The sequence below is a fragment of the Leifsonia sp. C5G2 genome (genome assembly GCF_013359685.1).
Classification (GTDB): Bacteria; Actinomycetota; Actinomycetes; order Actinomycetales; family Microbacteriaceae; genus Leifsonia.
Map to the genome: position 1 here is coordinate 1 of NZ_JABFMV010000020.1, position 44,068 is coordinate 44,068.

General features: G+C 66.5%; 56 protein-coding genes and 1 pseudogene. 20 read left to right on the forward strand and 37 right to left on the reverse strand.

From position 1 onward, the window contains the following. The 4 genes and pseudogenes from HNO83_RS18645 to HNO83_RS18660 form a co-directional block, all read right to left on the reverse strand. A pseudogene (locus tag HNO83_RS18645) lies at window positions 1-285 on the reverse strand (ATPase); the annotation flags it as partial. A gap of 19 nt (window positions 286-304) precedes the next feature. Next, complete coding sequence (locus HNO83_RS18650) at window positions 305-1,363, reverse strand: M23 family metallopeptidase (protein WP_175339037.1); 1,059 nt, start codon at window positions 1,361-1,363, stop codon at window positions 305-307. A gap of 2 nt (window positions 1,364-1,365) precedes the next feature. Then, window positions 1,366-1,920, reverse strand: coding sequence for a hypothetical protein (locus HNO83_RS18655; RefSeq protein ID WP_175339038.1), 555 nt, complete (start codon window positions 1,918-1,920; stop codon window positions 1,366-1,368). Continuing rightward, complete coding sequence (locus HNO83_RS18660; RefSeq protein WP_349627304.1) at window positions 1,920-2,177, reverse strand: helix-turn-helix domain-containing protein; 258 nt, start codon at window positions 2,175-2,177, stop codon at window positions 1,920-1,922. Before HNO83_RS18660 ends, HNO83_RS18655 begins: the two co-directional genes overlap by 1 nt. Window positions 2,178-2,258: 81 nt before the next feature. On the opposite strand from HNO83_RS18660, the gene HNO83_RS20835 reads away from it, so the two are divergent. The 8 genes from HNO83_RS20835 to HNO83_RS20165 are packed head-to-tail and all read left to right on the forward strand — an operon-like array spanning window position 2,259 to window position 11,193. Then, complete coding sequence (locus HNO83_RS20835; protein WP_349627306.1) at window positions 2,259-2,969, forward strand: DUF6668 family protein; 711 nt, start codon at window positions 2,259-2,261, stop codon at window positions 2,967-2,969. Further along, window positions 2,966-3,274 carry a hypothetical protein gene (locus HNO83_RS18670; protein ID WP_249776854.1) on the forward strand — a complete coding sequence of 103 codons (309 nt, stop codon included), beginning with the start codon at window positions 2,966-2,968 and terminating at the stop codon, window positions 3,272-3,274. The genes HNO83_RS20835 and HNO83_RS18670 overlap by 4 nt, the downstream gene beginning before the upstream one ends. A gap of 7 nt (window positions 3,275-3,281) precedes the next feature. Then, complete coding sequence (locus HNO83_RS18675) at window positions 3,282-4,031, forward strand: DUF8175 domain-containg protein (protein WP_175339041.1); 750 nt, start codon at window positions 3,282-3,284, stop codon at window positions 4,029-4,031. A 57-nt stretch (window positions 4,032-4,088) separates the two neighbouring features. Continuing rightward, window positions 4,089-5,633 (forward strand): TrbL/VirB6 family protein, encoded by a 1,545-nt coding sequence (locus tag HNO83_RS18680; protein ID WP_349627307.1) that lies wholly within the window; start codon window positions 4,089-4,091, stop codon window positions 5,631-5,633. Then, window positions 5,620-7,131, forward strand: coding sequence for an SCO6880 family protein (locus tag HNO83_RS18685; RefSeq protein WP_175339043.1), 1,512 nt, complete (start codon window positions 5,620-5,622; stop codon window positions 7,129-7,131). Before HNO83_RS18680 ends, HNO83_RS18685 begins: the two co-directional genes overlap by 14 nt. Further along, window positions 7,131-8,705 (forward strand): putative type IV secretion/conjugal transfer ATPase, encoded by a 1,575-nt coding sequence (locus HNO83_RS18690; protein WP_502708441.1) that lies wholly within the window; start codon window positions 7,131-7,133, stop codon window positions 8,703-8,705. The genes HNO83_RS18685 and HNO83_RS18690 overlap by 1 nt, the downstream gene beginning before the upstream one ends. Beyond that, window positions 8,702-10,498 (forward strand): type IV secretory system conjugative DNA transfer family protein, encoded by a 1,797-nt coding sequence (locus HNO83_RS18695; protein ID WP_349627308.1) that lies wholly within the window; start codon window positions 8,702-8,704, stop codon window positions 10,496-10,498. The genes HNO83_RS18690 and HNO83_RS18695 overlap by 4 nt, the downstream gene beginning before the upstream one ends. Next, entirely contained in the window at window positions 10,495-11,193 is a 699-nt protein-coding gene (locus tag HNO83_RS20165) for a DUF4913 domain-containing protein (RefSeq protein WP_175339044.1), read from the forward strand. The genes HNO83_RS18695 and HNO83_RS20165 overlap by 4 nt, the downstream gene beginning before the upstream one ends. Here the strand turns inward: HNO83_RS20165 and HNO83_RS18705 are convergent. The 5 genes from HNO83_RS18705 to mobC form a co-directional block, all read right to left on the reverse strand. After that, window positions 11,186-12,289 (reverse strand): hypothetical protein, encoded by a 1,104-nt coding sequence (locus tag HNO83_RS18705; RefSeq protein WP_175339045.1) that lies wholly within the window; start codon window positions 12,287-12,289, stop codon window positions 11,186-11,188. The two genes, HNO83_RS20165 and HNO83_RS18705, sit on opposite strands and share 8 nt — an antisense overlap. Next, window positions 12,289-13,212, reverse strand: a complete 924-nt coding sequence (locus HNO83_RS18710; RefSeq protein WP_175339046.1) for a DNA-methyltransferase — start codon at window positions 13,210-13,212, stop codon at window positions 12,289-12,291. The genes HNO83_RS18705 and HNO83_RS18710 overlap by 1 nt, the downstream gene beginning before the upstream one ends. Before the next feature lie 201 nt (window positions 13,213-13,413). After that, window positions 13,414-14,262, reverse strand: coding sequence for a hypothetical protein (locus HNO83_RS18715; protein WP_175339047.1), 849 nt, complete (start codon window positions 14,260-14,262; stop codon window positions 13,414-13,416). Between the two features lie 16 nt (window positions 14,263-14,278). Next, complete coding sequence (locus tag HNO83_RS18720; protein ID WP_175339048.1) at window positions 14,279-15,979, reverse strand: relaxase/mobilization nuclease domain-containing protein; 1,701 nt, start codon at window positions 15,977-15,979, stop codon at window positions 14,279-14,281. After that, the gene (gene mobC, locus HNO83_RS20495; RefSeq protein ID WP_249776857.1) at window positions 15,976-16,242 is read right to left on the reverse strand and encodes a plasmid mobilization relaxosome protein MobC; all 267 of its coding nucleotides are present in this window, start codon (window positions 16,240-16,242) and stop codon (window positions 15,976-15,978) included. The genes HNO83_RS18720 and mobC overlap by 4 nt, the downstream gene beginning before the upstream one ends. A 406-nt stretch (window positions 16,243-16,648) precedes the next feature. Between mobC and HNO83_RS18730 the strand changes: the two genes are divergently transcribed. Together HNO83_RS18730 and HNO83_RS18735 are read left to right on the forward strand one after the other, a co-directional pair. After that, window positions 16,649-17,020, forward strand: coding sequence for a hypothetical protein (locus tag HNO83_RS18730; RefSeq protein ID WP_175339049.1), 372 nt, complete (start codon window positions 16,649-16,651; stop codon window positions 17,018-17,020). A gap of 344 nt (window positions 17,021-17,364) precedes the next feature. Beyond that, window positions 17,365-17,565, forward strand: a complete 201-nt coding sequence (locus HNO83_RS18735) for a helix-turn-helix transcriptional regulator (RefSeq protein ID WP_175339050.1) — start codon at window positions 17,365-17,367, stop codon at window positions 17,563-17,565. Here the strand turns inward: HNO83_RS18735 and HNO83_RS18740 are convergent. Genes HNO83_RS18740 through HNO83_RS18760 form a run of 5 tightly spaced genes read right to left on the reverse strand, consistent with a single transcriptional unit; the run spans window position 17,562 to window position 19,966 of the window. Beyond that, window positions 17,562-18,134, reverse strand: coding sequence for a hypothetical protein (locus HNO83_RS18740; RefSeq protein ID WP_175339051.1), 573 nt, complete (start codon window positions 18,132-18,134; stop codon window positions 17,562-17,564). The two genes, HNO83_RS18735 and HNO83_RS18740, sit on opposite strands and share 4 nt — an antisense overlap. Further along, the gene (locus HNO83_RS20840) at window positions 18,131-18,727 is read right to left on the reverse strand and encodes a recombinase family protein (protein WP_175339052.1); all 597 of its coding nucleotides are present in this window, start codon (window positions 18,725-18,727) and stop codon (window positions 18,131-18,133) included. The genes HNO83_RS18740 and HNO83_RS20840 overlap by 4 nt, the downstream gene beginning before the upstream one ends. Beyond that, window positions 18,724-18,939, reverse strand: coding sequence for an antitoxin VbhA family protein (locus tag HNO83_RS18750; RefSeq protein ID WP_175339053.1), 216 nt, complete (start codon window positions 18,937-18,939; stop codon window positions 18,724-18,726). Before HNO83_RS18750 ends, HNO83_RS20840 begins: the two co-directional genes overlap by 4 nt. Beyond that, window positions 18,936-19,712: a Fic/DOC family protein gene (locus tag HNO83_RS18755; RefSeq protein ID WP_298799524.1), complete on the reverse strand. Its 777-nt coding sequence runs from the start codon at window positions 19,710-19,712 to the stop codon at window positions 18,936-18,938. Before HNO83_RS18755 ends, HNO83_RS18750 begins: the two co-directional genes overlap by 4 nt. Window positions 19,713-19,768: 56 nt before the next feature. Next, entirely contained in the window at window positions 19,769-19,966 is a 198-nt protein-coding gene (locus HNO83_RS18760; RefSeq protein ID WP_175339055.1) for a hypothetical protein, read from the reverse strand. Window positions 19,967-20,292: 326 nt separating this feature from the next. Here HNO83_RS18760 and HNO83_RS18765 point away from each other — a divergent pair, with 326 nt between their 5' ends. From HNO83_RS18765 to HNO83_RS20895, 5 genes are all read left to right on the forward strand, one after another. Then, window positions 20,293-20,649: a peptidase inhibitor family I36 protein gene (locus tag HNO83_RS18765; protein WP_175339056.1), complete on the forward strand. Its 357-nt coding sequence runs from the start codon at window positions 20,293-20,295 to the stop codon at window positions 20,647-20,649. Window positions 20,650-20,750: 101 nt separating this feature from the next. Beyond that, window positions 20,751-21,485 carry a hypothetical protein gene (locus HNO83_RS18770; RefSeq protein WP_175339057.1) on the forward strand — a complete coding sequence of 245 codons (735 nt, stop codon included), beginning with the start codon at window positions 20,751-20,753 and terminating at the stop codon, window positions 21,483-21,485. A gap of 232 nt (window positions 21,486-21,717) precedes the next feature. Beyond that, window positions 21,718-22,572 (forward strand): efflux RND transporter periplasmic adaptor subunit, encoded by an 855-nt coding sequence (locus HNO83_RS18775; protein ID WP_175339058.1) that lies wholly within the window; start codon window positions 21,718-21,720, stop codon window positions 22,570-22,572. Beyond that, entirely contained in the window at window positions 22,569-24,503 is a 1,935-nt protein-coding gene (locus HNO83_RS18780) for an ATP-binding cassette domain-containing protein (RefSeq protein ID WP_175339059.1), read from the forward strand. The genes HNO83_RS18775 and HNO83_RS18780 overlap by 4 nt, the downstream gene beginning before the upstream one ends. A gap of 373 nt (window positions 24,504-24,876) precedes the next feature. Then, window positions 24,877-24,984 carry an SHOCT domain-containing protein gene (locus tag HNO83_RS20895; protein ID WP_175339087.1) on the forward strand — a complete coding sequence of 36 codons (108 nt, stop codon included), beginning with the start codon at window positions 24,877-24,879 and terminating at the stop codon, window positions 24,982-24,984. Window positions 24,985-25,188: 204 nt separating this feature from the next. On the opposite strand, the gene HNO83_RS18790 is transcribed toward HNO83_RS20895, so the two are convergent. From HNO83_RS18790 to HNO83_RS18810, 5 genes are all read right to left on the reverse strand, one after another. Beyond that, entirely contained in the window at window positions 25,189-25,794 is a 606-nt protein-coding gene (locus HNO83_RS18790; RefSeq protein ID WP_175339060.1) for a TlpA family protein disulfide reductase, read from the reverse strand. 31 nt (window positions 25,795-25,825) lie between these two features. After that, window positions 25,826-26,341 (reverse strand): MauE/DoxX family redox-associated membrane protein, encoded by a 516-nt coding sequence (locus HNO83_RS18795; RefSeq protein ID WP_175339061.1) that lies wholly within the window; start codon window positions 26,339-26,341, stop codon window positions 25,826-25,828. Between the two features lie 38 nt (window positions 26,342-26,379). Continuing rightward, the gene (locus HNO83_RS18800) at window positions 26,380-27,213 is read right to left on the reverse strand and encodes an SDH family Clp fold serine proteinase (RefSeq protein ID WP_175339062.1); all 834 of its coding nucleotides are present in this window, start codon (window positions 27,211-27,213) and stop codon (window positions 26,380-26,382) included. Window positions 27,214-27,346: 133 nt separating this feature from the next. Beyond that, the gene (locus HNO83_RS18805; protein ID WP_175339063.1) at window positions 27,347-28,375 is read right to left on the reverse strand and encodes an MvdC/MvdD family ATP grasp protein; all 1,029 of its coding nucleotides are present in this window, start codon (window positions 28,373-28,375) and stop codon (window positions 27,347-27,349) included. Window positions 28,376-28,485: 110 nt separating this feature from the next. Beyond that, complete coding sequence (locus HNO83_RS18810; RefSeq protein ID WP_175339064.1) at window positions 28,486-28,734, reverse strand: hypothetical protein; 249 nt, start codon at window positions 28,732-28,734, stop codon at window positions 28,486-28,488. A gap of 650 nt (window positions 28,735-29,384) precedes the next feature. Between HNO83_RS18810 and HNO83_RS18815 the strand changes: the two genes are divergently transcribed. Continuing rightward, window positions 29,385-29,852, forward strand: a complete 468-nt coding sequence (locus HNO83_RS18815) for a hypothetical protein (protein ID WP_175339065.1) — start codon at window positions 29,385-29,387, stop codon at window positions 29,850-29,852. 122 nt (window positions 29,853-29,974) lie between these two features. On the opposite strand, the gene HNO83_RS18820 is transcribed toward HNO83_RS18815, so the two are convergent. Then, entirely contained in the window at window positions 29,975-30,388 is a 414-nt protein-coding gene (locus tag HNO83_RS18820; RefSeq protein WP_175339066.1) for a hypothetical protein, read from the reverse strand. Between the two features lie 863 nt (window positions 30,389-31,251). On the opposite strand from HNO83_RS18820, the gene HNO83_RS18825 reads away from it, so the two are divergent. Next, complete coding sequence (locus tag HNO83_RS18825; protein ID WP_175339067.1) at window positions 31,252-31,740, forward strand: hypothetical protein; 489 nt, start codon at window positions 31,252-31,254, stop codon at window positions 31,738-31,740. 55 nt (window positions 31,741-31,795) lie between these two features. Next, entirely contained in the window at window positions 31,796-32,068 is a 273-nt protein-coding gene (locus HNO83_RS18830; protein WP_175339068.1) for a hypothetical protein, read from the forward strand. A gap of 5 nt (window positions 32,069-32,073) precedes the next feature. Here the strand turns inward: HNO83_RS18830 and HNO83_RS18835 are convergent, their stop codons facing one another. After that, window positions 32,074-32,418: a hypothetical protein gene (locus HNO83_RS18835; protein ID WP_175339069.1), complete on the reverse strand. Its 345-nt coding sequence runs from the start codon at window positions 32,416-32,418 to the stop codon at window positions 32,074-32,076. Between the two features lie 44 nt (window positions 32,419-32,462). On the opposite strand from HNO83_RS18835, the gene HNO83_RS18840 reads away from it, so the two are divergent. Continuing rightward, entirely contained in the window at window positions 32,463-32,789 is a 327-nt protein-coding gene (locus HNO83_RS18840) for a hypothetical protein (RefSeq protein WP_175339070.1), read from the forward strand. Here the strand turns inward: HNO83_RS18840 and HNO83_RS18845 are convergent. From HNO83_RS18845 to HNO83_RS18915, 15 genes are all read right to left on the reverse strand, one after another. Next, window positions 32,786-33,313 (reverse strand): hypothetical protein, encoded by a 528-nt coding sequence (locus HNO83_RS18845; protein ID WP_175339071.1) that lies wholly within the window; start codon window positions 33,311-33,313, stop codon window positions 32,786-32,788. The two genes, HNO83_RS18840 and HNO83_RS18845, sit on opposite strands and share 4 nt — an antisense overlap. After that, complete coding sequence (locus tag HNO83_RS18850; protein ID WP_175339072.1) at window positions 33,310-33,651, reverse strand: MarR family transcriptional regulator; 342 nt, start codon at window positions 33,649-33,651, stop codon at window positions 33,310-33,312. Before HNO83_RS18850 ends, HNO83_RS18845 begins: the two co-directional genes overlap by 4 nt. Further along, the gene (locus tag HNO83_RS18855; RefSeq protein ID WP_175339073.1) at window positions 33,651-34,400 is read right to left on the reverse strand and encodes a hypothetical protein; all 750 of its coding nucleotides are present in this window, start codon (window positions 34,398-34,400) and stop codon (window positions 33,651-33,653) included. Before HNO83_RS18855 ends, HNO83_RS18850 begins: the two co-directional genes overlap by 1 nt. Window positions 34,401-34,438: 38 nt before the next feature. Further along, window positions 34,439-34,861 carry a ParB family protein gene (locus tag HNO83_RS18860; protein ID WP_175339074.1) on the reverse strand — a complete coding sequence of 141 codons (423 nt, stop codon included), beginning with the start codon at window positions 34,859-34,861 and terminating at the stop codon, window positions 34,439-34,441. Next, window positions 34,858-35,655 carry a ParA family protein gene (locus tag HNO83_RS18865; RefSeq protein WP_349627311.1) on the reverse strand — a complete coding sequence of 266 codons (798 nt, stop codon included), beginning with the start codon at window positions 35,653-35,655 and terminating at the stop codon, window positions 34,858-34,860. Before HNO83_RS18865 ends, HNO83_RS18860 begins: the two co-directional genes overlap by 4 nt. A 118-nt stretch (window positions 35,656-35,773) precedes the next feature. Then, the gene (locus HNO83_RS18870; protein WP_175339075.1) at window positions 35,774-36,160 is read right to left on the reverse strand and encodes a single-stranded DNA-binding protein; all 387 of its coding nucleotides are present in this window, start codon (window positions 36,158-36,160) and stop codon (window positions 35,774-35,776) included. Between the two features lie 65 nt (window positions 36,161-36,225). Then, window positions 36,226-36,462, reverse strand: a complete 237-nt coding sequence (locus HNO83_RS18875; RefSeq protein WP_175339076.1) for a hypothetical protein — start codon at window positions 36,460-36,462, stop codon at window positions 36,226-36,228. Between the two features lie 156 nt (window positions 36,463-36,618). Beyond that, entirely contained in the window at window positions 36,619-36,900 is a 282-nt protein-coding gene (locus tag HNO83_RS18880; RefSeq protein ID WP_175339036.1) for a hypothetical protein, read from the reverse strand. Window positions 36,901-37,214: 314 nt separating this feature from the next. Next, on the reverse strand, window positions 37,215-37,424 hold the full coding sequence (locus HNO83_RS18885) for a hypothetical protein (protein WP_175339077.1): 210 nt from the start codon (window positions 37,422-37,424) through the stop codon (window positions 37,215-37,217). Between the two features lie 26 nt (window positions 37,425-37,450). Further along, window positions 37,451-38,068, reverse strand: a complete 618-nt coding sequence (locus HNO83_RS18890; RefSeq protein WP_175339078.1) for a DUF6349 family protein — start codon at window positions 38,066-38,068, stop codon at window positions 37,451-37,453. A 29-nt stretch (window positions 38,069-38,097) separates the two neighbouring features. After that, the gene (locus tag HNO83_RS18895; protein WP_349627313.1) at window positions 38,098-39,069 is read right to left on the reverse strand and encodes an ArdC-like ssDNA-binding domain-containing protein; all 972 of its coding nucleotides are present in this window, start codon (window positions 39,067-39,069) and stop codon (window positions 38,098-38,100) included. 236 nt (window positions 39,070-39,305) lie between these two features. Next, window positions 39,306-39,605, reverse strand: coding sequence for a hypothetical protein (locus tag HNO83_RS18900; protein WP_175339079.1), 300 nt, complete (start codon window positions 39,603-39,605; stop codon window positions 39,306-39,308). A gap of 21 nt (window positions 39,606-39,626) precedes the next feature. Continuing rightward, window positions 39,627-41,516, reverse strand: coding sequence for a hypothetical protein (locus HNO83_RS18905; RefSeq protein WP_175339080.1), 1,890 nt, complete (start codon window positions 41,514-41,516; stop codon window positions 39,627-39,629). Between the two features lie 249 nt (window positions 41,517-41,765). Continuing rightward, a complete protein-coding gene (locus HNO83_RS18910) occupies window positions 41,766-42,002 on the reverse strand; it encodes a hypothetical protein (protein ID WP_175339081.1) in 237 nt (78 codons plus the stop codon). A gap of 57 nt (window positions 42,003-42,059) precedes the next feature. After that, on the reverse strand, window positions 42,060-42,347 hold the full coding sequence (locus HNO83_RS18915; protein WP_175339082.1) for an FHA domain-containing protein: 288 nt from the start codon (window positions 42,345-42,347) through the stop codon (window positions 42,060-42,062). 68 nt (window positions 42,348-42,415) lie between these two features. On the opposite strand from HNO83_RS18915, the gene HNO83_RS18920 reads away from it, so the two are divergent. Beyond that, on the forward strand, window positions 42,416-42,931 hold the full coding sequence (locus HNO83_RS18920) for a hypothetical protein (protein ID WP_175339083.1): 516 nt from the start codon (window positions 42,416-42,418) through the stop codon (window positions 42,929-42,931). A 23-nt stretch (window positions 42,932-42,954) separates the two neighbouring features. On the opposite strand, the gene HNO83_RS18925 is transcribed toward HNO83_RS18920, so the two are convergent. Then, window positions 42,955-44,068 (reverse strand): MinD/ParA family ATP-binding protein (locus HNO83_RS18925; protein ID WP_175339084.1); only part of this gene is annotated, 1,114 nt, incomplete at its 5' end.

Sequence of the window (44,068 nt, forward strand, 5' to 3'; positions counted from 1 at the left end):
GGGGGCCTGCGGCCGCGCTTCGCGACTGTCGTCCTCGGTCACGGTCTGGTCCGCGTGGATGATCAGCGGCCATTCCCCGGCGGGGTCGCGGGTGAGGACGTGCAGTGGTCGACCGAGCTGTTCGGCGCGGGCTGCGACGATCGCGACGACCTGGGCGCGCGCCTCGTCGACGTCGCCGGCCGCAACCTCCGTGACGGTGCCGCCGATGGATACCTGGGCGGTGCCGTCCTCGTTGAGGGTCGCGGTGGCGCGGGGCCAGGCGGCGGCTTCGGTTGTCGTGCTCATGTGGGTGTTCTCCTTCCGCTCATCCGCCGATAGTGATTCCCACGGTCTTCATAAAGGCCACGGGATCGGTGGGGGAGCCGTTGATCATGACTTGGAAGTGGAGGTGACAGCCTGTGGATTGCCCGGAGGAGCCGATACGGGCGATCTGCTGGCCTGCGGTGACCTTCTGGCCGTCTTGGACGAGGATTCCGGAGGCGTACATGTGCAGGTAGACCGTCTGCACGCCGCCGCCGTGGTCGATGACGATCGTGCCGTTGGAGCCGTAGCCGACGCCGAAGCCGCTGGCGACGACGGTGCCGGTCTGGGCGGCGTAGATGGGGGAGTCACAGCCGCCGGCGATATCGACGCCGGCGTGGAGCTGGTAGACGCCGGTCACTGGGTCCACGCGCATCCCGAAGGGATCGCTGATCGGTCCTGCCGCCGGAAGTGCCCAGCCTTGGGCGCTGACGGTGCCGGTGCCGGTGGCGACCCCGGAGCAGACCTGGTTGCCGGTGCCGGTGCTCAGGCCGAGCTTGGCTCCGGTAAGCCCTTCGACGACGGCCACGGCGGCGTCCCAGTACTGGGCGTAGTAGTACGGGTCCGCGTTCACCTGGACCTTGTGCGCGGCGATCGTCGGCGCGAGGGAGTCGCGGTCGGTGATCGTGGCCAGCTTCTTGAAGAAGTTCGTTGCGCTGATGTACGGGTCCATGCGGTCACTGAGCGACCCCCATGCCCCGTTCGCGCGCTGCTGGAACAGGCCGCGGCTGTCCGGGCCTACAGCGTCGCCGTAGTTGAGCACGCGCAGACCGGATTCGCCCATCGCCGTCATGACGCCGATGGTCTGATCGCGGGAGCTGAGGTTGAGATCCTTTCCGGCCTGGATCACATACGCGGCGTTCACGAGCTGGTCGTGCCCGTATCCCCTGATCGTGGTGTCGGGCACCGTCTTGGGGTCAATGGTGACCCCGGCGGCGCTGCTGCCGGTGGGGTTGCAGCTCGCGGACGCCGACGACGTGAGCAGCAGCATGCCCAACACCGTGGCGAGGATCAGCACGGGCACGGTGATGATCGCTAGGAGCCCCCCGGACTTGCGATCCATCGTCAGTGTGTCCCCGCGGGAGGCGTGAATCGGCTGGCAAGCCACGGCGACGCGCCGTCGCGCCGCGTGAGGATGATCGTGTAGGTGCCGGCGTCGGTGGGAACCTCCACCGACACGGCGTAGGTGCTGCTGTCGTCGACGATGGTCCCGTGGCCGGTGAGCTTGTGCGCAGGGATGTTGGCGGGGTCGACGGACTGGTAGTCCTGCTGCGCCTGCGGCGTCAGGAGAGGCGACAGGGCCGCCCACCACTCGGTGGAGTTGAGGTCCGGCCGCGCGAACGCCGTGAGCGCCTTCTCGGCCGCGACAACGGCGTTGGAACGCTGCGACGCGTCCCAGGCGGGTGCGGGCTTCGGGTGGACCGTCCCGCCGCCGGACTCGTCGTCGAGTTTGGTCCCGTTCGGGGCCGGCGTGAAGGTGCTCAGGTCCGGGATGGAAACACCGGAGGGCGTGGGGGAAGGGCTCTCGCTCGGTCGCTGTTCGCTGTTACCGGCGCATCCGGCCAGCGCAACCGTGACCAAGACGACGCCGGCTAGACCGAGCGTGCACTTTCCCCCCATTACCCCTCCTCGTGCTCCTCACCCCGCGCTGACGGCTGTGTCCGCCGTGAGTTCGCCCCCTGCTCTAGAGCTTCCTTTAGTTCATCCCGCAGGATGAACCATGTAGCTCCGAGCTTGTAGCCGGGAATCACTCCGTCTTTGAGCCACTTGTAGACGCCGGGCTTCGTGAGGCCCAGCATCTCTGCAACCTCTGGAACGGTCAGTGTCTCCTTGCGCCCCTTGAACAGCGCATCAAGCCCTGACGTCACGGGGAACACCGGAAGCCGCAAGCGCATGCAGACAGTGTAAACGAAAGGTGGCTCTGTTGCACGCTGTTTATGCGTGCGTATCCCTGTAGCATGCTGTTGCTCCCAGTAGAACGATCGAGTATTCTTGTCGCGTTAGCGACGTCGAACACAATTATCGAGGGGGGAACGGTGAGCGACGGCATTAATCCATGGATATCCCGACCCACTGACCCTGAGCCGGCATCTCCGGCGATCAGCGCACCGTCTGTTGCGCCGCCCACAGGGCCGGTCGGGCCTCAGCGTGGGGTTCCGGCCCCGGATCGCGTTGACCAGCTGCCGACCTACGACCGGCCGCAGGCAGCGCCGCTGTGGTGGCTCGGAGCGCACGGTGGTTCCGGTGAGTCGAGCCTGGCCGCGCTCGTGCCTGACTGGCTTGCTGCCGATCACGGTTGGCCGCACCCCCCAGCGGGGATGCCGGCGCGTGTCGTTCTCGTCGCCCGCTCCCACGCTTATGGGCTGCGTGCCGCCCAGGCGGCCGCAACTCAATGGGCGGCCGGCCTCGTTCCGCACGTGGAACTGCTCGGCCTCGTTCTCGTCGCTGACGCCCCCGGCCGGCTGCCGCGCCCACTGCGCGATCTGGCCCAGGTGGTCGGCGGCGGTGTCCCGCGCACGTGGAACGTGCCGTGGATCGAATCGTGGCGTCTGGGGGAGCCGTCGGCTCTCACGGACGCTCCGCGGGAGGTTCGTCGACTCGTCGACGAACTGAGCGCGCTGGTCACACCCGTTGCAACGGGCACCACCTACCGAAAGGAACAGCGATGAGCACACTGCACACCATCCTGACCGCCGCAAACGACTTCCTGGCGCACGTCCCGATGGTCGACATTCCGAACCCGAACCCCCAGCAGCCGCCCGGCACGGGCGGCATCACCACGATCATGGCGTGGTTGAAGTGGATCGGGTACGCCGTCGTCGGCGGCTCGATCATCGTTGGCGGCATCCTGATCGCCGTCAGCTTCCGCCGCGGCGAGGGCCACGACGCCCTCCCCAAGATTCTCTGGCCAATGGCCGGCGCGATCGTGATCGGTGCAGGTGCCGCGTGGATCGGCACCATCGCAGGAGGGTGATGCAGTCGTGAGCGACGACAACAACAACGACAGCCAGAGCCCTTTCACACGTCCAGGCTTCATCGCCGCGGCGATCGTCGTCGCACTCATCGTCGTGTGCGCGATCATCCTCGTCGCCGTCAACGTGGGCAAAGGCGACCCGAAAGCGGATCCCACGCCCAGTGCGTCGAGCACGTCGCCCGGAATCATCTCGTCGCCCGGCCCTGTGTCGGGCGATAAGAGCGTCTGCGGTCTCAGTGGGACGGAGCTTTCCGGCACGGTGAGTGCAGCGCCCGAGACGTCCTGGAAGTACCAGGACGTGCTCGCCTACCCGACGTCGCAAGTCGCCGGCCCTGCCGCCACTGCACCGTCTGGGTATCGATACTGCTTCCAGCACACCCCGGACGGTGCGCTATTTGCCTCAGCAAACTTCGCAATCATGTCGTTCGATCAGTCGCTCCGGAGCACATGGCTCCCGTATGTGCTGGCCCCGGGCCAGTACAGGGACAGCCTGCTCAACTCGGGACTCAATGCAGCGAACCCGTCCGGCATTCGAGCATCCATCGCTGGATTCCGCGTGCTGTCGTACGACGGCGAGCACGCGCAGGTCGACGTCGCATTCCAGGCGACGGCTTCCGGTCAGATCGTGACCGGATCATTCGTCGCGAAGCTGGTCTGGTCAGGCGGCGATTGGAAGCTCGACTCGTCTGCGGCGAACCCCGCGCAGGTCGATCAGCTTCCGAACCTTGCCGGGTACACGGCATGGACGGTGGGATGACCAATGGCTGGACAAGACTGCGGATTCCTCGGCACCGGCTGCGTAGTACAGGACTGGGTGAACAGCGCGGTCGGTAACGCGATCGACAACATGGCGAAGGCGGTTCAGGAGGCTTTCGGCAAAGCGGTGGCCTCGCTCGGAACGGTCTGGGTGAACATCGGCACCCCCAACCTGACGGGGACGGGCAGCAGCTCGTCGCTGACCGCAGGCTCGTCGGCGCCGAACTCGGAGGGCATCACAACGGTGCTCGGCTACGTCACCTGGGTGTCGTTGGCCATCTGCGGCATCGCCATGATCATCCTCGGGATGATCGTGGCATCGAGGTTGCGATCTGGCCAGGGCATCGCGGCTGTCGGCAGGGCCGGCATCATCCTCGGTGCGGTGGTCCTGATCAGCGGGGCGAGTTCGCTCGTCTCTACGATCATCGCCGCAGGGCCGAGCGGCGCCGGGGGTGCGGTCGCGTTCCTGCAAGCGGGCCTCTGGTGGTACATGGGCGCGCTGGCCGTGCTGTCGGTGATCATCGGCGGTGCCCGGATGGCGTGGGAACAGCGGGCCGAACCGGGACGGGAGACGCTGAAAAGCCTCGTGACGCTGATCATCGTCGCGGGTGCCGGCGTGACCGTTGTCGGCCTACTCGTCGCGGCGTCCGACTCGTTCTCGGTGTGGATCATCAACAAGTCGCTGGACTGTGATGTAGCCGCGGCCGGGTCGACATGCTTCGGCACGAACGTGCTGAACCTGCTGGCTCTGACGACGAACCCGGCCGCGGGCGGCCTGGGCTCGCTGCTGATCATCATCTTGGGGCTGATCGCGATCCTCGCGACGGCGTTTCAGATCGTGCTCATGGTCGCCCGCGGAGGCATGCTCGTCATCCTGACGGGCATCCTGCCGCTGTCGGCGTCGTTTACGAATCTCGAAACCGGCAAGGCGTGGTTCCGCAAAAACGTCGGCTGGCTGCTGGCGTTCATCCTCTACAAGCCGGCGGCGGCATTGGTGTACGCGGCCGCGTTCCAGCTCGTCGGCACGAACGTGTTCAAGGACGACGGCACGGGCCTGCTGGCCGTGCTCACGGGCCTCATGCTGATGGTGATCGCGCTGTTCGCGATGCCGGCACTGATGAGGTTCGTCACTCCGCTCGTTGGCTCGATGGCTGGTGGCGCGGGTGGCGCTATGGGCGTGGCTGCTATGGCCGCGCTTCCGACCGGAGCTGCGGCGCTGGGACGTCTCGGGACGGGTAGCGGCAGCTCCGGCTCTGATGGCGGCACTGGGAGCACGGGTTCGACCGGCTCGACCGGATCACCCTCGGGCAGCCGCGGCGGCGGCGCGCCTGCGTCTCAGCCGGGCGGCGGTGGTGCGTCCACGGGTGCAGCGAAGTCGACTGGTGCGGCCGCGGGCACAGGTGGTGGAGCTGCGGCCGGTGGTGCGGCCGCCGGAGGCGGTGCTGCAGCGGGTGGTGCGGCCGCGGGTGCGGCTGCCGGGCCGATCGGAATGGGCGTGGGGGCAGCGGCCGGTGTGGTCGCTGACGGCGCGAAGAAGGCCGCACAGGCCGTTCAGAGCGTTGGCGAGCAATCTACGGAGGGAGGCCCCAGTGGTGGCCGTTGATTCAACTCAGGAAGGCCCTCGGACCTACGGCAACTGGCGGCGCCCGACGTCGCCCGGCCTGCTTGGTCTGGGAACGGTCGGGACGGGGCTGCTGTTCGTCGCTCTGTTCGCGATCCTGATCGCGCTCATGTCGGCCGGCATCCTGGCAGCGCTGATCACCGCGGCGATCGCGGGCGGTCTGCTGCTGCTCCTGGTGCTTAAGAACGCTGATGGGCGCAGTGTCCTCTCCCGCGCCTCGAACAGGATCGGATGGTTCTCTGCCCGTTCGCGCGGGACGCACCTGTATCGGTCCGGTCCTCTGGGCCGCACCGAGTGGGGCACATACCAGCTTCCCGGCGTTGCGGCAGCGACGCGGCTCAGCGAGCACACGGACTCCTACGGGCGTCCGTTCGCGCTCGTATACACGCCCGTCAGCAAGACCTACGCCGTGGTGATCGGCACCGAGCCTGACGGCGCGTCGCTGGTCGACCCCTTGCAGGTCGACACGTGGGTTGCCGACTGGGGTCACTGGCTGTCCCACCTGGCCGACGAGCCGGGTATCGAGGGCGCTTCGGTTGTAATCGAGACGGCCCCGGAGTCCGGCACTCGCCTGCGGCGTGAGGTCGAGCTGAATCTCGACCCGGACGCGCCCGAGTTCGCGCAGGCGATGCTGCGGGAGGTCATCGACACCTACCCCGCCGGCTCGTCGACGGTGAAGGCGTTCGTGACGCTGACCTTCAACGCGATCCCCCGGAAGGGTGCACAGCCTCGTAGGCCGGACGAGATGGCGCGCGAGCTCGCGGCGCGTCTGCCCGGTCTGACCGGCAACTTGCAGGCCACCGGGGCGGGGGCCGCGCGCCCGCTCGCGGCGCAGGAGTTGTGCGAGACGATCCGGATCGCCTACGACCCTGCCGCCGCCCAGCTCATCGACGAAGCGCACGCGCAGGGTGAGACGCCCGAACTGTCGTGGCCGGACGTCGGGCCGACCGCGCATCAGGCGTCGTGGTCGGACTACCGCCACGATTCTGCGACGTCGGTCACCTGGGCGATGACTCAGGCTCCGCGGGGAACGGTGCAGTCGGGTGTTCTCGCCCGGCTGCTGGCCCCACATCGGGATATCGCTCGCAAGCGGGTGACGATCCTCTACAAGCCGATCGATCCGGCCCGTGCGGCCGGACTCGTGGAGTCCGATCTGACGGCCGCGCAGTTCCGTGCCAGCGCGACGCGAAAGCCGCAGGCGCGTGACACCCTCGCGGTGCGCGCCGCGGCCGCGACGGCGCAGGAGGAGGCATCCGGCGCCGGGCTAGTGAACTTCGCAATCTTGGTCACTGCGACGGTGCTCGATCCGGCCAGGGAGCCGGAGGCGGCCGCCGCGATCGACAACCTGTCCGCTGGCGCGCGCCTGCGCGTGCGCCGGGTGTATGGGTCGCAGGATTCGGCTTTCGCGATGGCGCTGCCGTTGGGACTGATCCCGACCAAGCACGTTCAGGTTCCCTCCACGCTCCGGGATCGGGTGTGATGAGGATGGCAACGAACAAGAAGCGCAAGAGCACCAAGAGCCCCGTGCAGAAGGCGCAGACGACGACTGAGCCGCGCTCGCTGCGCCCCAGTGGGCGCGGCTGGATCGGGCGCGGTCGCGGTACTGCCGGATACGTCCAGGCACCCGTCCAGTACCGCGGCACCACCGTTCAGGTGTGTGGGCTGTGGCCGTTCTCGGTGGGGACGGGCGCGCCGCTGGTGGGCGTGCCGCTCGGCCGCCACCTCTACACGGGCGCAACGGTGTGCGCGGACCCGATTTCGTGGTTCCAGCGCGCGAAGCTGATCAGCAACCCGAGCGTGTTCGTGCTCGGCTTGCCTGGCTTGGGGAAGTCGACGACCGTTCGACGGATGGCCGCCGGCCTCGCCGGCTTCGGCTCCATCCCGTTCATCCTCGGAGACTTGAAGCCGGACTATGTTGACCTGATCGAGGCGCTCGGCGGACAGGTGATCCGCCTGGGCCGCGGCCGCGGCCATCTGAACGTCCTGGACCCGGGCGAGTCGACCGAAGCCGCCGTGCGGCTGCGCGAGGCCGGTTATGAGAAGGAGGCGGAGGAGGTTGAGGCGGACGCCCACGGCCGACGCCTCACCATCGTCTCCGCCCTGCTCACGATCCTGCGCAAGCAGCCGCCGTCCGACGTCGAGGAGTCGATCGTCGACCAGGCGCTCCGCATCCTAGATCGCCGGTTCGTCGACCAGGTGCCGGTCCTCGTGGACCTGCTTGCGATCGTGCAGGAAGGACCGGCCGAGCTGCGCGAGGTCGCCGTCGACCGTGGCGACTTTGCCGAGTATCAGCGCACGACCCGTGGTCTGGAAGCATCGCTGATCAGCCTCGCCCGCGGCGGCCGTCTCGGGGAGACGTTCTCCCGGCCGACGACGAATCCGATGCGGCGTGACCGTCCGGTGGTCTACGACATTTCCGGGCTGAAAGAGACCGACGTCGACCTGCGCGCCGCGACCCTGCTCGCGTGCTGGTCGAACGGGTTCGCCACGGTGAACGTGGCGAACGCTCTCGCTGAGGCGGGCCTAGAGCCGCAGCGGCACTACTTCGTGATCATGGACGAGCTGTGGCAGGCGCTCCGCTCCGGCAGCGGCATGGTGGATCGGGTCGACTCGCTCACCCGTCTGAACCGCCAGTTCGGTGTCGGGCAGGCGATGATCACCCACACGATGCGCGACCTCGACGCTCTCCCCACGGAGGAGGACCGGATGAAGGCGCGCGGGTTCGTCGAGCGCGCCGGCATGGTCGTGGTCGGCGGCCTTCCGCACTCGGAGATGCCGCTGCTGACCACGGCCGTGCCGTTCTCGCAGGCCGAGCAGAGTCTCCTCACCGGCTGGTCTGCGCCGCCGTCGTGGGATGCCACGACCGGGAAGGAGACGGAACCTCCCGGCCGCGGCAAGTTCCTGATCAAGGTCGGTGGCCGCCCCGGCATCCCGATCACGGTCAAGCTGACCGAGACGGAGCGCTCGACCAACGACACGAACAAGCGGTGGCACGCGCAATCCCGTGTCGGCCGGCGCCTGCACGCCGTCGAGCCGGAGGAGGCAGTGTCGTGAGCACACCCAACAATCGCCGCCGCGACCCGGGCGGCCTGTCGGCGGAGTCGATGCTGCTCGCCGCCGGCATCGTGATCGTCATCGTCGGCGTGTTCGGGGTGAACCTCGCGGTTCGGCTCGGCCACCAGCTCGACCACACCGGGGTCACTCTCAGCAGTGACCCCTTCACGCTGACGTTCCAGGTCCTCATGGGGAAGGTGCCGTGGCCGCCATCGGGCACGTGGATCATCGCCGTGGTCGCGGCGATCGTGCTCGCCCTCGCCGTGCTGATCATCGTGGCGATCGCCCGCTACCGGAAGGCGCGCACCCGCGTCGACCGATCGGCCGCGTACATGGGCCGCGGCCGCGACGTCGCGGACCTCAGCCGCAAGAGCGCCCTGGAGAAGGCTCAGCGCCTCGGCGTGGCTGACGCGCCCGGTGTTCCCATCGGGCGCACCGTCGCGTCAGGACAGCCGCTCTACGGCTCCTGGGAGGACATGCACATCGACATCTGGGGGCCGCGCACCGGTAAGACGACCAGCCGCGCCGTCCCGGCTATCCTTGCCGCTCCCGGCGGGGTGCTCGTCACCTCGAACAAGCGCGACGTCGTCGACGCCACCCGGGACGTGCGCGAGAAGGCCGGCCCGGTGTGGGTGTTCGATCCGCAGGGGATCGCTTTGGAGGAGCCCACCTGGTGGTGGAACCCGCTGAGCTATGTCACCGACGAGGTACGCGCCGCCAAGATGGCCCAGCACTTCGCCTCCGGCTCCCGCGACACGGACGCAAAGACAGATTCCTACTTCGATCCGGCCGGCAAAGACCTCCTGGCCGGTCTTCTGCTCGCCGCAGCGCTGGACAACCGGCCGATCACCGACGTGTACACGTGGCTGACCCGGCCCGCCGATGACACGGCGGTGGAGATCCTTCGACAGCACGGCTTCCCGCTGACCGCCGACCAGGTGGCCGGCGTCATCGACGCGCCGGAGAAGCAGCGCGGCGGCGTCTACGGCACCGCCCAGCAGATGGCGTCCTGTCTGACCAACCGCCAGGTCGCCCGCTGGGTGACCCCGCTCGGCGGGAACACGGCCGACCGGCGGCCGCAGTTCAGCCCGGACGCGTTCGTGCGCGGCGGTGGCACCCTCTACAGCCTCTCCAAGGAGGGCCAGGGCACGGCCGGTCCTCTGGTGACCGCGCTCACTGTCGCCGTGGTGGAAGCGGCGGAGGAGCGGGCCGCTCGGTCGGCCGGCGGCCGCCTCACCACGCCGCTCCTGGGCGTCCTGGACGAGGCAGCGAACGTCTGCCGGTGGCGTGACCTACCGAACCTCTATTCGCACTACGGTTCGCGCGGCATCGTCCTGATGACGATCTTGCAGAGCTGGTCGCAGGGCGTGGAGGTGTGGGGCGAGTCCGGGATGCGCAAGCTGTGGTCGGCCTCCAACGTGAAGGTCTATGGCGGCGGCGTCTCGGAGGCCGGCTTCCTGGAAGACCTGTCGCGGGTCATCGGTGACTACGACCGTCTCTCGTCGTCGACGTCGAGCGGGCGCGGGCAGCGCACGGTGTCGCAGCAGCTCCACCGTGAGCGCATCCTGGACGTCGCGGACCTGGCCGCGATGCCGAAGGGTCGCGCCGTGGTGCTCTCCTCCGGCTCTCGGCCGACGCTGATCCGTACTCAGCCGTGGATGACCGGCCCGCGCGCGGCCGAGGTGCGGGCCTCGATCGCCGCGCACGATCCGCAGGCGCAACGAACGATCAGTGAGGCGCAGCACGAGGTCGCGGCCGTGGAGGCGACAATCGGGAGCGAGGCGCGATCGTGAGCGACTGGGGCGAGGACGAGTACGAGCCGCAGGACGCCGGCAGCTCGTCGACGACGGCAGCAGCTCCGTCCGGCGGTCGCGCGTTCGGGATCGACGTCGGCAGCTTGGCCGACGAGCTGGTGGATGCCGCGGTCAAGTCCTTGGTGCGCAAGGAAGTGTCGGCCGTAGCCGCCGAAGCCGTCAAGGACGCTCTGACCGACGAGGTGCTGGACGCGCTTCGCGATCGGGCGGAGACGGCGGCCGCCGCGGCGATCGCCGCGCAGCTCGAAGATTCCGGGCTGGACGATGACGCCCCGGCCGGTCCGGAGGACGCGGCAGAGCCCGTCCTGACGTACGGGAGCGTCGACGAGTTCCTGCGCGAGTATCTGCGCAGCGTCTACCGGCGCAAGATCGACGGCAAGAACCGGGTGTGGGCGGCCGAATGGTGGAAGTACGACGAGGCGGTGATCCGTCTCGAAGCGCTCTGGCGCTCCTGGGAGTTCCTGCGCCGCGATCCGTCGACCGGGATGAGTGTGTGGTGGCGTGACCACGCGGACACGCACATGGCCGTGCTGATGGACCCGCAAGGCCCGTTCGCGCCGGCCGACGCGATGGACCCGGAGAACCAGTGCAGCAAGGGCGACCCGCTGCCCTACAAGCAGCCGCCGGAAGGGCTGTTCCCCGACGTCCGGGCGGAGAACGCGGAAGTCAGTTAGCAGGGCCGCTGCCGACTAGCCCAGGGAAGGGTGCAACCTGGAGCATTTCGGGCAGTGTCGCGAGCGTGAAGACGCGGCCGTCCGTGTCCCGGATCACCGGGCCGAGGGTGTCGTTCACGCGGGTCCAGCCCATGCCCGAGAGGACGGCTAGCAGAGGAACGCCCCCGAGGCGCACGGACTCCGCCCGCAGTCGCTCGAACCGCAGAGCCTTGTCCCGCGCGGTGCCTCCGTCGTTGACGAGCTTGCATTCGAGCATCGCGCGCAGCGTGCCTGACGAGTCGTAAACAACGAAGTCAGGGGCCGGCTGCACTTGAATCTCGAAGCGCGCAGCGATCTCGCCTTGGTCGTGGCCGCCTGTGCGAATGTATGGGATGCGGTTCTCGACGAACAACTCCTCGACGGCATCCTCGATCAGGTTACCCCGCTGAGTGGAGGTCGCGTCGAGCACCTGGCGGAAGGCGCCGCCGTAGTGTCGCTGGTGGAGAAAGTCGGCGTAGGGGACACCGTTCTCTGCGAGGCGGCGCACCGACTCCCATCCCTCACGGGTGTCGATCTTGTCTTGCTTGGAGCGAAGCTCGCCAGGAGGGTCACCGAAAAGAGTGCCGTCCATCGCCTGAGTGATCGTCCTGGCGACGAGCTCAGCGACAGAGTCGGTGACTGCGACTCCGTCCTTTTCCATCGAATCGACCTTGCCGGCCGAGATGCCCTTACCGTCGTCGCCGGCCACGAGGAGGGTGGCCTGAGCGAATTCATTCTTGGCGAGTCCGAGCATCGTGCGGAACGCCAGAAGCGAGCGCGGGGCGTCGTACAACGCCCGACCGATGCTCACTTCATCCACACGGGTGAACCCGTCGGTTGCCTCGTAGGCGAGGTTGTACGCCGTGTGGAAGGTCTCGGGTTCGTAAAACTCTGACTCGTTGATGTAGGCAAAGTCCGGGGCCAGGTGCGGCACGTAGGCCAACCGGGCGATGGAGGCGAAGATGCGCTGATGCTCCGCGGTGCCGTGCCGTTGCCCAATAAGGCGGATCAGGGCAACACGTTGGTCCCAGGAGGGTGCTCCAACGATCTCTGCGACGGTCTCGGAGGCGTCCACCATCAGCCGACGTCCAGCAGCTTGCCGGGGATGTCGTGGGCCTCGTCAGCGTCAATCCGACGCAGCGCCTCGGTCACGAATTCCTCGTGCAGCTCAATACCCCCAGCTTGCCGGCCGTGACGGCGTGCCACCACGACGCTCGTTCCGCCGCCGGCGAAGGGATCGATGACGATTCCTCCCTCCGGCGACATGGCCTTGATGAAGAACTCGGCCAGCCCCTCTGGCATGGCGGCCGTGTGGGCGACGCCGTAGTGCTGGTTGTAGGTCTGCGAAACCGAGATCACATTGCCGGGGTCGGCCGCACCAAGCCTGTAGGTGGTGGTGCGGTCACGGCCAAACCCGGCATCGGTGGTCTTGCGCCCATTCGCATCCATGCTGCGGCGGGTGATCTCCGATTGCGGAGTCTTGTAGGGGACCCGCACCGCGTCCAGATCGAAGTAGGGCCGGTTGCCGCGGGCGAAGTGATAGACGTACTCGTACGCATCTTTGGTGCGGGGCCCGAACTTGCCGGGGACGGCGTTCGGCTTCGCCCAAATGTAGGTCTCGATCCACCGCCACCCCATGTTCTGGAGAGCGATCACCAGCTGATACACGTAAGGGTGACGCTGGCCCTTTAGCGGCCCGCTCTTAGCCACGCGGTTCTTGATGTTGATGACCAGCGATCCCGTTTCAGTGGTCGCCTCGAACATGTCGCGCGCTAACGGCAGGAACCACTCGACGTAGCGATCCGGGTGGATACGGGAGTAGGCGCGGGCGTCCGCGTATGGCGGCGACGTGAAGAAGAGGTCCACGCTCGCGGGTGGGAGCTTGGGGAGCCAGTCATATGAATCGCCCCAAACGACGCCCTCCTCAGTGAGCTTCGCCAGCGCGGATTCCGGTTGAGAAGGTACGGCCGGGCGAGACGAAGGTGCGGCGTGGAGGTGCATGCTGAGACTCTAGCTAAGGGGGTGCGACAGTCGTCTGAGGCGCGCACCACAGGGCCGCTCCTCCATAGCCTCCAACGGAGGGCTTGTTCCGGCTCATACGCGAGTCGGATAATGGCGCGAACGTCGCTTCCCCCCAGCGACGGGGACACAAGAAGGGCCGCGCTCCCCCCGCGCGGCCCTTCTTCCTGTCTGCCGTCCGGTTCAGCGGCTCTGTTCGTTGCGCTGCACCTGGACGCCGCGGCCGCGGGCCTTGCGCGCCTTCGGTGCCTTGGCGGGGCCGCCTGCGGCCACCGCGGCGGTGGCCGGCTTCGCCTGGCTGACGTCGGCGCGCATCCGGGTCGCGATGACGTCCTGATCGATGCCCTTGCTCTCCAAGTCCGCCGCGGTGGACGCCCGCCGCTCGGAGCTGTCGTACGCGGTCGCGCTGTCCTCTCGGGCAGCGTCGGCCGTCACGGTGCGCTCGTCCGCCTCGGCCTGTGCTCGAGTACGCTCCTCCGGGTCGGGCTCGTACTCGGCCGCGGCGCGCTCCTGCTCGGCCAGCCGGTCTTGCTGGTCCGCCTGCGCGAGGAGCTGCTGTGCCTCGACGTTCTCGACCGCGGAGCGCTGCCGCTCGACGTCGGCCTGCGCACGCCCCTGCTCGGCACGCTCGACCGCGGCGCGAACCGCGCCCGCATCGGCGCCCGTGTCGGCCGCGTCGACGCCGTAACGGGTGCGCAGCTCCTCACGCATCCGCTCCTCGGCGCGGGCCGCTTCCGGGTCGTCCTGCGACCATGCGCGGGTGGTCTGGTACGTGCGACCGATCTGCTCGGGCGTCGACCGCTCCCACCAGTCCGACCGGTAGACGTTGCCGTACTCGGTGCGCGCCGTCCGCTGCTCGGCCTCGAACCGGGTCCGCAGCTCGCGCGCCTCGCGTTCGCTCGCCGCCTGCGCTCGGCGCAGCGCGTCCTCCCGCGCTCGGGCGATGCGCTCGCCCACCTGTCCCGCAGCGGTCACCGCGACCCTGATCTGCCCTTCGATCGCTTCCGCGATCCCGTCGCTTTCCTCGGCCATGATCGGCCCCCCTCTCCTATCGTTCCGGGCCGCGCTCTGCGCCCGGCCCCGTCCTCTGTCGTGGCTTCGTCGGCTCGATCTTGTTCGGCACCGGCGACGTCGCCGCCGTCGCCGGCTGAGCCTGCCCGGCCCGCAGCCGATCCAGCATCGCCTGCGTCTCCGAGTCCAGCGTCGCGGCCGGCGCGGCCGTCGTCGACGACGCCTCCGCGCTGACCGCCGGCAGCGCGTCACGAACGCGCGTCAGACGTCCCCGCACGTCCTCAGCCAACAGTCGAGCCTGCCGGGCCTGCTCGGCCGCCTGGGCGGCCTCGTAGACCGCCTGCGTAAGGCGGAGGAGCTGCCGGATCATCGCGGCCTGTGCCACCGTGCCCTGACCGCCACGTGCGGCGCTGGCCAGCAGCATCGCCGCCCCGGAGATAGCGGTCGTGCCCGCGCGATGCGGCCGCACCGTGCGGGTGTACGTCTGCGCCGATCGTGACAGGGCCTCCGACGCCGCGGCGAGGTCGCCGGGCGTCTCCTCGGTCGCGTTGGACCAGGCCGCGAATGCGCCGGCTGTCTGTCGCGCGACCGTGGCCCACGTGTCCCTGTCGTCGACGGGAACCGACCGCAGCCGGTCTACGAGCTGCCGCAGCTCGTCGTTGCGCCGGCCCCACAGCTCGGGGTCCGGTTCCCGCGTCTCAGCTCCCGGTGCGACCACGCGGCGGCCGCGCTTGGCGGCGTTCCACTCGGCGGCCGCATCGCTCGCTCCAGTCGGGGTATCCGGCCACCCGTCGCGCAGCCGGGGCAGCGTGAGATCGCGCCCAAGGTGACCCCCGCCGTACCAGATCGGACGCTCGCCGGCCGCGGGTCGCTCGGCCACCGAGTAGCCCGTGATGACGTCGGTACGTCCATCCGCGTAGCGGGGACGAACAAGCAAGCCCGTGCGTCGCATGCGGCGCACGAACTCGGCTTCGTCGGTAGCCGCGGTCGCGCACCCGCGCACCTTCAACGCCAGCAAATAGCGGGGCTGATCGGTGCGCACCTCGGCGCTGATCCGCGCCTGCCGATCCGGCCCGGTCAGGTGTTCCCACCGCGGCGCGTCCTCGCCCAACTGCGGACGGGTGCGCTCGTACTTCGCACGTGCCCGCGACCGCGCCTGAGCTTCCCGCTCGGCCGGGTCGTAGCCGCGCGTCGACCGCTCGGCGCGCACCGATTCCAGCTGCTCCAATCCGTACTTCACTTCAAGCGCTCGGGTCGCCACCTGGGCGCGGTGGAAGTCGTTGTGGATGGATGCCTTCGTGCCGTCCTCTCGGACCAGGTTCACGGCGATGTGGATGTGGTCGTTCCCGTTCGACGAGACACCGTGCCGGACGGCGACCCACCGGCACGGGGCCTTCGCTCCTTCGTTGTCGTCGAACTCCATCGCCGTGATGAAGTCGTTCGCGATCGCGCCCCACTGCTCATCCGTGAGCTGTCCTTCGTCGGCGCGCAGCGAGAGCGAGCAATGCCACACGTGACCGCTGGGAACCTCGACACCGAATGCAGTTCGCGGCTTATCCAGGTGGCGCGCGATCGACAATGCCGCATCGCGTCCAAGCTCCGCGTCATCGTGCCACGCCATGAGCGCCGGATCACCCGCGACCAGATGCGGCTCAGTGTGCTCGTTCGACCGGCCCGGACCGGTGAGGTAGGTCATCAGTCCCGACATGCGATCGCCGCGGACAACGTTCGGCATCACGACGCTGCACCGCTCAGCTCGTCGACGAATGCGTCGATCCGGTCGGCCACCTCGCGCACCTTGCGCAGCGTCGCCACCATCTCGGCCTGCACGTCACCGGTCGCGTTTGTCGCCTTCGCCATCTGGTTCACGTTGTTCGCGATCGTCGCCAGCAGCCGGTGCGTGGAGAACATCTGAGCGATGACCTCGTGCCGCACCGACGCATTGGACGCGGCCGCCGCAGCCCCTCCCGCCAGAGCGGAGTCCACCAGCAACTTGGGCACGCTCACCTTGTACTGCAACGCGAGCGCAAGAAGCTGCCCCTCCTCCTCGGGAGTGACACGCACAACATGCCGATGCCGGCGACCACCCTCGACGCGACGACGACGCGCCTGCCGACGGGGCTCCTGCTCCCCCGCCGTGTCAGAAACAGCCATGTCACCACCCCCTCTCGGCCCAGCGCAGCGACCCCGCACAACGCGGGGACCACACATCCAGTGTGCCGCATCCTCGACCCCGTGTCGAGGATCAAGCCCGATCCGGTCACCGGATCATATAGCTTGCTCCGTTCCGGACTCGGTTTACTGCTGCTCACGTCCTCGGACGGGAGTGGTCGCGGCTTCGCCGCGCCTGCTTGTGAACGTGTCGGCAGGTGTCGACGAGAAGCGCTCCACTCCGTACCATGAGTGCATGGCTACGCAACTGACACCAGAGGAAGCAATCGAGCGCGCACGGCGTCTACAGGACGAGCGGCTGAATGCCGTTCGCGGCGTCGCGGAGGCGCGCCAGGCGCTCGTCGACGTGCGCGAGGAAACCGACCGTGAGCTGTCCGCGCTGCAAGCGCGGATCGCTGAGAGGATCGCCAACGCGGAGCGCGAGGACGTGCGCGCGTACTCGGCCGCGGTGAGCGCCGGATGGACCGCGGAGGAGCTTCGTAAGATCGGCTTCTCCGAGCCCGACAAGAAGGCGCGCGTCCGTCGCCGCTCCACGCGCAAGCCAGCGACACGGACGACCCCCGATGCGGCTCCCGCTTCGGGACAGGACACTTCTTCGGAGGGTTGATCCCGCAACAACGAATGGCCCCGCGTTCCGCTCTGCGGCGTGGGGCCTTTCGCGTGTCCCCGCGGTGCGGGGTTGCACTCCGCTACGAGGCCGTCAAGGGCGCTACGCGTCCCTTCGGGAGAGCCCTCCGGGCTCCCCTTGACCGCCTCTCCAATGCGTGCAAGTCGGCCAGTGTTCCGTTGAAAGCAGCCAGCTCGGCGCACGCGCCGAACTGCCAACTTTCAATCGGACACACAACAACTGGAAGGCCGAACGATGGACAGGGAAACCGCGCAGAGCGAGAACGTCGGAGGGTACGTCGTACCTGTCGACCCGATGGACGAGATGGGGTGCGACTCGTGCCAGTGAACGACGACCAGAAGCGGCCCACGATGCTCACACCCAAGACACTTGCCGCGCAGCTCGGCGTCGACGTCGAGCACCTGCGCCGACTACGTGAACAGGGCATCGGGCCGGCCTACATTCGCATCACTCCCCGCACCGTCCGATACCTCAGCTCGGAGGTCGCGGAGTGGCTGGATGAGGAGGTTACAGAGTCGGCCTAGGAGACGATCGCTAGAAGCGCGTCTAGGGCTCTCAGTGCTGCGTTGTAGTCCGCCTCTGCGGTGGGCTCGTTCTGGGTTCGAAGCAGTGTGCCGATGAGCCCTCGGGAGTCTGTCGGGTTTTCGCGCATGACCCGATACAGCTCCAATGCCTGGCGCTGATCCTCCTCTGCCTCGTCAAAGACGTTGGCCGGTAGATGGAGCTGCGTCTCGGCCTCGGCCAGAGCGAACTTTCCGACCAGCAGCTCGACCTGCGCCCGGATGCGTGCCGCCGTCCTTGGAGCTAGGTCCTCGGCCTGCGTCATCACCTCGCGCGCGAACTGCTCCTGGCCTTTGATATCGCCGTACGACTTCGGGTAGGCACTGTCCTTATAGAACCGGGCACGATCGCGCACCAGTCGCGCGCGGTACTCACTCACCACGCTCACGATCGCGCGCTCGGCGGCGCGGCGTTCCTTCGTCCGCTCCCCCAATCGGGTGATCGGCACGACCGTGAGCAAGCCGCCCGCGGCACCACCGAACAAGCCTGCGACGGCAGCGACGATGGTGTCCGTCGAGACCCACGCGCTCACGCTGGGATCCCCGCACCCTGACGCGCCTGGTCGTGCTTGGCGAGGGCGCGGGAGACGCTGGATGCTCCGACTCCGAAGGTGCGCGCGATCTTCGCGATGCTTACGCCGGCAGCGCGCATCCGGGCGGCTTCCTCGACGCGCTCGGGTGTCATCACGGAGGGCCGCCCGCCGACGCGACCCTGCGCCCGAGCGTGAGCGAGGCCGCGCATTGTGTTGTCGCGGATCGTCGCGACCCTCAACTGGGCGAGAACGGCCATGATGCCGACGATGGCCTCCCCCATCGGCGTGGACGTGTCCACGTCCAGGAACGGTTCGGTGAGGCTCCGCAGCCGGATACCGCGGCGGCCCAGGTCACGGATCAACTCGATGGCCATCAGCTCCGATCCGGCGATGCGATCCAGCGCCCGGATCACCAACGTGTCGCCCTCGCGGAGGAAGTCCAGGCACGCGACCCACTGGGGCCGATCAGCGACCCTGCTGGACTCTCCCCGGTCGACGAACACGCGGCCGGCGCCGGCCGCCCGCAGCTCGGCCTCTTGCGCATCCGGGTTCTGCTCCCGCGTACTCACTCGCGCGTAGCCGACGATGTTCACGCTCGATCCTCTTTCGTCTCGACGGTGACGAGCCCGTAGCGCTGACGGGTGCGCTCCACTAGCTCGTCCGCGTCAATGTCTCCCGCGATGTACAGGTCCGCGTCCGCCAGCATCGCAGGCGACAGCGACAGTCCCTCCATTTCGGCGCTGTGGATGCCGTCAGCAACCTGGCGAGCTCGCTCGGCCGGCGTCGTCTCAACGGTGTTCGTCATCGCCCTTCCTGCCCTGCCTCGTACCCGCGCTCCGCCATCCGAGAAGTACTCGGCCGTGACTCCTGCGACGGTGTTGCGGGTGCCACTCGAGTGATGTCGTTTGCGGATCGTGGAAAGCTCACTTGCCAGAGGGCGCGCCCCGCTTCGGCTCCGGCTGGCGTCTCGCGGGAGCCTGGCTCAAAAGGGGCGATCGCCTGCCCGAGCACCGCGGCGAGCTGGTCGTTTCGGCCGGTGTCTTGGCTGTTGAAGCGGGCCTCCACGAATGCGTCGCGCAGCGGCGCTCCTGGCGCGAAGTGCGCCGGGTCGATGCGGTAGCCGGCCTGCTGCGCGAGCTGGGAGAAGAACACGAACTGGGTTCGGGTGTTGCCCTCGCGGAAGCTGTGGATCACGTTGACTTCGCCCCAGCTCTCCGCGAGCTGGTCGACGAACTCGGCCGGCTCTAGACCGCGCAGGTAGTTCTTGCTCGCCAGCTTCGCGTACTCGGCTTCCGCGGCCGCGGTCAGGTGGGGGCCGGCGCCGTAGTAGGCGTGGCCGTCCTTGGTCATGAACTGCCCGACCGGAGCGACGCGCTCCTGGCCGGCCCACTCGTACACGTCCTGGAAGATGTGCCCGTGGATGGCCTTCATGTGGTCGTAGTCGAATCGACCCTCGATCGGCGTCTCCGCCAACTCCTGAACACGCGAGTGGGCGTATGCCTCCTCTAGCGTGCGCAGCTTGTCGGGGTCAGTCTCGCCGTAGGGCTTGCCCGGAGCGGTGAACTTGTTCCGCAACACAGACGTACCTGGGATGAAGTAGTCATCCCAGGTACGGAAGGTAGTTGCGCGGGGCATCAGCCCTGGACGTGTCGGCGGATCGCTTCGCGCGCCTCGTCCCCGGTCAGCTCGTGCCGTGCCTGGCGCTCCAAGATGGCGCGCAGCTCCGGGTCGGTTACCTCGTGGCCGGCCAGGGCGAGCGCGGCGTCAGCGAACGCCACGCGCTCGTCGACGTCGGCCTGAGTGGGCCGGGCGGTTGCGATCGTGTGAGCCATGATGCGCCCCTTCCGTGAGCTGCTTCCATTCTACCAGAAACCAACCGAAAACGGGGATATTGGTGTTTCGGTTGGAAAGAGTTTCGGTGGAGAGTTTCGGTGCACTGAGAGTCGGCGTGTCGCGGTACTGATCGGGTCGAGGCAGATCGCACCGGAAACGATCGTTTTCCGCGCAAGCCGCCCGGGCGCGCCTTTCATATCCCCGCGTATCGCCAGGCCGCGACAAAGGCGTTGCGTTAGGGCCTCGCGGTAGTACTTGCGGGGCCTAGACAGGGCGTTCTAGACTCCGGCTCAGCTGCACGTTCAATGAGGATTGGGGAGGAATTATGAAAAAGCGTTCAATTATCGGGGTTGCGGGAGCTGCTGCCCTTGTCGCTGCTTCGGTCATCGGATTCAGCGCGCCGGCGCAGGCCTCGATCACGCAGTGCGGGAGCAACCGCGCGTGCGCGTGGACGGATTCAAGCTACGCGGGGGCATTCGGGTCTTGGACGAGTTCGCAGTCCTCCTTGCCCGGATTCCACGACAACATCTCTTCCGTGGCGAACAACCGGACAGCGTACATCGGATGGTTCAGCGACCCTGGCTACTCGGGCGCCTTGTTCCAGCAGGCTGGCGGAGCTGCAGGTTTCTTCAACTGGCCCGACACGCGCAACGACTCGTTCGACTCCCTCTACTTCTACTGATGGCGGGTGGGCGGCTGACAGCGACAACGTCAGCAGCGGCGCTCATCACTGTCGTTGTGTTGACCGGGTGCTCGTCCGGGCCGTCGCAGGCGCATGCTAACGTGCGTGGACAGCTCGATCCGGCAACGGCGCAGATTGTGTTGCCACTTGAGTCCTACGCGATGAGCTGGGGTGAAGTGCAGACCGTAAATCATGCAAATGCGATTGCCATCGAAAAGTGCATGGCTAAGAAGGGGCTCACCTTTCCTCGCGCCTCTCAGGACTGGTCGGCGCTCACGCCTCTACCGGATCGTCGGTATGGGCTGTGGGCGCCGGCCGACGCTGAAGCCAACGGGTATGAGTTGCCCGAGTCGAGTCAATCGAAGGACGTTCAGGCCCAGGAGGATGCACTTGGTCCGGATTGGTGGCAGGACTATCAGGGGTGCTTCAAGTCGACCAAGCAGTTGCCGGTGATGGGGGTCAACACATCGCCAGATCAATCGGTGGTGGACCGTGGAATGAACGAGTCTTTTGAGGCCCTGCTTGCCAGCGACGAGTTCAAGTCGACCCGGGAGAAATGGCTCAGCTGCATCCAGAACGGCGGCCTTGCCGCCAACAAGGATGCCAGGGTGCTCGTGCCTCAATTTCCTTCTGCGGGAGAGGAGCAGTTGAAGGTTGCAGCCATCGATGTGCAATGCAAAGAATCGCTGAACTCCGTCCAGACGCTGGCGGACTGGGAGGCGACCAGGCAAGCAGAGTACATCGATGGTCACGAGGGCGACCTGACGGCCTACCGCGACAAGGTCAAGAAGGTGGTCGCCCAAGCGCAGAAGCTGGTCACGACCGTTGGCGGGTGAGCCGCGGCGGTTGCGCCGATTGGACCATCCATTCCGCGCTCTCGCCTTCGTTGCGGTCACGGTTCTAATCGCGGGCGCAGCCTTCCTGCTGGGCATGTGGGTGCGGTCGCCGGACTCGGCTGTCCTCGACGCTCGCGGTACAACTGTGCCCGTGTATGCGTCGGTTGAATCCAGAACCGTCACGGCAGACATTCGCATCCAGGGTGAGGTATCCGGGACGCAGCAACAGCCAGTGAGCGTTAATCCGCCAGCGGGGGCAGAGCGCATTGTCGTCACGTCCGTTTCAGCCAATCCGGGCCAGCTCACGAACGGCCAGCTTCTGGGCACCGTGTCGAACAGGCCAGTGTTCCTCTTCAGCGTGGATATCCCGCTGTTCCGAAACCTAGTAGCTGGAGATACAGGCAGTGACGTCGCCAGCCTGCAGAAAGCGCTTGGCGTCCCGCAAACAGGAAAGGTCGACAGTGCCACCCTAAGCGCCGTGCGCTTCGCTTACTCGGCCGCAAGTATTGAGCCACCCGGCGGTCGATACTCCACGACCATCACCACCGCAGAGTTTTACACCGTTCCCACTTCCCTCGGTGCGCTCTCCTTGATCTCAATCGCTCCGGCCGGCTCCTCTGTAGACAGCGATCACCCCTTCGCTGTACTGGGAACAGGATCCCCATACGTCAGTGTCCGAGCCAGCGTGAGCGAGGCCGAACAGATCAAGCAGAACGACAAAGTCAGCATCACCGGCTCTGGCGGGAAGAAGGGCACCGGCACGGTGGCCAAAATCAGCGAATTCCAGTCGAGCCCCACCAGCGGAGGACGACCACCCGGCCGCGACATCCAAATCAACCTCGATGCTGGCGGAAACCTGAAGGCCGGTGATGCCGTCGCAGTCCTCTTCGGTACCGAGTCAAAACCCGATATGGCAGTACCCACGATCGCAATCCGGTCGGACTCGGGAGGCGACTACGTGATCAAGCGCAGCCAATCCACCACCCCTGCGCGCACACCAGTCGTCGTGCAAAGAAATGCAGACGGCTGGACGGCGATAAAGGCGGAGGGTCTCGCGGTAGGGGACCAGGTGCTGGTGTCCCAATGACCGTTTCACCACCACGGCTCACACTCAACCGTATCCAGCGCCGCTATGGAGAGTCACAGCAGTGGTTCGCTATCCGAGAGGCGTCGCTGATCGTCGAACCTGGCGAATTCCTCGCCATCGTAGGGCGCTCCGGGTCAGGAAAATCGACCTTTCTCAACATCATCGGCTTGCTCGATTCACAGTGGGAGGGAAGCTACAAGCTCGGTGATATTGACGTTCGCAGTCTGAGCGCAACGCAGATCGACCGCCTGCGCAGCGCAACATACGGATTCATCTTCCAGTCTTCCTATGCAAACCCCTACGAAAGCACCGAACGAAACGCAACCCTGGCCCTAGCTATCCAAGGAGCACCGCTCCGCGAGCAATCAGAAAAGGTCTCGCAGGCACTGGAAGTTGTGGGGCTGGAGAGAAAGGCCGCTGCGCTCGCCCGCTCACTATCCGGTGGAGAACGTCAAAGACTCGCAATCGCGCGAGCCCTCACCACGAATCCCTCAATCATCGTGGCCGACGAGCCCACAGGAAACCTCGACACTGAAACGGGCGACCAAGTGATGCAGGCCCTCCTCGAGCTCAATCGACAGGGGGCAACGGTCATCCTGGTCACCCATGACGCGCGGATTGCAGCTTATGCCCACCGGACGGTTCGGATGGCCGACGGCATCCTTGAGACCACAGGGGCTGGCGCTTCTGTCGGTTCGACGACTGATGCTCAGGGGCCGCTCCCTCTACGGCCAATTCTTTCAAAGAAGTTGCGTCGTGGCACACGGTTGCGACGAGCATCGGATCGACTCACTCGAGCGATCAATAACGTGACGTCTCGACCGTTGCGCTCGGTCGCGCTCATCGCCGCCTTCGCTTTGGCGTTCGCGGGACTCATAGGGGCGGCAGGCATCGGCGCGACCGCATCACAGCAGATCGCAGGGCGGCTCACCGCCGCAGCTCGAGACGAAGTCCGAGTGAACGTACCTGGCGGTACAGCGGACGATCAGGCGGCTCTCTGGCTGGACCGACTAGATTCGCTCCCACATGTTCGAGAGGTCGGGCAAGTAGCGCCCCTGGATGCCAATACCGCGCGGACAAGTCGGTTCGCGTTCACATCGGCCAGCGGCAACTCACCGTTCCAGGGGAGCACCGTGGCTGTCGATAGAGGGCTCTTTGGCGTGCTGGATATTAGAACGTCTCCCCAGAGCGCAAGCAGACTGTTCTCCTCCACCACCAAACACATCGCGCTCGTTGGCGCGGAAGCGCGTTCACAGCTCGGCCTGTCGGACAGCGATGGTGTTGGAGCGGAGGTGTGGGTCAACGGCGAGCCGTACGCAGTGGTAGGCACCATCACGTCCGCACCACGGGAGCCCAACCTACTGACGAGTGTTGTCGTGCCTCTAACGCAGTTTTCGACCGGTTCTCGACAAGTCGTGGTCCGAACCGATCCCGGCTTTGCCGGCCCCTTGGCAAGCGCGATACCCCTCGCGCTCTCTCCGGCATCGCCTGCAGATATCTCAGTCGAGACCGCTGCCGAGCTGCGGAACTTGCGAGTGGGAGTGCAAACCGACCTGAACGGATTACTTGCCTCATTGGCGATCGCCCTTCTCGCCCTTGCCATACTCAGCGGCGCCTCAGCGATGTTCATCTCCGTTCAAGCGCGCACCCAAGAGCTTGCGCTCGCTCGGGCGGTTGGACTGGGAAAGGGCGGCGTAGCGACAATCTTCCTCTGGGAAGGCGTAGTCATCGGCCTTGCGGGAGCGCTAGCGGGAATCGCAGGTGGACTAGCGATTTCCGTCGCAGTCGCCGCTCTACGCGGATGGACGGCAATCGCGCCATGGGAAACGATCGCCATCGCACCAATAGCCGGAGCCCTCTGTGGTGCCCTCGCGGCCTTGCTCCCCGCCGCACGCGCCGCACACATCGACCCTGCCGACGCCATCCGATAAGCCTCTGTGAGGCATCCCCCGTGGCTGCTCACGGGGCTACCCTCGATGCATGAGCGCGAAAGTTCTCACATCTGAGCTCAGCGAGCCTCGTACTGAACACGGTTCGCGCGGGAATCTGCTGCTGATTATCGGCGCCGCCAGTGCAATTTTCGGAACGGTCACCTTTCTCATACAGGCCGACCATGCCGGCATTGCCGAGGTCCGCGCTTCTCAATTCGACCCTGCCGCGGCCTCAGCCGTCGCAGACGCGAGACTTTGGATGTGTGGGGGGATCCTATTAGCTGCCGTGGGGCTCTGCCTGGCGGGTGGGTCTCTCGCTACCCGGGTGCTCCGGGGGCGCAAGCACAGGTCAACACGTCACGGCGCGAGCCCGATGCCACCGCGATTCGCGCGCCACCTCCGCAAGCTGGCATCTCTCCACGCCGAAGGGATTCTCACCGATGCAGAGTACGAGCAGGGCAAGCGAAAACTGCTCGAATAGGGCCGCGATCGAAGATCGACATTCCTGCGCTCGGCGCTGCGGCTAGAACGGCCGTTTCGTTACACGACAAAGCTCGGACTTTGGGAATTAGCTCGGCGGCGTGTCTGCTTGCTGTGAGCACATCACCAAGAAGCGACGCGGCCTTGCGCCTCAAGAGTCCGTCGGTACCCGGGAACGAAGAGTTTCGCATGACCTGGTGCCGCGTCAACCGGCGGGTTGTGCCCAAGGGAGGAGGGGCTGGGAGGCCTTCCATCGACGAGTCAAACTGAGCCAGTCTGGTTCGACGAGAAGGGAGCGGGCGGCGACGTTCCGAGTTTCGTCGAGGAGAACAAAGTATGGGTTGGAGCTGCCCGGGTTGTAATCCAGCAGGAACGTAGAGTCTGGAATCGGGATCAAGACCGGAAGGTCCACGCTCACTTTGTCCTCCCTGGCGATCGTCGACAGCCATTCGCGCGTTGTCCGAGTATCTTCATTGCTCACCAGAACAATGTCTGTGTGGCTGCCGGAGGAAGCGAGCGAACTCAGCCTGCCTAGTTCTGGTAGTTCGCTTCGACACGCACCACAAGAGGGCGAGACGAAAACTAGTGCGGTGGCGCGCTGAAGATCTTCGAGCGCTATCTCGGTTCCGCCTATGGTCCGGGCGCGGAACGGTGGAGCGGGGCGTCCGACGGGCAGCTGTGTGTCCGCTGAGCGGCGCCGCCGCAAGTCGATTTGACGATGTAAGTAGACCGATACGCGTAGCAACATGAAGAGGTTCAAGCCCAGGAGGACGAGTACAGCGAGAAGGGTGATCAAGTAGACATCGCTCATTTCGTGCCCTTTTTCCGATCTAAGTGGCCAGTCAGATGCCGCGCACTATGACACGGCCGACGTCGCGGAGGTTGATGATTAGGACCGTGGAGACGGCTGCGAGCCCTCCTCCTAGTAGTAGGTATTCCAAAGTCATCGAGAGCTGCCATTGGAGTGCGTCCCCGAGAGGGAGGCCCGTCACGCATAGGCCGATGAGCAAGACGTTTCGAGAGACGTCCCATGGAGAGACGGCCCGATCGCTGGGACCGAAACAGTTGCAGATCACAGCCTGTCGCCGGATCAAGACCGTGCTAATCGCCGCTGTGTATACCAACAGAGAGCAAATGGCCAATATGAACCCGCCGACAGCGGCCGCGCCGCCAGCCATAAGCAGCAAGACGACCAGCACTTCGCTAGATAGCACCGCGACGGCTAGCGGGGTGACCGCGGCAGGTCTCACGAGGGAGAAAGAGCGTATAGCTGCCTTGAAACTCCGGAATGCTGTGGCCTTGCTTAAAGCTGACACCGCGAAAAGCATCATTGTGGTTAGGGCTACGTAGTCGTACAAGAAATCAGTCAATTGTTCGCTCCCACCGGTCGTTAGAATCACAGATCGCAGTCGGGAACGATGTCCCACTTGATGAAGCCCTCCGGCGTACCGTCCGGGCCGGGCACAAGATGTTGCCGCCTCACCGCAGTGAAGTGCGGCGCAAGAATGACTCCGGTGGGCTGGCTGGTGAAAGCGAGCATGCCGGGTGCCTCCGCGAACGCTGCTCGTGCTGACTGCCAGGCCGCCCAGACCTCGCTCTCCTCTTCGCTTGTGAGGCGAGCAACGTTGAGCCCGATGGCTGCTGCCTCGTCCCAAGTGATTGGGTACTCGTGCGCATCGCGGGAGCAAAGGAATTCCACGATTCGTCGGCGCTTCCTCATTGGTCCAGGGACCTGATAAGCGAGGAAATCGAGGGCAGTCGATCGGACGAAGTTGCTCGCCCGATGGGCTGCACCGATGGATGGCAGGAACACCTGCTTCGAGAGGCGTTCGACTGCGCGAGCGTTGAATCGATACCCGCGGAGTCCAAACCAACTCTGCAAGGCCGGCTGAATCGCTTCGATATCGGCGGCGCTGAGTAGTCCACTGTCGCTCCCGTTGCTGCCCGATAGGTGTGCGTCTATCGGACCGATTTCGGACATCGACCCCATACCGATGCAGCGCGCGCCTAAACAGATCAGGCTCGCGGCTGACGCGGCCCGGAATGGTATGACTACGTCGTAGCTGTCGAAGTACTCGCGTAGAAGATGGACGATCTTGCGCGCGACAGCCACCGAGCCACCCTTGCTCGAAAGGACGACGTAGATCTCCTTGCCCCCGCCGTGACGGCGGAGCGCTTCGTAGACATGGCGCTCGAGGTCTTCGTCGAGGAAGCCATCGATGTACATCACAGGGGCTTTCCACTTGCCACCGAGTGATCGAAGGAGCTGGTGTGTGCGAGAAAGCACTGCTCGCTCGTGAGGTGCCGGATCGGGCTCATGCGTGGCCTCGAGTGCCTTGCTAGCGTGGGTGCCCATGGCGCGACTAACCGTTCGCCCCGCGGGCAAGGCAGGATGCTAGGGCGCTTGTCATTCGAAGCTCCGGGACGAGCTTCTCAACCCAGATGAAGTTGCCATTCGGGTTGTTCTCCAAGAACACGTAGCGACCGTCCGGGGTCTTGACGATGTCCATCGTGCTGAAGTTGAGGCCGTAACTTCTCACGAAATTGATGCAGCGTTCTTGAACGTCGTCCGGCAACGTGCCGCGGGAATATCTAATCTCTAGGCCGCCGTTGGCCCAGTCTCGCCAATCCACGCTCGTTGACTCGCGGTCCTGCGAGTGAATTTCACCCACGAAGATGTCGTCTCCGATGACCGTCACCCGCAACTCCACGTCTTTTTCGATGTACTCCTGGAACAAGCCGGGTGAAAGACGGACCCCGTCGATCGCTTCGAGCTCCGCTTCTCCGATGAGGGTGGTCAGTGTGTGTCTTTGGTCGACGGCGGCTTCCGGATGCTTCTCGCTGGTGGCTGTCAATCCAAGGCCCGGCTCCGAGAGGACCTTGTAGACCATCCGTCCGGGACACGCTGCGTAGAAGGCTCGGACAACGTCTGGATCCGACGTGATCGTGGTCGCAGGAGTCTCCAGCCCAAATCGCGCCGCACGGTCCAGTTGCTCAATCTTCAGGCTTGCCCGCCTGTTGTCCTCTGGGCGGTTCATCCAGTACGAGTCGAGGAGGGCCCACGTACCGGCGAAGGCCTGATCGAGTTCCGCCTTGACGAACTCCCGCTGTTGCTCGGGCCATCCATCCGGAATGCCGTAGTAGTTCCGCGGCCGCCTCCACCAGACAGACGTTATGTTCGACAAGCTGCGGAGAAGCGTCTGATCGGAATGCAACGAAGCGTCCCAGGACGATCGCCCGCCGCCGAGTGAGACGGTGATCGAGCCGTCCAAAGGCAAGGCGTCAGCGTTCACCTCCCGAACCTCCACGTGCATGTCACGCAGTTCGTGCACGACGTCGTGGGTGTGCGGGTCGCCGGTCGAGCTGACGACGACTACGACTGGACTCGACATAGATGATCTATCCCCCTTGATAGCCAGAAATCTGAGCGAAACAGTAGAGGCTAGTGCGGGCGGAGTCTTCAGGCTCCGCCCGCACTATCCCCGACTGGTTCTGTCGAGAGTTAGTAGTAGTCGCACCGGTAGAGGCCGCCACCCAGTGAGCTACACCCGCTCTGCACGCAGGTCATCGAGCTACCCGCGTAGTAGGCGTCGCAGTACCCACAGGTGCCGATGGCGTCGTGGGTGCAGTAGGCCTCGGTGGCCATCGCTGGACCAGCGGCTTTCCAGGGCTCCATAGCCTTGAGCGGCTTTGAGACCGCGAAGGCGAACGGCTCCAATATGGTCCGCTCTTCGTTCAAGATAACCGTCATTTTGATCATCCTTCCGTCATGCGCAGCTTCCTTACTGCGCCAGTAGACGGGAAGGTATACCCGGCAAATTCTCGACGTCAAGAACCGGTTTTCTGGTCCGCTGCTCTCGCGCTCACATCTGGCCCGAGCACGCCGCGTAAAGCTTCACTTGGGTGCGAAGCGCTTGGTCCGCTTCGTAAAGTCCAACTATTCGGTCATGGGGCGGGGCCGGGATACGTCGGATCTCGGGTAAGGAGTTTGTTGACGCTATAGCACGGACGTTCGAGGCTACTGCCTGTTCACCGGCTTGTAGGACCTGGATCTCATGCCGAGAAGGGGTTGGCCACTCTGGACGCTGCAGGGCTCGCAGGACTTCCTGGGCGGCGCCCGCCGCTTGTCGAGCAGCGGTGTTGATCGCCGCGACGTTATTCGACCGGAAGGCGGTATCGAGCCGCTGCAATGACTGCATTTGCAAGCACCACCCCTGTGCGTACTGTTGCCTCGCCGAGCCATCGAATCTCTGAGAGCAGCCCGATACTGTCGCGATGAGGATCACGACGGTACAAGCAAGCAGAACTGCGTTTGGGACGCGCAAAATGGGCCTCGGCAAATTTGAAAACAGGCGCTAGTATCCGAGCACACGCATTCAGCTTGCGCAAGGAGGCCAAGGAATGTTCAGGGGGAACAAGGTTCCGCGCATCGATCGCGACAAGAAGGCTGGCGGTATCTCCGCTGCCACCTTCGGAGATTCGGTGGGGTCGCATTTTCTCCTTGGGTCGTTGGACCAAGCGCTCACGGTGGCGACGGAGTGTGAAGCGCTGCTCGACTCGATCAACCACACCCCCGAGGCCACACGCCCCGATGCTAGGGCCGCCCTCCGGCTGCGAGTAAAGCTGGCCGATCTGGAACACGCACTTGATGACGTGACGTGCAGGCCCGAGGACGAGCCGATAAGAGAAGAAGCAAAAAACGCAGTCTCGTTCTACGAGCTGATGCTGAAGTACTCAGTCGAGGCCTGGTACTCACACCTATCGCGCGATGACATTCGCATTCGGCGGTCCGAGGCACCATCGGTGCTCGAGAATCTTGGTCGCTTGCGCGAGGAACTGGCTCAGTCACTCGACGAGGTCCCCGCATAGCTCTCGCTCAAGCGGGCGTGCCTAAGTGACCGCGGACGGCTTGGCGTCGGCACGAGCATGTCGGGCTCTGGACCAACGCCGTCCGACGAATCGGCTACGAGACCGACCAGGAGAGCTGACCTCTACGGGTAGACGTAGAACTCGTGAGGCTCGCCGGCTTGCACCGAGAGCGAACCGCCCGGACCATTGCTGTCGACCGTGAGCTTGTAGGGCACCCCGGACCCGTGGTTTCGTCCGGCGCACACGCATTGGCATGTCCACGCGGTGTCCGGCCTGCCCTTCCAGCAAGCCTCGACACATTTCTCGACCCCGCCGTACTGGATGACCTTTACTCGCCGCCTGTAATGTGCGGCGAGTCCGAGGATGACGGCGTTCGTGTGGGTTCGCGCGACGGTCCAAAGCCCACGACCCTCATACTTCACCTGGCCTCGACGAGACGCATCGATCATGTCGTCGAGGATCGCGTAGCCGCGACCGTTCCCCTCGTACGGCATGTTTCGAATCTCGGTCCGCTTGCCGTTCGATCTGATGGTCACTGTCACATCCCCCATGCCCCCGAGCGTAGAGTGTCCTGAGGCGGAGTGAGAATCTGGGGCGCCAGCATCAGACCGATGTCACTGGGGAGGGCGATGCCGGAGGATTATCGAGAGCACTTTTCGTGCCGTCTTGCCTCGCGGGCCTGTATTGAATGCGGCGACCCAGACGACCGGAAGGATGGCGAGCAGAGCCAAAGCGGGTGTCACCCAGCCCGTGTACGTGGCGATGTCGTGCATCGCGTCTCCCAACTAGCGCGACGCCCAGGATGAGGCGCTGATGGTTGACGTTCGGTGCGTTGATCGGGGTAAAAGGCGTGTGAGTGCGGCCGGAGGCTGGAGCCACGATCGGTCTCCTGGGGACGTGTAGCTCAGTCCTCGGCTGTACTCGCCTACTCGCTTGCAGCGCTCTCGGCGCTCCTAGCGAAATCAAGCCGGCCCCGCCGGTCTTGACGTTCGTACACACCATCCGGGCGTTTCGCCGTGGATGGCGCCTTGCGGGCGTTGCGCTCGCTCCGCTCAGGCGTTTCGCCCAAACGTCTCCGCTCCTTGCTTTTCGCCAGGTGCGTATTTGCCCATGTCGGGCCCCGGGTTACCGCCCCGGTTGGCGTGTGCCCATGTCGGGCCCTGTCCGACCCCGTTTCGGCGTCGGTCTGCTCCCGTGCGGGTGCAGAGCCAGTATGTGGATACTAGCAACAGCGTCGATAACACGAATGTCTGCTGTTGGCGTGTCGGCCAGTACGGGCACAAGCGGGGTAGCGCGCCCCGGGACGCATCCAGCCAAGGAGGTCGACCGGAAACGATCGTTTCCGGGACATTAGTGCGGACGTGTTTCTCAGCAATTCCCGACAGCTAGAGTGACGGCGATGGCTCAGAGAAAAGCTCACCAACGCGGGAACCCGGCAGCTCGGGGGCCGGCCTCGAACAAGCCCGGTAAGCGCCGGCCGCAGGGGTACCGGCTGAGCGAGCGCACCATCCAACGATGGACGCGCGGGCTGATCTACGCGATGCTCATCGGCTTCGCGATCGGCGGCGTCATCGCGCTCGTCGGCGTCATCATCAACAACAACGACCTGCCTCCGCTAGGGCTCGGCCTCGCTGTGCTCTGGGCGCTTGTCATCCTCCTGATTGCCGCCTTCATGGGCGGCCAAGCTCTCGGCCGGTTCGGCGGCATCCTCGGGCTCGCCCTCATCGCCGGCATCGTCTTCGGCCTCACCGGAGACTTGATCGCCCCGTGGGTGCACTGGGCCGGTCTCGCCGTGGCCGTCCTCGCGGGGATCGGCTTCTTCATCATGGGTATCTGGCGGCGTGTGCCCATCTGGTTCGGTGGCAGCAACGACGGTCCCCCTCGCTGACCACAGGTCCCAGGCCGCCTCCCCACGGCCGGAGGGCGTGTGAGAGGGTCGATGCATGAGCGAACAACCAGAAGCGAACCCCGCCCTGCGGGACGCGCTGCTGATCGCCCGGCAGCAGTGGCAGCTCAACGAGATACGCCAGCTCGTGCGCAGCTTCGCCCGCAGCGGCACCTCTACAGCGCCGCCGGAGGCGTACGCCTACCTCGAACTGATGGTGGATGCGATCGTGGACGACCCGGAACGGGTGATGACGCTCAACGCGGACGTGAGCCGGCTACTCAACGACGGCGGCTCGACCTTCCATCCAGGCGGCAGCCAGGCCGGCTGAGAGCTTCACGGCAGTAGGCGCGGCTTCCCACTCCGGGGATCGAGGCCGGCCGCCCATCGCTGGCGCTGCTCCTCCGGCGTCACGATCTGCCCGTCCGGCCCTGTGACCGGCGCAAGGAACTTCGGCACGCCCAGCTCTCCTTCAGCGGCTGCCTGCGCCGCCGCGAGGGTGTCGTAGTAGCCCAGCGGCCACCGCTCTGCGCGTTTCAGCACCCAATGGTCGACGCGGTACATCATCAGCGTTTCACCCGTGAGCTTGTTCACGGCCGGCCCGTGGTGGATGAGGAAGCGCGGTTGTATCGCGTCGTCGAGCACGAGCCAGTCGCTCTCCCCTACCCGAATCGTTCTCACGAATCTATTCGAACATACTTTCGAATCTCTGGTCTAATGGACTCATGGGAACGAACCACCGGTACCCGGAGATGGGGCTCGGTCGAGGCATCGAGGAGATTCTGATCCGCGCGCAGCCGGTGAGCTTGACAGATGCGGAGCTCGACGTCGAGCACCATCCCGTCTATCGGCCGGCGGAGCCGCGGCCGGTGCGGGCGTGGGTGCGTTTCCCGGAGACGGTGATCCGGCCCGAGTGCGAGGCGATCGCCTGGACGGACCGAGCGGTGCAGGTCCGTTGGACGTCGGTCAACGGCATCGTGCGCACCGCCTGGGTGTGGCGTGGTGCGATCGAGGAAGGTTGGGACCGGCCGCCCATTCCTCCCCGCCGCTAGCTCTCAGCGCGGCGCGCTGTTGCTTGCGCTTCGAGCCGTTCGCGGGCCTCTGCGATGAGCCGGCCCAGCTGGAACATGCTGACGATGGTCTCGGGGTTGCCGTGGTTCTCCTCGTCGACGAGGGTCACTTGAAGCGGGTTCTCGTCCTCGGAGCGGTCGTCGACGACGGCGCGGATCGTGATGGCGTCGATATCCGCAAGGAGGGCATCACGCCGGACAAGAGCGAACGCCGCCCCGTCGACGGCCACAGTGCCGTCCTGGCGTCGCTGGAATGTGGTTGCCGTGGTGGCCGTTGGGGGCAGATACCAGAGCAAGTCATCGCCCAGCTCGGAGCCGGCCGGCAGCCCCATCTTGGCCAGGAAAAGACGGGTGTAAGTGGGAGCGAGCTTGCTCGTCTCCTGCGCCAACCACTCGGAGCGGAGTTCTTCTTGCTCCGCCGCTTCCTGCGCCCGCTTGGCCTCAATCTCGGCTAACTCGTTGCGGTACTTGGAAAGGGCGGCGTCCGCCAGTCGTGAGTTCGTCATGCTCGTTTCCTCTCGTCCTCGCCTCTCTCGTAGAAGTCTCGGAGTGCAGTCAGGTCCGACACAAAGTCGGGCCGATGGGCGGTGAAGTGATCGGGGTGCCCGTGTTCCCCGGTGCCCTCGTCGACAGCTACGTATCGCAGCGTCACGAGGTCGGCCAGCGCCGTGGAAACAGCGGGGTTCGAAAGACCGGTGCCGTCCGTGATATCGCGGCGGGTAGCGTCCGGGTGATCGAACAGGTAGGCCAGCGCGGTCCGATGCGGACGACGTTCGAGTACGTGCAGCGCGGCCGCTGCCGGCGTCAGCGGCTTTCCGTTGGTCGGGTCGATGCGCTCGGCCATCAGCGCGACTGGCGGGCGCGCTCGGTATAGGTCAGGCCGGTACGGCGCAGCGCGTCGGCCGGCGTGCCCTCGCTGTAGTCGGGTGCATCCCCCGTCATTGGCAACGGCGCGTGGATGCGCGCGTACTCGTGCACCTGGTCGGTGAAGGCATCCCACGTTGGGATCTCACCCACCGGAGTGGTGACCAGCTCGACGTCGCATGTGATCCCACGCTCAGTCAGATAGCGACGAGCTGCCGTGAGATACGCCTCGGCGTACGCGGCCAGGTCGCGCGCGAACAGCGCTTCCACGTCGTCTACGAGTTGTTGCGCCGCCGTGGCCTGCTCCTCGGTCATTCCCTCGGTGAATGTGGCTTCTGCGGCCGCGTCGCGCTCGTCGTCGTAGAGGTCGCCTAGACCGAAGTCGTAGAACGCATCCTCCGCGTCGAAGGGCAGCCGCACGGGCTCGGTGCGGTAGCGCAGCAGCTCCGCATCGTCACCGCCCGCGGTGCTGTGGACGATCTGGCGCACGTAGTCGGCTTCCCATGATCCGGGCCGGCCGGCCAGCAGCTCCTCAACGCCGCCAAGGTTGGCGGCAACGGCTGTGAGGACGTAGGTGGCGATTTCTCCGAAGTCGACGGGCTCGACGGTGGCCTGCTCGGTGCCGGCGCCGCGCACACGCGTCTGACGCGCGGCCGCGGTGAGCGCGGCGATCGCGTCGGCTACCGGGTTGGGCTCGGCGGCCTCGACCGCCTGCAGTGTGGTGCTCATCGTGTAGTCCTTTCGGATCGATACTCGAGGACGGCGGCCTACAGGTTGGCCGCGGCGGCCCCTTGGGGCAGCTCGCGGGCTCCAACGGGCGGGAACGGCTGCCCGTTGTTGTACTTGGCTTCCAGGCGCTCGACCTCGGCCATGACGGCCTTGTGGATGAACTGCGAGAGGTTGCGGCTGCCCTCGGTGGTCATCGTGTAGAGGATCGCACCACGCACCCGGTCGGTGTCGGCGGGGTCTTGGTAGAACGACACCTTCGCCCGTGACTTGGGCTCGCGCGGCGCGGGCTTCGCGGCAGCGCGCTCGGCCTCTTGGTCCCGGCGGGTCTGCTCTACCTGGTCGGCGTCCTCGTGCTGTTCCCGCGTCCATCCGGTGGCGTCGACGGCGGCCGGCGCGGCCGCGGGCGGCGTGATGGGGCTCGATCCGGCGAGGCTGGATTTCCGTGGTGCTGGTCGGTTCATGATGCGGCTCCTTCGATCGCAGTCAGGTGGTCGGCGTAGATGGCTCCGAGTTCTGTCGCTTCGGAGCCTCCCCACTCGTCGAGGCCGCGGGCGGCCTCGGCCGCGTCGGAAATGACGACGCGCTTGGGGACAACGGGTGAGAGCATGCGCAGCCCTCGGGTTGTGATGGCCTGTTCCAGCTCGTCCAGCCATGTACGGCCGCTGACGGTCTTTTCCTCGTGTCTGTTGACGATGACGCCCGCGACGCTCAGTCGGGGGTTGTAGTAGGCTCTGACGTTCTCGATCGTGTCGAGGAGCTGGCCTAGTCCGTTGGCGCTGAACAGCTTGGATTCGGTGACGATCACGACGGCGTCGGCGGCCGTCAGGCTGTTGATGGTGAGCTGGTCAAGGCTGGGCGCACAGTCAATGAGGATCAGGTCGTAGTCGTCGATGACGCTGGCCAGGGCCTCGCGCAGGCGGCCCTCTCGGCCTGCTCCTGCGATCACGAGTTCGTCGCGCACGTAGCCGAGCGTGACGCCGCTGGTTGGCACGACGTCGAGGCCCGGCCAGACGCCGGGAACGATGACGTCGCGGATGGTCTCAGGTGCGCGCGAGCTGAGCGCGTCGGCAAGGCCGGCCTGGTCCTCCCCTACGTCCTCGGCCGCGGCGATCGTCGTCAGGTTGCCTTGCGGGTCGTTGTCGACGGCGAGCACGCGCCGGCCTGCGCGCACCGCGGCGCGCGCCAGGTGAAACGTGGTCGTGGACTTGCCGACGCCGCCCTTCTGGTTGCAGAGGGCGAAGATTCGAGCGGTCACGTTGGTTACCTCCAATGGGTCTAATAGTACTGTTACCGTCACGCAATGCGGGTGCGTTGTCCGCGCGTGGCGTGACATGGCCGGGGAGCTGTCGGGCAGCTCCCCGGCCATGCTCGGCTCAGAACGGGGTTTCGTCGTTGGTGTCGACGGCGGCGGTCGCGCGCTGCACGGTGACGCTCTGTCCCCGCAGGCTCACTCCGATTTCGTCGGCTCGGACCTCGTGCTGAAGCCGACTGCCCTGCTCGCCCTTGTACTCGGTGATGCGGTAGCTGCCGGAGAAGGTCACGCGGATGTTTCCGCCCGTCTCGGCCGCGTCCACGAGGTTCTGCGCCTGGTTGCCGCTCACGGCGACGTCGTAGGCGGTCGCGGGTCCATCGCTGTACGAACCATCCGACTGTCGGATGCGATCGCTCACGATGACGCGGGCGTAGGTGTACGGGCCGTGCTCCCCCTCCCGGAGCGTCGGCGTCTCGGCCAGGTTTCCAGTGCGAGTGATGTAGCTCATTTCGATTCCTCCCAGAATGATGGTGACTCTAACAGTACTGTTGGGGTTTATAGAGTTGCAATGATCTAGTAGCGCTCGACCTCCATCTCTCGACCGTCCATCTGGGACGGGTACAGCACCCACTCGATGCCGCTGGCGGGGTTCGGGCTCTCAACCCGCACACCGCGCACGGGTGAACCGAACTCGATCGGCCCCAGCTCGTCCGTAACGCGCAGCGGCGTGGAGTACACCCGGCCGCCGTGGCTGAGAATGCGGTCCCCGATCCGCAGGTCTGCGAGTCGAGTAACGATGATCTTGGACATGGCTTCTCCTATGGAGTGATCTAACGGTAATAGTACTGTTAGGGTCGTTAGGGCTATTTGGGGTTCTGCTGGTTCGTACCGGCGGATGGTGACCGGACCGCTACGCGGCCCTACCGTCTACATCTAATAGTACTATTACCAGCGTTGGAGGTCAAGTCACTGGCAGCTATCACACTGCAAGGCTTCCATCGGGTCGACCGGCACCACGTACTCCGCCACCGGAGCGCGGTAGTGGTCATCGCCCTCGTCGTCACCTTCGGCGTGCGCCTCGATCCACATGTCCGCGCTGGCGGGCTCTCCGATCGCTCGAAGCATCCCCGCCAGGGCCTCAACCTCTCCGCAGCTCAGTTGTGGTCCCACGTCGCCCGCCAGGTCTCCGGCCGAGAACACCGCCGCGAATCGAGTGACGTCGCTGGTGTTGGTAATGAGTGTGCTCATCGCTTCTCTCCCTCTCCCTCATGTTTTTTTGCCGGGAAGGCACGTAGTGCCGTTCAGGGAGAGCGGTTGGAGTGCAACCCGAAAGGGCAGCGGGGGAGAGAATTTCCGCGCGAAATAAGGGAGCTTGCGACCGCGTGCGGAAAGTCTCGGCGGAGCTGGCTCCCGGAGGGAGCTTGCGCGGAGGCCGCCGACCGTAGAATGCCGCAGGCTTCCCGGCAAAAAGACAGGGGCCGAAGGCCGTACAGTCGGCCGGCTCCGTCCGGCCGTCCGTTGTCGGCGCCGGCTCCGTCCGACGCCGACCGCTCTGGACGGGTTCAGTCGATACCGGGGCCGAAGTTGTCGGCCCAGCATTGCGGGTGGATGCCGGACCGGATCAGCTCGCGTTCCGCGGCTGGTCTTGTGGGTGCAGCGTCCTGAATCAGCGCGCCCGCGCGCAGTGCGGCGGCTTCTTCTGCGGTGAGCTCGACGACGCTGCTCTGGTGACAGAACATGCATGCGGGGGTGGTGTGCGCCTCGGTGGTCATTGAGTCCTCCAATAGTGGTGTTGGGGTTAGTCGGCGGCGAGGTCGTAGCCGCCGAGCGGGGAACGGCCCGGGACGTGGCGGCGTCCGTGCTCGCCGCGCTCGGTGAGGATCGGCGCGCCGGGCCGCTGCCAAGCGGCCGGATACGTGGCAGCGACCCACGCGGCGACGGCCGCGATCCGCTGCTTGTTCTCGAAGCGGGCCAGCTTGCGCGGCAGGATCGGCAGCTCGCGCCAGCCGGGGAGCGCGTGATCGTGCCACGCCTCAACGGCGGCGTTCTCGTTGTCGGTGATCACGTGCCAGGCGCAGCGGGGGCAGTTCGCCTGATACCGGCCGCCGCCGGGCAGTGGAGCGGCGCTGTGGTCGTGGTCGGCCTCCCGGCACCAGGCGTCCGCGGTGAACATGTGCAGCTCGTGACCCTCGGTAAGGGTCGGGCCGCCGCCGTAGTGCGCGGAGTGCCACATGTGGCTACGGGGGATGCAGCCGAAGTGCCCGTGTTCGGCGCAATAGCGCTCGAACGCGGCGACGAGGGCGGCGGGTTCGTAGTAGTCGGTCGTGTACGTGAGGGGCGCGCCATCCCAGGGGGTGGCGGCGACCGCCTCGCGCTCGAATTCGGCCAGGTCGAACAGGGTCGGCTCACCGGTCATTTCGATTACCTCCAACAGTACTATTAGGGTCAGACGGTGGCGGGCTCGGGTGCGGGCTCGGTGAGCGCGTCCGCGAGGGTGTGGGCGGCTCGAAGCACGTTCGCCGCGGTGGCCTTGATGGTGTCGGCGTCGCAGTTGCTCCACCCGGCGACGTATCCGACGCTGTAGGCGCTGGTGTCCAGTCCGAGAATGCCGGCGACGACGTAGGCGACGCTCTCGGCCTCGGTTTCCTTCACGCCGCGGTGCTCGATGTACTCGGCGTGATCTTCCTCCGCGTGCAGGATCGCGTGTGCTGCCTCGTGCAGGGCGGTCTTGGCTGCCTGGGCGGCGGCGAGGTTCGCGTCGATGACGATGCGTCGGGCCTCGGGGTCGGTGTAGCCGTTGGCGGTTCCCGCGATGGGCTCGCGCTCGACTGTCCAGCCGGTGCCGGTGAGGTAGTCGGCGGTGGCGGCGAAGATGCCGCGTGCGTCGTCTCCGGTGAGGGGGCGCGCAATGTCGGCGGGGTCGCCAGCTTCTTCGTCGATGAGGTCGGTCTGTCCCATGTCGAACACGGAGACGGGGAAGAACCGGACGCGGCGCTGTTCTTCTTCCTCGCCGGTTCGCTCGTTCTCGACAGTCTCGCGAATCTCGCGGCCGCCGAAGATGCGGATGCCGCGCTCGCCCTTGCGCACCTGGCGGTTGAGCTTCTGCCAGGTCCGGTATCCGGCGACGTGGGTCGCCTCGGGACGCTGGGCGAAGATCAGGAGGAGGTTTCCCAGGCTGTAGCGGTGGAACGACTGGGCGAAGTTGAGGAACCGCGCCCATGCCTCGGACTCGCGCAGCGCCTCGACCTGTTCCGCGATCGTCGCTTGCAGCTCCTCGGCCTCGGCGCGACGCTCCTCGGGGCTCTTGGTGCTGGTGATCTTGCGGGCCATCTCGCTACCTCCGGTGACGGTATTAGTACTATTAGGGCCACTCAGACCCCCCTCACGTTTTCTTGCCGTGAAGGCACGTAGTGCCATTCAGGGCAGAGGAGGGAGTGCAACCCGGAGGGCGGTGGGGGAGAGAGTTTTCGGCCGAAATAAGGAGCGCAGCGACGCGGCCGAAAAGTCTCGGAGGAGCCGGCGGCGAAGCCGCTTGCGCGGACGACGAGGCCCGTAGAATGCCGCAGGCTTCACGGCAAGAAAACGAGCGCCGCAGGCGCGAGAAGCAGCCGGCCGCGTGCGGCCGTCCACTGATGTTCTGCTCGACCGGTCGGTTAAGGGCGGCCGGTCGTCACGTACCGCATCACCGAAGCGCGATCGGGGAGTGTCATGCGCTCCCACTTGTCGTGCGCGATGCTGCCAGTGCCATTGCGCCAGTGCGGGGTCCGCAGCTCGAACTGTCCGCCGCCGATGGCTTGGATGCTGAAACGCGTCCGGTGGTCGCCTCGGGTCCACTCATCGAAGAAGAAGTCGGCGTCGGTGTCGCCGTCCTCGATCGCCTTCCTCCGGGATTGCCACCCATTGGCGCGCATAAAGATGTCGAGGATCTCGTCGTACGGTTCCGACTCGTCCATATGTCGAGGTTATCCGGGGCGTCAGGCCGTTTGGAGGTCGAGCGAGTCGCGCGCGTCGGCGCTGCTAGCGCGGTCGATCGAGTTCCAGGGACGCCGGGCGACGCCGTTGCGTTCGTGCTCGACCTCGCGTCGAGCTGCGCGCCAGTCGAGGCGGCCGTCAGGCCGGCGCGGATGGGGGCCGTACGCGTGGGTGCCGTCGTCGGGGTAGAGGGCGAGCTGCCCGCGGCCGGGTCGGCGGTTGGGGCTGGTGCGTCGCGGGGCGCGCATCCATGTCTCCTCGGCTTGCCACCACGCCCATAGCTCGCGCTCGACCGCGTAGCGGGCGGCGCGCTCCTGCAGTCGACCGTCGACGTCGACCTGAATAGCGGCGGCTCGACGGTAATCCACCGATCGGCGTCGCCACCCGTCACGGTTGTGCACGAGGACGCCGGCACGGGTGAGCCGGTCGAGGGTCGGGCGCACCTGGTCGACGGTGCATCCAGCGGAGTGGGCGATGGCGTCGACAGGCTGAGGCTCACTCGTGGTGCGGGCGTAGATGTTTCCAGCGTGGAAGCCGATGCCCGGTCCCAGCGTGAAGAGGTCGTGTGCGGCATCCGCGGTTCTCTCCGTAAGGGCAGTGAGGAGGATGAATCGCTCAGCGGACCCTGCCCCTGCGGGGCGCGGGTCCGCTTGTGACCGACTTGTAGATGCAGGGCTGGGGATAACCGACTGGGGGTCGATGGTCCAGTGCGCGGCGTGGGGGCCATCGGCCGCGCGGGCCTGCTCGATCCATCCATCTGCGGCAAGCCGTAGGAGGGCCGTTCTGGCCGTCTCCCGGCCGATCCCGGCCAACAGGGCGAGCCGGCGGGTATCGGCCTCCAGAGAGGCGCTGAGGGCTTTCAGGGCGAGCATGCACAGGACGTCGAGCACGCGGCGGTCGGCTGGGCCGCCACGGTGGGCCCAGCGGCCGGCGGCCGCATCCGCTCGTGCCTGGATGTGGCGGACGTGGGCGGCGATCGCGTCGGCGCGGGCGTCGAAGGTGGGGTCGTCTCCGACCTGGCGGTCGGTGGTGGCGACGAATCGGACGGCTTTGTCCCACTGCCGCCGCAGCACGTGTGCAGCGCCTCCGCGGCCACGTGGGCGTCGCTGTAGGCGGTCGCGCTCGGTGCGGACGTGCTCTAGGCCGGGGGCTTCGTCGACGAGCGCAGCGACGTCGGCGTGACGCCACCTGGCGGCCGCGGCGCCGACGAGGATGCGCCAGAGGACAGCGGAGGCGTCGCCGGAGGCGGCGTCCTCGCGAAGTGCAGCGGCGCTGCCTGCTGTGAGCTCGCGGCGCGGGCCGGGCAGGTAGAGCCGGCCGTGTTCGTCGACGGGGATCGGGCGCTTGGGGTCGATGCGTCCGGCAGGCTCAGCGCCGTTGCTGAGCTTGGCCAGGGCCTCGACGAGGCCACGCACCTGCGCCGCCGTGGTGGTGGGAGCGGTGAGCGTGCCGAGGTCGCCGCGCAACACCGTCGAGCGGCCGCCGTGGCGGTGCGGGGCACCTGGTGGCCGCAGGCAGCCGGTCTGTGGGTTGGTCAGGGGAACGATGTCGAGTGTGGGGCACTCGTTCCGCAGGAAGTGCGCGAGGGTGGCGATCGTGTCGGCGTCGACTCTCTCGGAGAGAGCGGCCCAGACGTGGCGGCCGTGTGAGGGGCCGGACTCGCAGACGACGTGTTGAATGCCGGCGTCCGTGAGGAGGCCGGCGATCACTTCGGCGTCACGAGCTGCCGCGGCCGCGGCATCCGGCGTCTTGGCGTCCAGGTCGAAGCCGAGGAAGCGGAAGCGTCCGCTGGCGTCGGCCAGGTACATGGCCCACGGGCGTGCGGGCTCTTTGCCGTCGACGCGGCGGTGGGCCGGGTAGCGGTTCTGAACGTCGCCGTAGGCGTCTGCCACAGCGACGCGCACGCTCGGGCGGGGGCTAATGGTGCGCGTGAGCAGCCACGACGCGCCCTGAGCGTCGCTGTATGCATAATCCGCCGACAGCGTTATGATTGCACCAACTTTCAAGTGTTGCAGGTACGACAAGGCCCCGGCCTCGTCAGCCGGATTCTTGGAATGAGCCCGATCTGTTCCCGTCGCCAAACAGTTCCAGATCAGGCACTTAGCTTCGGCCCCCGTCTCGTAGAGGCGGGGGCTCGCTCGTTAAGCGGCCGGTATAGGCAGCTCCTCACGCTGGGGGCGCGGAGACGCGATCGTGGGGAGCGCGCCTTCCGTGTCTTCGATCTGGGTAATGAGCGCCTCCAAGTAGTAGGCGATCGAGACGCCGCTGCGGGCGGCGGCTTCCTGCACAGCGGCTCGCGCGTGCGGTGCGACGCGGCCCTGCAGGAGCACGGTGGGCGATCCTTCCGCGCGACGCGCGCGTGTCCTGATTGCGCTCATGCCGCCAGCCTGGATTAACGTATGCATTCTCGGGCGTAGGTGGGCGGCGTGTCGTAATCACCGTTCTACCCTTTCGATCGTGCATACGACGTCGCCCATGCGCAGGCTGGTGCCGGGCTCGATCGTGTAGGGCACGCCGGCCTCGAATCGGCGGGGCGGGTCGGTCTGCGTCTCGATGCCGTTGCCGCTGTGGTAGTCGGTGACGACGATTCGGCCCTCGTCGTCGACGTCGACGAGGGCGTGTGTGCGTGAGAGCATTCGCTCGGGGCTCTCGACCGTGATCGGCTTGCGATCGCCCACGGCGACGGGATGGCGGCCGAGCACGACGCTTTCGCTGGTGTCCACGGGCTACTCGGTGGCCGAGCGACCCGCGGCCGTGTCGCGGGCGGGGGAGTGGGCTTGGCCATCACTGTGTGGTCCAGCTCCTCGACGGGGACCATGACGGCGCGCACGACGGGCAGCTCCTCGACGGTGGTCGCGGCGTCGGGTACGACGGCCTTGACGTCGATCGGGTCGGCTTCGACGCGGTGAGGCTCCGGCGTCTTGCACTGGACGCACACCGCTTCGGTGACCGGTTGGAGTCGCCGGCAGATGCGGCATCGTCCTTCGTGGACGGTGAGCCCGTCCGCGGGCGGGATGGTGCCGGAGGCATCGAGGAGCTGCACGATGCCTTCAGGCCGCACGCCGAGCGTCCACGTCTGGCTGCTGTCCTTGACAGTGAGGCGCACCGGCCGGTGCAGGCGGATGGCGATCGCCACGCATCGGGCGATCATGCCGGTGCGCAGCTCCTCGACGCTCGCGGCCTCGCAGGGCCGCTCAGTGCCGTTGATCGTGATGCTGCCGATGTAGGTCGGCCGCCCGTCTCCGAGCTGGTCGCTGGCACCGTAGATGCTGGCGACGACTTTGGGCCAGTCCGCGACGGCTTCTGATGGGCGGAGGGCCTGTGTGGCGCTCATAGCCCGCGGGCGACGGCGGCCGCGGCCGCCAGCCACTTCCGTTGCGTGGTGGGTCGGAGAGCGCCGTAGTGCAGCACGCCGTCGACCATTGCCTGGTCGAAGGGGATCGTGACGGCTTCGCGAGTGATTTCGCGGTAGCCGGCCGCGACGCGCTGCATGTCGGCCGGGGTGGCCTTGGGGTCGGCCTGGGTGACGATCACCACGGCGTTGTCGGCCAGGCTGGCCGATCGCTCGTCGCGATCGGCCAGCGCTTCCAGGAGAAGCGCGCCGGCCTCGGCGTGGTCGTCTCGGGTGGTGGTGGCCACCACGAGCTGGTCGGCGTGGTCGATCATCCGCCGCCACATCGGATCGGATTCGTCGTTGCCGGAGTCGATGAAGATCAGCCGGTAGTACTTGCTGGCGACGGCATGGATGGCGTCGACGTCCTCGGGCTCGATGCGCTGCTCCTGGGCGAGCGCCATCGGCTTGGAGCGGAGCACGTCGAAGCGGTCGCGGGTCTGGTGGTGCACGTAGTGGGCCAGGTCCGCGGACTGGGCGCTGGTGCTCAGGAGTCGATCGACCTGGGGCAACAACTCGAGCAGGGTCGACTCGTGCGGCCCCTGCTCGGTCCGCCAGCCGAGCGTGCCTCGGGTCTGGTTGTTGTCCCAGGCGAGCACGCCCGCGCCGCCGTAGCGGGCGAACACGCCTGAGAGGAGCACAGTGCTGGGAGTCTTGCCAGCGCCGCCCTTGCCGTTCACGATCGCGATCGTGCGCGGGCCGGGCCAGTGCTGGGAGACGGCGAGCACGTCGGCGCGCTCTGCGCGCTCCTCCTCGCTGGGGCTCATGCGGATACCGGCCCGCGTTGCCAGGCCTCGCCACCCGGTGGTGGCCGGCTCCTCGATCTGCTCCCTGACAAGGAACGACTGGCGCATGGCTCGACGTGTCGGAAGATCCGCACCCGGCGCGGCAGCGGCGCTGGCGGTGGCGGTGACCCATGAGCCCGGACCGGCCGGAGACGACGGCGACGGCTCGGCGGCCTTCGGCTCGGCGGGGGCCGGTTCCGCGGCCGCGGGCTCGGGGGCCTGCGGCCGCGCTTCGCGACTGTCGTCCTCGGTCACGGTCTGGTCCGCG

Excerpts from the sequence above, each read along its gene's own strand:
- HNO83_RS18650 (WP_175339037.1), bottom strand. The coding sequence starts at position 1,363 with ATGGATCGCAAGTCCGGGGGGCTCCTAGCGATCATCACCGTGCCCGTG.
- HNO83_RS18655 (WP_175339038.1), bottom strand. The coding sequence starts at position 1,920 with ATGGGGGGAAAGTGCACGCTCGGTCTAGCCGGCGTCGTCTTGGTCACG.
- HNO83_RS20835 (WP_349627306.1), top strand. The coding sequence starts at position 2,259 with ATGCTGTTGCTCCCAGTAGAACGATCGAGTATTCTTGTCGCGTTAGCG.
- HNO83_RS18670 (WP_249776854.1), top strand. The coding sequence starts at position 2,966 with ATGAGCACACTGCACACCATCCTGACCGCCGCAAACGACTTCCTGGCG.
- HNO83_RS18690 (WP_502708441.1), top strand. The coding sequence starts at position 7,131 with ATGAGGATGGCAACGAACAAGAAGCGCAAGAGCACCAAGAGCCCCGTG.
- HNO83_RS18705 (WP_175339045.1), bottom strand. The coding sequence starts at position 12,289 with ATGGTGGACGCCTCCGAGACCGTCGCAGAGATCGTTGGAGCACCCTCC.
- HNO83_RS18710 (WP_175339046.1), bottom strand. The coding sequence starts at position 13,212 with ATGCACCTCCACGCCGCACCTTCGTCTCGCCCGGCCGTACCTTCTCAA.
- HNO83_RS18715 (WP_175339047.1), bottom strand. The coding sequence starts at position 14,262 with ATGGCCGAGGAAAGCGACGGGATCGCGGAAGCGATCGAAGGGCAGATC.
- HNO83_RS18730 (WP_175339049.1), top strand. The coding sequence starts at position 16,649 with ATGGCTACGCAACTGACACCAGAGGAAGCAATCGAGCGCGCACGGCGT.
- HNO83_RS18750 (WP_175339053.1), bottom strand. The coding sequence starts at position 18,939 with ATGACGAACACCGTTGAGACGACGCCGGCCGAGCGAGCTCGCCAGGTT.
- HNO83_RS18760 (WP_175339055.1), bottom strand. The coding sequence starts at position 19,966 with ATGGCTCACACGATCGCAACCGCCCGGCCCACTCAGGCCGACGTCGAC.
- HNO83_RS18765 (WP_175339056.1), top strand. The coding sequence starts at position 20,293 with ATGAAAAAGCGTTCAATTATCGGGGTTGCGGGAGCTGCTGCCCTTGTC.
- HNO83_RS18780 (WP_175339059.1), top strand. The coding sequence starts at position 22,569 with ATGACCGTTTCACCACCACGGCTCACACTCAACCGTATCCAGCGCCGC.
- HNO83_RS20895 (WP_175339087.1), top strand. The coding sequence starts at position 24,877 with ATGCCACCGCGATTCGCGCGCCACCTCCGCAAGCTGGCATCTCTCCAC.
- HNO83_RS18790 (WP_175339060.1), bottom strand. The coding sequence starts at position 25,794 with ATGAGCGATGTCTACTTGATCACCCTTCTCGCTGTACTCGTCCTCCTG.
- HNO83_RS18805 (WP_175339063.1), bottom strand. The coding sequence starts at position 28,375 with ATGTCGAGTCCAGTCGTAGTCGTCGTCAGCTCGACCGGCGACCCGCAC.
- HNO83_RS18810 (WP_175339064.1), bottom strand. The coding sequence starts at position 28,734 with ATGACGGTTATCTTGAACGAAGAGCGGACCATATTGGAGCCGTTCGCC.
- HNO83_RS18815 (WP_175339065.1), top strand. The coding sequence starts at position 29,385 with ATGTTCAGGGGGAACAAGGTTCCGCGCATCGATCGCGACAAGAAGGCT.
- HNO83_RS18825 (WP_175339067.1), top strand. The coding sequence starts at position 31,252 with ATGGCTCAGAGAAAAGCTCACCAACGCGGGAACCCGGCAGCTCGGGGG.
- HNO83_RS18830 (WP_175339068.1), top strand. The coding sequence starts at position 31,796 with ATGAGCGAACAACCAGAAGCGAACCCCGCCCTGCGGGACGCGCTGCTG.
- HNO83_RS18840 (WP_175339070.1), top strand. The coding sequence starts at position 32,463 with ATGGGAACGAACCACCGGTACCCGGAGATGGGGCTCGGTCGAGGCATC.
- HNO83_RS18845 (WP_175339071.1), bottom strand. The coding sequence starts at position 33,313 with ATGACGAACTCACGACTGGCGGACGCCGCCCTTTCCAAGTACCGCAAC.
- HNO83_RS18850 (WP_175339072.1), bottom strand. The coding sequence starts at position 33,651 with ATGGCCGAGCGCATCGACCCGACCAACGGAAAGCCGCTGACGCCGGCA.
- HNO83_RS18855 (WP_175339073.1), bottom strand. The coding sequence starts at position 34,400 with ATGAGCACCACACTGCAGGCGGTCGAGGCCGCCGAGCCCAACCCGGTA.
- HNO83_RS18860 (WP_175339074.1), bottom strand. The coding sequence starts at position 34,861 with ATGAACCGACCAGCACCACGGAAATCCAGCCTCGCCGGATCGAGCCCC.
- HNO83_RS18870 (WP_175339075.1), bottom strand. The coding sequence starts at position 36,160 with ATGAGCTACATCACTCGCACTGGAAACCTGGCCGAGACGCCGACGCTC.
- HNO83_RS18875 (WP_175339076.1), bottom strand. The coding sequence starts at position 36,462 with ATGTCCAAGATCATCGTTACTCGACTCGCAGACCTGCGGATCGGGGAC.
- HNO83_RS18880 (WP_175339036.1), bottom strand. The coding sequence starts at position 36,900 with ATGAGCACACTCATTACCAACACCAGCGACGTCACTCGATTCGCGGCG.
- HNO83_RS18885 (WP_175339077.1), bottom strand. The coding sequence starts at position 37,424 with ATGACCACCGAGGCGCACACCACCCCCGCATGCATGTTCTGTCACCAG.
- HNO83_RS18890 (WP_175339078.1), bottom strand. The coding sequence starts at position 38,068 with ATGACCGGTGAGCCGACCCTGTTCGACCTGGCCGAATTCGAGCGCGAG.
- HNO83_RS18895 (WP_349627313.1), bottom strand. The coding sequence starts at position 39,069 with ATGGCACTACGTGCCTTCACGGCAAGAAAACGTGAGGGGGGTCTGAGT.
- HNO83_RS18900 (WP_175339079.1), bottom strand. The coding sequence starts at position 39,605 with ATGGACGAGTCGGAACCGTACGACGAGATCCTCGACATCTTTATGCGC.
- HNO83_RS18910 (WP_175339081.1), bottom strand. The coding sequence starts at position 42,002 with ATGAGCGCAATCAGGACACGCGCGCGTCGCGCGGAAGGATCGCCCACC.